The organism is Dyadobacter sp. SRI_021 (assembly GCF_057586235.1).
Genome location: NZ_JBYCZM010000012.1, coordinates 113,305 through 170,975 on the forward strand (window position 1 = coordinate 113,305; position 57,671 = coordinate 170,975).

The 57,671-nt window shown below is 50.5% G+C and carries 48 protein-coding genes (2 of these 48 only partly in view); 24 read left to right on the top strand and 24 right to left on the bottom strand.

Annotation, left to right across the window (positions count from 1 at the left end; genetic code table 11):
* Window positions 1-337, bottom strand: partial view of an NAD(P)/FAD-dependent oxidoreductase gene (locus tag AC2YIT_RS27585; protein WP_430846061.1) — the 5' portion only. Its footprint begins 668 nt before the window's first position; only the first 337 of its 1,005 coding nucleotides appear in the window; it begins with the start codon at window positions 335-337; its stop codon lies beyond the left edge, outside the window.
* Between the two features lie 110 nt (window positions 338-447).
* Window positions 448-1,350 carry a diacylglycerol/lipid kinase family protein gene (locus AC2YIT_RS27590; RefSeq protein ID WP_430846059.1) on the bottom strand — a complete coding sequence of 301 codons (903 nt, stop codon included), beginning with the start codon at window positions 1,348-1,350 and terminating at the stop codon, window positions 448-450.
* Window positions 1,351-1,434: 84 nt separating this feature from the next.
* Here AC2YIT_RS27590 and surE point away from each other — a divergent pair, with 84 nt between their 5' ends.
* From surE to AC2YIT_RS27605, 3 genes are all read left to right on the top strand, one after another.
* Entirely contained in the window at window positions 1,435-2,169 is a 735-nt protein-coding gene (gene surE / locus AC2YIT_RS27595) for a 5'/3'-nucleotidase SurE (RefSeq protein ID WP_223407897.1), read from the top strand.
* A gap of 225 nt (window positions 2,170-2,394) precedes the next feature.
* A complete protein-coding gene (locus AC2YIT_RS27600; RefSeq protein ID WP_487281330.1) occupies window positions 2,395-3,693 on the top strand; it encodes an MFS transporter in 1,299 nt (432 codons plus the stop codon).
* 47 nt (window positions 3,694-3,740) lie between these two features.
* On the top strand, window positions 3,741-6,059 hold the full coding sequence (locus tag AC2YIT_RS27605) for a DUF7133 domain-containing protein (protein ID WP_487281331.1): 2,319 nt from the start codon (window positions 3,741-3,743) through the stop codon (window positions 6,057-6,059).
* 605 nt (window positions 6,060-6,664) lie between these two features.
* On the opposite strand, the gene AC2YIT_RS27610 is transcribed toward AC2YIT_RS27605, so the two are convergent.
* Window positions 6,665-6,997 (bottom strand): hypothetical protein, encoded by a 333-nt coding sequence (locus tag AC2YIT_RS27610; RefSeq protein WP_430846053.1) that lies wholly within the window; start codon window positions 6,995-6,997, stop codon window positions 6,665-6,667.
* Between the two features lie 102 nt (window positions 6,998-7,099).
* Between AC2YIT_RS27610 and AC2YIT_RS27615 the strand changes: the two genes are divergently transcribed.
* The 4 genes from AC2YIT_RS27615 (at window position 7,100) to AC2YIT_RS27630 (ending at window position 10,186) form a co-directional block, all read left to right on the top strand.
* Window positions 7,100-7,654 (top strand): TetR/AcrR family transcriptional regulator, encoded by a 555-nt coding sequence (locus tag AC2YIT_RS27615; RefSeq protein ID WP_430846051.1) that lies wholly within the window; start codon window positions 7,100-7,102, stop codon window positions 7,652-7,654.
* Window positions 7,655-7,705: 51 nt separating this feature from the next.
* A complete protein-coding gene (locus AC2YIT_RS27620) occupies window positions 7,706-8,614 on the top strand; it encodes an NAD(P)/FAD-dependent oxidoreductase (protein WP_487281332.1) in 909 nt (302 codons plus the stop codon).
* 148 nt (window positions 8,615-8,762) lie between these two features.
* The gene (locus AC2YIT_RS27625; protein ID WP_487281333.1) at window positions 8,763-9,920 is read left to right on the top strand and encodes a THUMP domain-containing class I SAM-dependent RNA methyltransferase; all 1,158 of its coding nucleotides are present in this window, start codon (window positions 8,763-8,765) and stop codon (window positions 9,918-9,920) included.
* A 98-nt stretch (window positions 9,921-10,018) separates the two neighbouring features.
* Complete coding sequence (locus AC2YIT_RS27630; RefSeq protein WP_430846045.1) at window positions 10,019-10,186, top strand: hypothetical protein; 168 nt, start codon at window positions 10,019-10,021, stop codon at window positions 10,184-10,186.
* A 16-nt stretch (window positions 10,187-10,202) separates the two neighbouring features.
* Here AC2YIT_RS27630 and AC2YIT_RS27635 read toward each other — a convergent pair whose 3' ends face one another.
* Together AC2YIT_RS27635 and AC2YIT_RS27640 are read right to left on the bottom strand one after the other, a co-directional pair.
* Entirely contained in the window at window positions 10,203-10,541 is a 339-nt protein-coding gene (locus tag AC2YIT_RS27635) for a Txe/YoeB family addiction module toxin (RefSeq protein ID WP_487281334.1), read from the bottom strand.
* The gene (locus AC2YIT_RS27640) at window positions 10,538-10,789 is read right to left on the bottom strand and encodes a type II toxin-antitoxin system Phd/YefM family antitoxin (protein WP_430846041.1); all 252 of its coding nucleotides are present in this window, start codon (window positions 10,787-10,789) and stop codon (window positions 10,538-10,540) included. The genes AC2YIT_RS27635 and AC2YIT_RS27640 overlap by 4 nt, the downstream gene beginning before the upstream one ends.
* A gap of 326 nt (window positions 10,790-11,115) precedes the next feature.
* On the opposite strand from AC2YIT_RS27640, the gene AC2YIT_RS27645 reads away from it, so the two are divergent.
* From AC2YIT_RS27645 to AC2YIT_RS27675, 7 genes are all read left to right on the top strand, one after another.
* Complete coding sequence (locus AC2YIT_RS27645; RefSeq protein ID WP_430846039.1) at window positions 11,116-11,688, top strand: hypothetical protein; 573 nt, start codon at window positions 11,116-11,118, stop codon at window positions 11,686-11,688.
* Window positions 11,689-12,022: 334 nt separating this feature from the next.
* Window positions 12,023-13,618, top strand: coding sequence for a hybrid sensor histidine kinase/response regulator (locus tag AC2YIT_RS27650; protein WP_487281335.1), 1,596 nt, complete (start codon window positions 12,023-12,025; stop codon window positions 13,616-13,618).
* 14 nt (window positions 13,619-13,632) lie between these two features.
* Entirely contained in the window at window positions 13,633-17,235 is a 3,603-nt protein-coding gene (locus tag AC2YIT_RS27655) for a response regulator (RefSeq protein WP_487281336.1), read from the top strand.
* Between the two features lie 9 nt (window positions 17,236-17,244).
* Window positions 17,245-17,610 carry a response regulator gene (locus tag AC2YIT_RS27660; RefSeq protein WP_430846033.1) on the top strand — a complete coding sequence of 122 codons (366 nt, stop codon included), beginning with the start codon at window positions 17,245-17,247 and terminating at the stop codon, window positions 17,608-17,610.
* A gap of 4 nt (window positions 17,611-17,614) precedes the next feature.
* The gene (locus AC2YIT_RS27665) at window positions 17,615-18,424 is read left to right on the top strand and encodes a CheR family methyltransferase (protein ID WP_487281337.1); all 810 of its coding nucleotides are present in this window, start codon (window positions 17,615-17,617) and stop codon (window positions 18,422-18,424) included.
* The gene (locus AC2YIT_RS27670; protein ID WP_487281338.1) at window positions 18,406-18,996 is read left to right on the top strand and encodes a chemotaxis protein CheB; all 591 of its coding nucleotides are present in this window, start codon (window positions 18,406-18,408) and stop codon (window positions 18,994-18,996) included. The genes AC2YIT_RS27665 and AC2YIT_RS27670 overlap by 19 nt, the downstream gene beginning before the upstream one ends.
* Window positions 18,997-19,090: 94 nt before the next feature.
* Complete coding sequence (locus AC2YIT_RS27675) at window positions 19,091-19,471, top strand: DUF983 domain-containing protein (protein WP_430846027.1); 381 nt, start codon at window positions 19,091-19,093, stop codon at window positions 19,469-19,471.
* Window positions 19,472-19,476: 5 nt separating this feature from the next.
* On the opposite strand, the gene AC2YIT_RS27680 is transcribed toward AC2YIT_RS27675, so the two are convergent.
* Window positions 19,477-20,349: an AraC family transcriptional regulator gene (locus AC2YIT_RS27680; protein WP_430846025.1), complete on the bottom strand. Its 873-nt coding sequence runs from the start codon at window positions 20,347-20,349 to the stop codon at window positions 19,477-19,479.
* A gap of 100 nt (window positions 20,350-20,449) precedes the next feature.
* Between AC2YIT_RS27680 and AC2YIT_RS27685 the strand changes: the two genes are divergently transcribed.
* On the top strand, window positions 20,450-22,234 hold the full coding sequence (locus AC2YIT_RS27685; protein WP_487281339.1) for a cytochrome-c peroxidase: 1,785 nt from the start codon (window positions 20,450-20,452) through the stop codon (window positions 22,232-22,234).
* Window positions 22,231-24,342: a metallophosphoesterase gene (locus AC2YIT_RS27690; protein ID WP_487281340.1), complete on the top strand. Its 2,112-nt coding sequence runs from the start codon at window positions 22,231-22,233 to the stop codon at window positions 24,340-24,342. Before AC2YIT_RS27685 ends, AC2YIT_RS27690 begins: the two co-directional genes overlap by 4 nt.
* A 387-nt stretch (window positions 24,343-24,729) precedes the next feature.
* Here the strand turns inward: AC2YIT_RS27690 and AC2YIT_RS27695 are convergent, their stop codons facing one another.
* The 3 genes from AC2YIT_RS27695 to AC2YIT_RS27705 form a co-directional block, all read right to left on the bottom strand.
* Window positions 24,730-25,254, bottom strand: coding sequence for a DUF4199 domain-containing protein (locus AC2YIT_RS27695; protein ID WP_430846019.1), 525 nt, complete (start codon window positions 25,252-25,254; stop codon window positions 24,730-24,732).
* A 230-nt stretch (window positions 25,255-25,484) separates the two neighbouring features.
* The gene (locus AC2YIT_RS27700; RefSeq protein ID WP_430846017.1) at window positions 25,485-25,970 is read right to left on the bottom strand and encodes a helix-turn-helix transcriptional regulator; all 486 of its coding nucleotides are present in this window, start codon (window positions 25,968-25,970) and stop codon (window positions 25,485-25,487) included.
* A gap of 50 nt (window positions 25,971-26,020) precedes the next feature.
* A complete protein-coding gene (locus AC2YIT_RS27705) occupies window positions 26,021-26,425 on the bottom strand; it encodes a hypothetical protein (protein ID WP_487281341.1) in 405 nt (134 codons plus the stop codon).
* 228 nt (window positions 26,426-26,653) lie between these two features.
* Here AC2YIT_RS27705 and AC2YIT_RS27710 point away from each other — a divergent pair, with 228 nt between their 5' ends.
* Window positions 26,654-28,543, top strand: coding sequence for a CocE/NonD family hydrolase (locus AC2YIT_RS27710; RefSeq protein ID WP_487281342.1), 1,890 nt, complete (start codon window positions 26,654-26,656; stop codon window positions 28,541-28,543).
* Window positions 28,544-28,575: 32 nt separating this feature from the next.
* On the opposite strand, the gene AC2YIT_RS27715 is transcribed toward AC2YIT_RS27710, so the two are convergent.
* From AC2YIT_RS27715 to AC2YIT_RS27735, 5 genes are all read right to left on the bottom strand, one after another.
* Complete coding sequence (locus AC2YIT_RS27715; protein ID WP_430846011.1) at window positions 28,576-30,306, bottom strand: tail fiber domain-containing protein; 1,731 nt, start codon at window positions 30,304-30,306, stop codon at window positions 28,576-28,578.
* Between the two features lie 204 nt (window positions 30,307-30,510).
* Window positions 30,511-32,262: a HAMP domain-containing sensor histidine kinase gene (locus AC2YIT_RS27720; RefSeq protein WP_430846009.1), complete on the bottom strand. Its 1,752-nt coding sequence runs from the start codon at window positions 32,260-32,262 to the stop codon at window positions 30,511-30,513.
* 1 nt (window position 32,263) lies between these two features.
* Window positions 32,264-33,379 (bottom strand): sensor protein KdpD, encoded by a 1,116-nt coding sequence (locus tag AC2YIT_RS27725; protein ID WP_430846007.1) that lies wholly within the window; start codon window positions 33,377-33,379, stop codon window positions 32,264-32,266.
* Between the two features lie 59 nt (window positions 33,380-33,438).
* A complete protein-coding gene (locus tag AC2YIT_RS27730) occupies window positions 33,439-34,536 on the bottom strand; it encodes a porin (RefSeq protein WP_430846005.1) in 1,098 nt (365 codons plus the stop codon).
* Between the two features lie 90 nt (window positions 34,537-34,626).
* The gene (locus AC2YIT_RS27735) at window positions 34,627-35,187 is read right to left on the bottom strand and encodes a K(+)-transporting ATPase subunit C (protein WP_487281343.1); all 561 of its coding nucleotides are present in this window, start codon (window positions 35,185-35,187) and stop codon (window positions 34,627-34,629) included.
* A gap of 41 nt (window positions 35,188-35,228) precedes the next feature.
* Here AC2YIT_RS27735 and AC2YIT_RS27740 point away from each other — a divergent pair, with 41 nt between their 5' ends.
* Both AC2YIT_RS27740 and AC2YIT_RS27745 read left to right on the top strand, forming a co-directional pair.
* Window positions 35,229-35,459, top strand: a complete 231-nt coding sequence (locus tag AC2YIT_RS27740; protein WP_487281344.1) for a hypothetical protein — start codon at window positions 35,229-35,231, stop codon at window positions 35,457-35,459.
* The gene (locus AC2YIT_RS27745) at window positions 35,449-35,853 is read left to right on the top strand and encodes a PIN domain-containing protein (protein ID WP_487281364.1); all 405 of its coding nucleotides are present in this window, start codon (window positions 35,449-35,451) and stop codon (window positions 35,851-35,853) included. The genes AC2YIT_RS27740 and AC2YIT_RS27745 overlap by 11 nt, the downstream gene beginning before the upstream one ends.
* A gap of 4 nt (window positions 35,854-35,857) precedes the next feature.
* On the opposite strand, the gene kdpB is transcribed toward AC2YIT_RS27745, so the two are convergent.
* The 4 genes from kdpB to AC2YIT_RS27765 form a co-directional block, all read right to left on the bottom strand.
* Window positions 35,858-37,897: a potassium-transporting ATPase subunit KdpB gene (gene kdpB, locus AC2YIT_RS27750; RefSeq protein WP_487281345.1), complete on the bottom strand. Its 2,040-nt coding sequence runs from the start codon at window positions 37,895-37,897 to the stop codon at window positions 35,858-35,860.
* 17 nt (window positions 37,898-37,914) lie between these two features.
* Window positions 37,915-39,603, bottom strand: a complete 1,689-nt coding sequence (gene kdpA / locus AC2YIT_RS27755) for a potassium-transporting ATPase subunit KdpA (RefSeq protein WP_487281346.1) — start codon at window positions 39,601-39,603, stop codon at window positions 37,915-37,917.
* A 366-nt stretch (window positions 39,604-39,969) separates the two neighbouring features.
* A complete protein-coding gene (locus AC2YIT_RS27760; protein ID WP_487281347.1) occupies window positions 39,970-41,307 on the bottom strand; it encodes a sigma-54-dependent transcriptional regulator in 1,338 nt (445 codons plus the stop codon).
* 44 nt (window positions 41,308-41,351) lie between these two features.
* Window positions 41,352-41,777: a response regulator gene (locus tag AC2YIT_RS27765; protein WP_430845997.1), complete on the bottom strand. Its 426-nt coding sequence runs from the start codon at window positions 41,775-41,777 to the stop codon at window positions 41,352-41,354.
* Between the two features lie 188 nt (window positions 41,778-41,965).
* Between AC2YIT_RS27765 and AC2YIT_RS27770 the strand changes: the two genes are divergently transcribed.
* Window positions 41,966-42,589 (top strand): YceI family protein, encoded by a 624-nt coding sequence (locus tag AC2YIT_RS27770; protein ID WP_487281348.1) that lies wholly within the window; start codon window positions 41,966-41,968, stop codon window positions 42,587-42,589.
* 56 nt (window positions 42,590-42,645) lie between these two features.
* Here the strand turns inward: AC2YIT_RS27770 and AC2YIT_RS27775 are convergent, their stop codons facing one another.
* The 5 genes from AC2YIT_RS27775 to AC2YIT_RS27795 all read right to left on the bottom strand — a co-directional run bounded on the left by AC2YIT_RS27775 (window position 42,646) and on the right by AC2YIT_RS27795 (window position 48,058).
* Window positions 42,646-43,410, bottom strand: coding sequence for an SDR family NAD(P)-dependent oxidoreductase (locus AC2YIT_RS27775; protein WP_430845995.1), 765 nt, complete (start codon window positions 43,408-43,410; stop codon window positions 42,646-42,648).
* Between the two features lie 93 nt (window positions 43,411-43,503).
* Window positions 43,504-44,412 carry a helix-turn-helix domain-containing protein gene (locus AC2YIT_RS27780; RefSeq protein ID WP_430845994.1) on the bottom strand — a complete coding sequence of 303 codons (909 nt, stop codon included), beginning with the start codon at window positions 44,410-44,412 and terminating at the stop codon, window positions 43,504-43,506.
* Between the two features lie 255 nt (window positions 44,413-44,667).
* Complete coding sequence (locus AC2YIT_RS27785; RefSeq protein WP_430845993.1) at window positions 44,668-44,937, bottom strand: UBP-type zinc finger domain-containing protein; 270 nt, start codon at window positions 44,935-44,937, stop codon at window positions 44,668-44,670.
* Window positions 44,937-46,598, bottom strand: a complete 1,662-nt coding sequence (locus AC2YIT_RS27790; protein WP_487281349.1) for an FAD-dependent oxidoreductase — start codon at window positions 46,596-46,598, stop codon at window positions 44,937-44,939. Before AC2YIT_RS27790 ends, AC2YIT_RS27785 begins: the two co-directional genes overlap by 1 nt.
* Before the next feature lie 35 nt (window positions 46,599-46,633).
* Window positions 46,634-48,058, bottom strand: coding sequence for an ATP-binding protein (locus AC2YIT_RS27795; RefSeq protein WP_487281350.1), 1,425 nt, complete (start codon window positions 48,056-48,058; stop codon window positions 46,634-46,636).
* Between the two features lie 139 nt (window positions 48,059-48,197).
* Here AC2YIT_RS27795 and AC2YIT_RS27800 point away from each other — a divergent pair, with 139 nt between their 5' ends.
* The 4 genes from AC2YIT_RS27800 to AC2YIT_RS27815 all read left to right on the top strand — a co-directional run bounded on the left by AC2YIT_RS27800 (window position 48,198) and on the right by AC2YIT_RS27815 (window position 56,756).
* Window positions 48,198-48,959, top strand: a complete 762-nt coding sequence (locus AC2YIT_RS27800; protein ID WP_487281351.1) for a DUF72 domain-containing protein — start codon at window positions 48,198-48,200, stop codon at window positions 48,957-48,959.
* A gap of 167 nt (window positions 48,960-49,126) precedes the next feature.
* Window positions 49,127-51,847, top strand: coding sequence for a DNA ligase D (gene ligD / locus AC2YIT_RS27805; protein WP_487281352.1), 2,721 nt, complete (start codon window positions 49,127-49,129; stop codon window positions 51,845-51,847).
* A 250-nt stretch (window positions 51,848-52,097) separates the two neighbouring features.
* Window positions 52,098-55,208, top strand: coding sequence for a SusC/RagA family TonB-linked outer membrane protein (locus tag AC2YIT_RS27810; protein ID WP_487281353.1), 3,111 nt, complete (start codon window positions 52,098-52,100; stop codon window positions 55,206-55,208).
* Between the two features lie 18 nt (window positions 55,209-55,226).
* The gene (locus AC2YIT_RS27815; RefSeq protein WP_487281354.1) at window positions 55,227-56,756 is read left to right on the top strand and encodes a RagB/SusD family nutrient uptake outer membrane protein; all 1,530 of its coding nucleotides are present in this window, start codon (window positions 55,227-55,229) and stop codon (window positions 56,754-56,756) included.
* A gap of 40 nt (window positions 56,757-56,796) precedes the next feature.
* Here the strand turns inward: AC2YIT_RS27815 and AC2YIT_RS27820 are convergent, their stop codons facing one another.
* Window positions 56,797-57,671, bottom strand: partial view of a ligand-binding sensor domain-containing protein gene (locus tag AC2YIT_RS27820; protein ID WP_487281355.1) — the end only. The gene runs 2,125 nt beyond the window's last position; the window shows 875 of its 3,000 coding nt (coding positions 2,126-3,000); its start codon lies off the right edge, out of view; it ends in the stop codon at window positions 56,797-56,799.

Below are 57,671 nucleotides of genomic sequence, written 5' to 3' on the forward strand. Positions count from 1 at the left end.
CCACCACCTGGCAATGCACGTCCGTTCCCTCGTTGGTTCGTACCACATAACTGCCGTCGTCCTGTTTTTCGAGTGCTTCCACTCTTTCGCCCAATGTAAATCCCGGTTTGAACTCCTCGATCTGCTTCATGAGGTTGTTCACAAGATCTTCGGCAATGATGGCCGGCGCACCGGGAATATCGTAAATAGGTTTTTGGGGATAAATTTCAGCAAGCTGGCCGCCCACTACGGGCAGGGCATCGATGAGGTGGCAACGCATTTTGAGCAATCCGGCCTCGAAAACCGCGAAGAGCCCTACCGGCCCCGCTCCAATGATGCAAATATCTGTATGGATCATAATTCAATGTGAATGAGAACTTTGGAAAAATTTGATATTCCAAAAGTAGTGCTCATTCACATAGTTAGCCAATCACAATTGGTTATCCGCTATAACCAAAAGTTATAGCACTAGCCCTCTGTGATCATAAATTGCAGCATATCAGGCAATATTTCGATCTCCACTTCTACGGGCACTTCGATTTTCAGCCGCTCGTCATCGATATGTGCGTCTTTTCCGTCCCAGAAAATCTTCACCTTCCTGGCGCGAATGGTCGAAAAACTGAACTCCTTGTCCTCATCGTTAATGCGGCTGAGCAGAAACGACTCGAATTTGCTGCGGCTTTCTTCCGAAACCATCACCACATCGAGCATCCCGTCGCCCGGATCGGCCTCACCCGCGAGCACGAGGTTTGGCCCGATGGAGCGGATATTCATGATTTCCACCATCATATAATTACCGGAATGCTCCACACCGTCAGCCACAATAGTGCAGGGCCGGGCTTCATAATTTTGCACGATTTCGAGCAGTACGGCACGCGCTGCTTTGAGCTTTTCCTCAGCGGTATCGCCGATATCGCCTTCTATTTTGCTCATTACCTTCATCAGGCGCGGGAAAATACCGTAACCAAATGCTTCCAGGAAAAACAAGTCTTCGCCCACGCCATGTACGCGGCCGATATCGAACGGTTTGAGCCGGTAATGATGCCAGTGCGGAATAATTTCCTTTGGATGCCCTTCAATCTGCAATGCGGTGGCGATATTGTTGGCGGTCCCATGCGGCAATAAGGCCAGCGGGTATTGCTTGTCGAGCCGCTTGCGTTTCATGAGCGCTTTGGCCGCCCGCCGGACAGTTCCGTCTCCTCCGGCCACGATCAGGAAATCGGTGTCATTTTCGAAAGTATCCCAGCCTTCCTCCTTTACGGACGAATAGGTGCATTCGAAGCCTTCTTTCTTAATCAGTTTGACCAGCTCCTTCTTGGAAAAGTCATTATCCCCGGCTGTCGGGTTGTGTAAAAGGGTCGTTTTTTTCATATCAGGATGTATAGCATACCCCGGCTTTATAAAAAACATACCAGGCATAATTTTATTAATAATCACCCGAAAACGCTATACGTTATGAAAATCCTGGTAACGAACGATGATGGAATATACAGCCCGGGCCTTGCGGCGCTTGCCAAAATTGCCTCGCGGTTCGGAGAGGTGAAAATAGTAGCCCCGGATGTGGAACAATCCTCGATGGGTCACGCTATTACGGCGTCCAGGCCGCTTTCCTATAAAAAGTCCCCGATCGAATTCGAGGGTATCGATGCCTACCGCGTGAACGGCACACCTGCCGACTGCGTGGCATTGGGGCAACACTTGTGGGACAAACCCGACGTGGTGCTGTCGGGTATCAACCTGGGACCTAACCTGGGGAATGCGATGTGGCATTCGGGCACGCTAGCAGCAGCCAAACAGGCAGTGCTCTTCGGCATTAAAGGCATCGCATTGAGCACGCCTACCGACGTCGAACCCGATTTCGAGAAACTCGATCCGTTTGTGGAAAAGGCGCTGGACCTGCTTTTCAAGAACCCGCACCTGAATCTGGTGAATGTCAATTTCCCGCACGACCCCAAAGGCGTGCGCTGGACACGGCAATCGGTGCGGCTGTACGACAACAATATCGTCCCGGCGCTCGATCCGATGGGCCGCAAGCATTACTGGTTTACCGTGGTTCCGCTGGAACCCGCCGAAGAAGGCACCGACCGCTGGGCCATTGAAAATCAATTCGTCTCCATAACTCCCCTCCGCCTCGACCTGACCAATGAAGCGGAGCTCATGAAGGCGCAGCTGGCTTACCCCATTACATAAGTAAATCCAGCCACACCACCACTTTGAAAGTAAAGTGTGGTTAGAATTATTTGCAAAACGTTTCTTCTATAACCCCGATCCCGCGCCCCAATCCGGTGCGGGATCTTTTTTGTTCAAGTCTTTTGCAAAACCATTAAGGGGTAGAATGGGAAAAATGTAGTCTTATCTGCAAGACAGACGTATTTTTACAAATTCCTGAATCCAAGAAATCAGTTTTTCCTCATCATGAAACAAACCAATATTGGCAACTATCGCTGGGTTATTTGCGCATTACTCTTCTTTGCAACCACTATCAACTACATCGACAGACAGATTCTTGGATTATTAAAACCTACCCTCGAAACAGAATTCAACTGGACAGAAAGCGACTACGCGAACATCGTGATGGTTTTCGCTGGCTGCTATGCCGCCGGTTATATCGTGTTCGGTAACATCATCGACAAGATAGGCTCTAAACTCGGATACGCCGTTTCCATTATCATCTGGAGTATCGCTGCGGTGGCGCATGCATTTGTGAAAAGCACATTCGGCTTCGGGGCTGTGCGTGCCATACTGGGCCTCGGCGAGGCAGGTAACTTCCCGGCGGCGGTAAAAGCGACGGCAGAATGGTTCCCGAAACGCGAACGCGCGCTCGCGACCGGTATTTTCAACTCCGGTACGAGTATCGGGGCCGTAGTTGCACCTATTCTCGTCCCCTGGCTATTAAGTACTTACAGCTGGCAGGGCGCGTTCATCATCACCGGCGCAATTGGCTTTATCTGGTTGATATTTTGGTGGTTGATGTACGAAATACCTTCCCGCCACAAGAAAGTAAGCCCCGAAGAATATGCGTTTATCCACAGCGACAACGAAGCCGGCGACGGCGAGAACCAGAAAACCATTCACTGGACCAAGCTGGTAACGCTTCCGCAAACGTGGGTTTTTATTATCGGAAAATTCCTTACAGACCCTGTATGGTGGTTCTTCCTTTTCTGGCTTCCATCTTACTTCGCTACCACATTTGCCTTGGATCTTAAAAAGCCTAGTCTGCATTTGGCAATCGTCTACACAGCGACCACATTCGGAAGCATTGGCGGCGGTTACCTGTCGTCCTACCTGATCAAAAAAGGCTGGACGCCGCTCCGTGCCCGTAAAACCACATTGCTCGTGATGGCATTCGCCGTGATGCCGATTATCCTCGCACAATTCGCGACGGACATTTGGACTGTCGTAGGCATTATCGCCATCGCTACTGCTGCGCACCAGGCCTGGAGCGCGAACATCTTCACCATTGTATCCGACATTTTCCCGAAACGCGCAGTAAGCTCAGTGGTAGGTATCGGCGGTATGGCCGGCTCCCTCGGCTCGACATTCTTCCCGCTGCTTGTAGGCGCATTACTCGACCATTATAAGGGAACAGGTAACATCGGCGCGGGCTACAACATCCTGTTCATCGTTTGTGGGCTCGCCTACATCGTTGCCTGGCTTGCCATCCATTTCCTTACGTCCAATATGAAACCGGTGGAAGAATCGTTAAACAACTGATCTACCAAAAATCACCAAGCTGTTAATATTGCTAGCATAGCATTCTGATGAAGAAGTACCATTATCCCCTTTTGATCCTGGCTGTTTCGTCCATGTTGGTGTATTGTAAAACCAACAAGCAAACCAGCCAGCAAACCTCCTCCGCCACGACAACTGTTGCAAAGGAGGAGAAACCCTCCTCAAATGCCGGAAAGTCTCCTTTTATCCCTGCCTCCGAAACCATCGGTAAAATGGTCATCGAGGATGGTTTTGAAGTCAGACTCGTTGCCGCGGAGCCGCTCGTGAGTGCGCCTGTGGCTATGCAGTTCGACGACAAAGCCAGAATGTGGGTCGTAGAGATGGTAGGCTACATGCCCGACACCATCGGTACCGGCGAGGACATCCCGAATGGTAACATCGTGATCCTCGACGACAAAAATAAGGACGGCGTTTACGACGACCGAAAAGTGCTGATCGACTCGCTCGTGCTTCCACGCGCCATCTGCCTGATCGAAAATGGTATCCTCGTGGCCGAGCCGACCAATCTCTGGTTTTATGAACTGAAAAATGACCAGGTGGTCAAAAAGACGCTTGTAGACCCTAAATACACTGAGGGCGGCAACGTGGAGCACCAGCCCAATGGCCTTCTGCGTGCGATGGACAACTGGATTTACAATGCCAAATCCGACAAACGATACCGTCATATCGGGGGCAAATGGGTAATCGAGCATACCCACTTCCGTGGCCAATGGGGCATTTGCCAGGATAACTACGGCCGTCTTTATTATAACAACAATTCCCAAAACCTCCTGGGCGACTATTTCCCTGCCGGCCTCGGTGCCTGGAACAAAAACCAGCGAGGTGTTGCCGGTTACAATGAGAAATCGGTAGCCAATAATAAGGTATACCCACTGCATCCCACGCCGGGTGTGAACCGCGGCTACATGAAGAATGTCCTGGACGACAGCCTGCGTTTGAATGAGTTTACAGCAGCTGCTGCTCCCGTCATTTATCGCGGTGATCTGTTTGGAAAAAACTACGATTTCAATGCATTTGTACCGGAGCCTTCCGCAAACCTGATCAAACGGGATTTTCTGAATGAAAAAGGATATGTGGTAAAAGGTGATATCGCTTACAAAGGCAGGGAGTTCCTCGCCAGCACCGACGAGCGTTTCCGGCCTGTAAGCCTCTACAATGCACCCGACGGCAGCCTGTTCGTACTCGACATGTACCGCGGCATTATCCAGCACAAAACTTACCTGACGCCTTACCTGAAAGACCAGATCGGCAAGCGCGACCTGACGCAGCCCCTTTCGGCAGGCCGCATTTACAAGATTGTTCCAAAAGGCTCGAATCCTAAACCGGTAACCATTCCGGATGGTGCCCAGGAATTAGTGAAACTGCTCGGCCATCCCAACGGCTGGGTCCGTGACCGGGCCCAACAAAAATTGATCGACGGCAAATACAACCAGACGGTACCCGCGCTTCGGGAAGCTGTTAAACAAACAGCCGACCCATTACTGGCCATCCACGCATTGTGGACACTCGAAGGTTTGAATTCCCTGAAACCCGAAGAGGCACTGAGCTGGATCCGGCAATCGGCCTGGACTTTCCGAGCACAGGGGCTGTATGCATCCACGTCGGTGATCACGCCTACTTCCTACCAGCAATTTGCCACCGCATTTGACGGCATAGTCGACTCGGGCGATACACTCGCGGCGCCTTACATTGCGTTCCTTGCCAAAAGCATCGAAAAGTTTGACCAGAATGCATCCCGCGGCCTGCTCAACAAGCTGGCCGCCAAATACCCGAACAACCGCTACGTGTCCGACGCAATTATCAGTAACTTGCAGGATCAGGAAGAAACCTTTCAGAGCGCCATTTCTGCCACTGTGTCCGATCAGAATGCGGTGCTCAACAAGCAACTAACACGCGTAGTGACTGCTGTCCGCAATGCACAGGGTAACCGCAACCCGGAAATGCTCAAAAAAGAATTTCCAAAAGGCGAGGCATTATTTACTTCAGTATGCCAGACCTGCCACGGTGCCGACGGCGGCGGCGTAAAATCACTCGCACCGCCATTGAACCAATCGGAATGGGTGACCGGCAACAAGGATAAACTCATTTCCATCGTCCTTTTCGGCCTTACCGGCCCGGTCAAGGTGAACGGCCACGTGTACCAAACACCGGAAGTAAGTGGCGACATGCCCGGCATCGGCTACGACAAAGGCATGCCCAACGAAGACATCGCACAGCTGCTGAGCTTCATCCGCCGCTCATGGCGCAACAATGCCGATAAGGTAACCACTGAAGAAGTGACCAAAGTCCGCACAAAACTCACCGGCCGCGAAAAAGCATTCACCGAAGCCGAACTGAACGGCATTTGATGGTATGTTGTTGATTATGAATGAAAGGCGCCTCGAAAGGGACGTCTTTTTTTGCTAAAAGAGGGTTATGATATCCCTTCTAGCGAAGTTTGACTGTTGGGTGGGAGTAGCGAGGAATCTGCATGACTTATCAGGCCAAGCAATAGACTAATTTCCCGGTCGGTAAAAACGATCACTCTGTCGCACTCAGGGCCTACAATGGACATTCTTACGTCGCTTCCCTCGAAATTGGCCATATTATTTACGAGCTTTTCAAGTTGTATTCTCAAAGAGTCTTGCCGGGCATTTAACAGCCGAAGCTGGTAAATGCCCAACAAATGCACTCTTGGAAGAATTGAAGATTTATTGTTTCTCCGGACAAAGTCTATCAACTTGGCGTCGCCAGTATTATCGAACTTCATTAAAATGATGAGTCCTAGCAGTTCTTTTTCAGTAAGTTGCCGAATTTCGCCGTTCATTTCCTTAAATCCCTAATACTCTAATCTGTCTAAATCTCCGGACCTTTCAACAACCACCTCCCGACCAGGATCACATTTACAATCACCGTCGCCAGCTGATTTTAAAATGAAAGCAAGCCCATTTAACAGGTCAAAAGAGATAAACTTCTAGTTGGCTGTCTTATTTATTTCAAATGAGCAGTGCTTGTAAGTTAGTAAGCGATTGCCGTCAAAGCCGACAATCGCATCTTCAACCTCCGACTTCGCTATGTCACAGCTTCCCTTCTTTTTAAAAAGGCCTCGCTCCCAAATTTGGCCGTTTTCAGAAAAAATATTTGCATTAATGGTGGTGGAAGTAACCGACACAAATTCTACCCATACGCCACCGTCGGGGCCACCTTTCCAAACCGCAGTTTCCGGTACAGTTATTGGCCTCGACCGTCCAGTTTCGCTGCAACCCGAAATCCAAACTGTCAGCGCTCCGAGAATAACCCATTTCATGTAATAAGAATTTTAGCACTGCATCGCTAACAATTTAATACAAATCAAATTTTCAGCAAAAAATGTCACAAATATGAGACATTCCACTACCTTTGTAAAATCATGAAAGACACTGAGCAAAGTATTATCGAAGCTGCGATCCTGATTTTCAACGAGGATCTCTCTGCACCACTGGAAAAAGTGGCGGATCAGGCGCAGGTGACCCGCAGGACTTTGCACCGGTATTTTAAGGACCGGAAGGAGTTAATGGATAAATGCCAGAAGGAAATCCGCAGAGCCTGTGCCGTAGCGATGTTCAATGCATATAATACGACCGAAAATCCCCGGGAGCGGCTCGAAGCGATGTTTTATGCCGGACTCGATTGCGGTTCCAAAAACACTTTTTTACACAAACTACACACGTTGCACGACCATAAACACCAGGCAGCCAATGAAGCATGCTCCAAATATGACCATACATTCGAGCTCTGGAAAACTAATCTGCAACGGCTGCTCACCGAGGGCGTGATCAACCAGGCCATGACCGTCGACTGGATCCACAATTTCTTTCAAAGCGTAGTAGTGGTATTCATTAACTCGCAGCAAAAAGGGACGCTCGGTCGCGCCGAGGCACGCGAACTCGCCTGGTTTTCATTTAGTAAGGGAATAGGTATTTAAAATTTTTTGTCCAACCATGTCTCATTTTTGAGACATATATGTATTTCAAACATGACTGATCAACAACTATTCGACGTCGCGATTATTGGCGGCAGCTACGCCGGGCTTTCGGCTGCCATGACATTGGGCCGTGCCCGCCGTAAGGTAATCATCATCGACAGCGGAAAACCCTGCAACCGACAGACGCCGCATTCGCACAATCTCATTACCCACGACGGCAAGACGCCCGCCGAAATCTCGGCCCTCGCACGCGAGCAGGTACTCGCCTACCCGACCGTACAGATGCACGCCGGCCTGGTTACGCAGGTAACAGGCGCGGACGGCGCATTCACCATGGCCGTGGACGAGGAACATACATTGCAAGCCAAAAAACTGATTTTCGCCACCGGTATCCGCGACATCATGCCCGATATCCCCGGCTTTGCCGAAAGCTGGGGTATCAGCGCCATCCATTGCCCTTACTGCCACGGCTACGAATACAGCGACGCCCGTACCGGCGTCCTTATGAATGGCGAAATGGCATTGGAATACCTTAAAATGATCCGCCACTGGACCGCCGACCTTACCCTCTATACCAACGGCCCAACCACATTCGACGAGGCGACGCGCGAAAAAATGCTCGCATTCGGTGCAGAAATCGTGGAGCAGCCCGTTGCCTCACTGGATCATGAAAACGGTTACCTGAAATCGCTCCGCCTCGCCGACGGTACTACCCGCGACATTACCGCCCTTTACCACCGCCCCGCATTCGTCCAGCATTCGCCGATACCCGAACAACTCGGTTGCGAGCTCAATCCGCAGAGCTTTATCAAAGTGGATGAAGCACAAAAAACAACCGTAGCCGGCATATACGCCGCCGGCGATAACAGCGGCGCATTCAGGGGGTTAACCGGCGCTATGGCCGCAGGAACAACCGCCGGCGCAAGGCTCAATCACGAATTAATCAATGAAGAGTACTGATTGGCTTGTTGCAATATGGTAGATTTGTGGTTATCGGCAGTCGGCCATCGGCTGTCGGCTGTCGGCGGTTAGCTGCTGGCAATCGAATTGTCATTTTTGTTTTACTAAAAAAGCCGACGGCCGAAAGCCGAAAGCTGACTGCCACAATATGTTCAAAACCTCCGCCCCCATTATCATTACTTGTTACAAACGCCTCGCGCCGTTCCTCGAAAAGGAGGTGACGGCATTGGGCTACCGGGTGGAAGAGACATTTGCTACCGGCGTCCGGCTGCGGGGTACGGTCAACGACTGCATTAAATTGAACCTGAACCTCTACTGTGCAAGTCAGGTGCTTTACAGCCTGGGCACATTCAACGCCCAGCACCCAGACGATGTATACCGGTTTTTGTCCAAAATGCAATGGGAGAATATCCTGGCCGACGACGCGTATTTCTCGGTTACCAGCAATGTGATGACCGCGACAGTGAACAACACCATGTTTGCGAACCTGCGCGTGAAGGACGCCATCGTGGACAGGCTCCGTGACAAAAAGGGCGTAAGGCCGTCGACCGGCTCGGAGCTGAAAGGAGCCGTAGTGCATTTGTTCTGGAAGGACGATCGCGCTGAAATCTTCATCGATACTTCCGGCGAAACGGTGGCGCGGCACGGCTACCGCAAAATTCCTGGCAAGGCACCTATGCTGGAAGCCCTCGCATCGGCGACGATCCTGGCCAGCCAATGGAACCGCAATTCGGCATTTATCAACCCCATGTGCGGCTCGGGTACGCTCGCAATCGAAGCGGCGCTGATTGCCACCAATAGCCGCCCGGGGCTTTTCAGGGACAATTACTCGTTCATGCATTTGCTCGGTTACGATGAGGAAGTGTATTTCAGCGCGCAGGATAAGCTGGAAGCGCAGATCATCGAAGCGCCTAAAATGCGCATAATTGCCACGGACTACGATGAGAATGCGGTTACCAATGCCAAAAAGAACGCAATCGCAGCCGGCGTAGCCGATATGATCGAGTTCGGGCTCTGTGATTTTGCGGACACCGAAGTGCCACGGGATACCAAAGGTGTCTTCTTCGTAAACCCGGAATACGGCGAGCGCCTCGGCGAAATCAGCGAACTTGAAGAAACTTATGGACGGATTGGTGATTTTATGAAACAGAAGTGTGGAGGATATTACGGATATGTGTTCACCGGAAACCTCGATCTGGCCAAAAAAATTGGTCTTAAAGCCAAGCGCAGAATCGAATTTTATTCCGGTAAAATCGATTGCAGGCTACTGGAATACGAACTTTACGAGGGTTCGAGAAGAGTATAGTCCCAAATTCGCGAAATGCTGCTAAACATAGTTTCTCGCTCGATAACTTTGGCACAATATTTAGATAATATAGGGCATAACCATTTAGAAAAATTGTCATGAAACAGTCACAAAGTTCAGGAACCATGCCGCAAGGCCAGGTCCGGAACAGGCCTGAAAACAAAGACAATCTGGATAGCAGGCATCGTGAGGAAGAAATGGTAAAAGGTAATCATATTACCAGCAACCAGAAAGAGAATCACAGTCTGGGAAAACAGCGAAGGTAGCATTCGATGCACCTTATTAAATGGTTCCTAAGTTGAGACGAAGTCCGCATGAAACGAACATCCGGACTTCGTTTTTTTGTGCTTGTTTATAATGTCCTTTGGCAGAAATTACTGTAACGGTTATCTCGTTTTCATTGACAGCGTACACGAGGCGATGTTCTTGGTTAATCCTTCGCGACCAGAGACCTGCCATATCGTACTTCAACTGCTCCGGCTGCCCGGTACCGGTGTACGGATGTTCAGTGAGCTCGTCGAGCAGTTTACGAAGTTTTATGAGCGCAGGCTTGTTCCCTGACTTTTTAAGCTTTTCAATCCCTTCCAACGCCTTGTCAGTGAAAGCAAGCTGACAACTCATAATCCAAGCAGTTTATCCAAATCCGCCTTATTTACTTTTTTGGTTTTTCCGGCACGGTACTGCTCTATTCCTTCCCTGATCTCGGCCACGACTTCAGGGTCCATGAAGTAACGGTCCTTTTCACTCACCGGTGTCAAGGCATAGGCTTTTCCCTTCCCTCTCTGTATGATGACCTGCTGATTATTATCGGCGAGGTCCATATATTTTTTTTGATTGTCGCGGAATTCGCGTGAGCTGATCACAAGCATCGTTTTTCATTTTTATGTACCAATTTGATACACAATTTACACACAATTAATTTCATTTCCCACGGCTAACATACCCCCACCGTCTCAATTCCCAGCAATTTCCCCAGCTTATCCCATGCTGCCCTATCATATTGATTCTAAAACTGTTGCCTTTTAACAAAGCACCAATTCGGCAGTCTTATTCACAGAATGTATAGATATAACACTATATTTTGCTTCAAGAATTACCTTCGCCGGCCATTGCTCATCCAATTTTCGGCCCGATTGTACGTTCCTATGCTGAATTTCGGTCGATAGACCGATATTTACATTAAAAACCAGAACCGATGAAACGATACCTGATGGCGCTCACCCTCCTGATCGGCGCTGTATCCTGTGATTGGATCGGCAATACGCCGAGTTTTGGGGATGATTTCATTACTTATGATATCAAGGCAGGCAACCATGAAGTAGAGCGCAACCTGAATACGCTGTTTACCGGCTCATCCATGCGTTTTCAGGCGCTCTTCGATAGTAGTTGTATTTATAAAACGAGCGTTCCTGAAAACCAGAACGATATCAATAAACTATACGGATTTTCGGACTGCAGTTCCCAGCACCATAACAACAGTGCACGTTTCGGTTGGAACTGGCGCGAGGGTGCGTTACGTATTTACGCGTACACATACGTGAATGGCGTCCGCCAGGAACGGGAACTTGGTACGGCCGAATTGAACGAAGTCACCAGCTTCCGGATCGATATCCGGGAGAATACTTACGCGTTCACCTACCATGGAACCGAAACCGTGATGCCACGCCATTGCTCGGGCGGCGTGGGCGTAGCTTACAAACTGCTGCCCTACTTTGGCGGTGATGAAGTTGCCCCGCACGACATCCGGATCAAAATCAGGAATTTGTAGGATTGGATTAAACCATATTCTAAAAACTGTCTTCCACATCCGGGCGGAAATTCCCCAACCACCTCCCGAACCGGGGTTTTAAACTGGCTTTTCTCTCGCAACCGACGAATAGTTCCTGCTTTCAGGCAGGTCATTACGAAAAACAGCCCACGGAGGTTTTGACTGGTATAATTTTTGTGCGACGTACCTATCACACACTCGGGAAGACTTGTACACACACTAGGAAATTTTGTGTCTCAGCGAGCTGACCGTATATATTCCGGCGCACCGAAGCCTGTTGGCCGACGCCCGACATTCGGCATATTCCTGATTAGTGCCTACATTACCCAAAAACATGATCCTTATTGTCGACGACAGGCCGGAAAACATCTTACCGCTTAAAAAAATCCTGGAACTCCACAATTTCAAGACCGACACCGCGGAGTCGGGCGAGGAAGCCTTGAAGAAGGTGCTCAATAAGACCTACTCAGTGATCATTCTCGATGTACAAATGCCGGGCATGGACGGCTTTGAAGTGGCAGAAGCCATTGCAGGCTTCGGGAAAGCGAAAGATACACCCATTATCTTCCTTTCGGCCGTCAATACAGAAAAAAAATTCATCACAAAAGGCTATACCTCAGGCGGTATCGATTACCTCACCAAGCCCGTCGATCCCGACATTCTGTTGTTGAAAGTAAAAACGTTCTACCGGCTTTTCGAACAGCAGCAGGAACTCAAGGCCATTCAGGAATCGCTCCGGCATGAAATCGATATCCGCAAACATGCACAGGAAGAGCTGGCAGCCAGGATGGACGAGCTTCGCTTCATTCTTGAATCGCTGCCGCAGATCGCATTCACGATCCGTAATGATGGGAAGATCGAATATGTAAACAGGCATTGGTTTCAATACGCTGCCGATGCCGGCGCATTTCCGGAAACTCACCCCGATGACCATACTTATAAGCGTTGGAATGAACATTTCCTGAATGGTCTTGAATTTTCCGGAGAGGCCCGGTTACGGCAGCTGGATTCGGACGATTACAGGTATTTTCTGCTTAAGATCATCCCAGTTCTGCAAAATGGCATCATTGTGCGGTGGGTAGGCACTTTTACCGATATTCACCAGCAAAAGATGGCGAACGAGTTGCTGGAACATAAAGTGGAACTCCGCACTAAAGAACTTGTCGATAAAAACTCCGAGCTCGAAACAACGAACCACGAATTGCAGCAATTTGCATGGGTGGTATCCCATGACCTGAAAGAACCGCTTCGTAAAATTCAGACTTTCAGCCATTTAATTAAAGACAAATACCTATCCGGCAACGAAGAGGCGATCTCTTATCTCGACCGGTCGATCAGCTCTTCGGCCAGAATGTCGCGGCTCATCAGCGATCTGCTCGACTATTCACGACTCTCTGTGACTGCCTATTTCCAGCCTACCGACCTGAATGCGCTGGTAGATGAGCTGCTTGCCGATTTCGACGAAACAATACGGGAAAAGAAAGCCAGCATCCGAAAGGACACTCTTCCGGTGGTGGAAACGATCCCGAGCCAGATCCGCCAGGTATTCCAGAACCTGATCAGCAATGCTCTGAAATTTTCGAGACCCGATGTGGCACCTGTCATCGATATTCGGTGTGAGATTATTGAAGAAAAGAGCCTTTCCAGCCTCGCATCGGCCGAAGGTCCCTATTGCAGGATTACCATTGCAGACAATGGCATTGGCTTCGACGTGAAGTTCCTCGACCGGATATTTGTCATTTTTCAAAGGCTCAACAACATCAATGCCTACGAAGGAACCGGGATCGGACTGGCCATCGCCAAGAAGATTATGGACAAACACAATGGCATTATTTCCGCCCGGAGCACCGAAAACCAGGGTTCCGAATTTATTCTTATACTTCCGTTCGTGCAGGAACATGCGCCGACGACCATTAAAACCGACATTTAGCTGACGCCCATTTTATGAAGAAAGTTTCCAATTCGATCGTCCAGCAATTACAGATCGTATTTTCCTTCTCCATCCTGCTTCTTTTTTTCAGCCTTTTGGCCTCTTATTATGCCACACAGAAGCTGATCAATAATTCAGAGCTGGTCAACCATACGAATGAAGTGCTCATCGAGGCCGAGGCCGTCATGTCGCATATGAAAGATGCGGAGACCGGCCAGCGGGGCTACCTGGTTACCTCCGACCCACAATTCCTTGAGCCCTACGAAGGCGCTTACGAGAAAACCACTAACAGCTACAACAATCTGTTGGAGCTTACTGCCGACAATCCCGCGCAGCAAAAAAACCTGCGAGAGGTAAAAGCGCTTTATGAAGCCAAATTCGGCCAGATGCAGAATATCATCGATTTGGCGAAAAAGGACCCCAATTTCGTGCACGATACCGATGCCCGTCTGCGGGAAATGGTTCGGGGGAAAAAGATTATGGACGACCTCCGGCTCAATACGGAGCGAATCAAGGAAGAGGAAAGTGCCAGGCTGGCCGAACACCTCGAACAGCAGCAGATCTATATCAAATACACGCCCATTCTGGTGGTTGTAGCCGCACTTATATCGATCCTGATCACCATCTCCTCCTACCTGCGCATTCGGAAAGATATTGGTAAGCGAATAGCACAACAACAGCTCGACGAGGAAAAGTATGCCGAAACAAGCCGCCGGATCAGCCATATCGAAAAGGTTACGCAAAGAATCTCAGAAGGCGACTATTCAGCACGCAGCATGGACGAATCCGACGATGAGCTCGGCCGGATTTCCACTGCTTTGAATAACATGACCGGCTCGCTGGAGCAAACTTTCAATGATTTGCATAACCAAAACTGGCTGCAAGCGGGAGAAGTAAAAATCAACGACGCGATACGGGGCGAACGTGTGCTCAAAAAACTATCCGGAAATCTCATCAATACGCTGGCCGGCTATGCCGGGGCGAACCTCGGGACTATCTATATTCTCGATGCCGACTGGAATTTCCGGATTACCGGCAGCTTCGCGGCTCAAAATGCACCGGAAACCATCGTGCCGGGACATGGCCTATGCGGGCAGGTTATCGAAACAAAGAAGCCGGTCCTCGTACGCGATGTACCTGCGAACTACCTCAAAATAACGTCCAGCCTGGGCGAAACCAGCCTTGCTGCGCTCGCGATCCTCCCGCTCGTGTATTCCTATGAATGCATAGGCGTGATCGAACTCGGATTCTTGAAAACCCCGGATGATCTCACTATGCGTTTCCTGGAAGAAAACCTTGAAACAATGGCCAGCGGAATCAATTCCGCCATCGACTATGTAAAACTTCAAAACTTCCTGGAAGAAACCCAGGCCCAGGCCGAAGAGCTGCAAACGCAGCATAACGAGCTCGAAAACCTGAATGCGGAGCTCGAAGCACAATCGCAGAAACTGCAGGCTTCGGAGGAAGAGTTGCGCGTGCAGCAAGAGGAGCTGCAGCAAACCAATGAGGAATTGGAAGAACGGAGTGGCCTGCTGGAAGAAAAGAACCTTGAAATACAGAAAAAGGCGGAGGAGCTGGAACTCACCACCCGGTACAAATCCGAGTTCCTCGCCAATATGTCGCACGAGCTTCGGACACCGCTGAATTCGATCCTGCTTTTGAGCCGGCTGCTTGCCGAAAATGACGACAAGAACCTGACCAGCGACCAGATCGAATATGCGACGGTTATCCAGTCATCGGGCAACGGCTTGCTGGGCCTGATCGACGAGATCCTCGACCTATCGAAAATCGAGGCCGGGAAGATGGAACTGGATTACGTGAGTGTATCCTTGAAAGAGATTTACGATGACATGAAGGGGCTTTTTGCTCCGATCGCGCGGGAAAAAGGGCTCGAATTCTCGGTTACCATCGCGAACGATGTTCCGCCGGTGATCGAGACGGACAAAATGCGGATGGAGCAGATCCTGAAAAATCTGATTTCCAATGCATTGAAGTTCACCGCACAGGGATCGGTGGATATTACCATCAAGCTGAACGACGGAAATGATAAAATGCTGTGCTTTGTCGTCCGTGACACGGGCATAGGCGTCCCGCCTGAAAAACAACACCATATTTTTGAAGCATTCCAACAGGCCGACGGCTCCACGAAGCGCAAATATGGCGGCACGGGGCTGGGATTATCGATCAGCCGGGAGCTGGCCAAGTTGCTGGGTGGAGAAATATCGCTCACAAGCGTGCCTGGTCAGGGCAGCGAGTTCACGCTATTCCTGCCCATCGGACCGGCGTACATTGGTTCCGAACCGGAAAAGGCCAATTTCTTCGAAAATTACCAGGAGGAAACCGCAACTAAACCGTCTCCTGCGACGCAAAACCGGTTTATCAGCACCGTCATTCCGGAAAGTATCCCCGACGACCGCTTGACGGCAAAAGATGCCGCGAAAACGATCCTGATCATCGAAGACGATACACTCTTTGCCAAATCACTCCTGGATTATACCCGGAAACAGGGCTACAAGGGCATTGTAGCCGTACGCGGCGACGAGGGCCTTGAATTAGCACGGACGTTCCGTCCCATGGGTATCCTGCTTGATATTCAACTGCCGGTGGTGAGCGGATGGGACGTGATGGACCAGCTCAAAAACGATCCTGAAACGCGACATATTCCGGTACATATCATGTCGTCGCACCGGATGAAAAACGAGAGCTTGCAGAAGGGTGCAATCGACTTCATCGACAAGCCGGTGGCGATCGAGAAGATGGAGGAAGTTTTCCGGAAAATCGAATACGTAATCAGCAAGAAATCGAAAAAGGTGCTCATTGTCGAAGACAATTCAATGCACGCCAAAGCATTGGCCTACTACCTGGGCACATTCGACATTCATTCGGAGTTGAAAAGCGATATCAATGAAGGTGTCAGCGCGCTTTCCAACAACGAGGTCGACTGCGTGATCCTGGACATGGGGATTCCCGATAAAAAGGCCTATGACATGCTCGAAGAGGCGAAAAAGAATCCCGGCTTTGAGCACGTACCGATCATTATTTTCACGGGCAAAAGCCTTTCCATGACCGAAGAGCTGCGGATCAAACAGTATGCCGACTCGATCATCGTCAAAACCGCACATTCCTATCAGCGGATGCTCGACGAGGTGTCACTGTTCCTGCACGTGGTAGAGGAAAACAGGAAAAATGCCCGCCAGAGCGTCGACGCTTACAAGCTCGGCGGACTCGGGGAGATTTTGAACAATAAAACAGTACTCATAGCCGATGACGACGTCCGGAATATTTTCTCACTTTCGAAATCATTGGAAAATTACAAAATGAATGTCCTGACGGCACTCGACGGCAAGGAGGCGTTGCAAAAGCTCCGCGAAAACCCGGAAGTCGATGTAGTACTGCTTGACATGATGATGCCGCAAATGGACGGCTACGAAACCGCAAAACGCATTCGCGAAAATCCGCATTGGCGCAACCTGCCGGTGATCGCCGTTACCGCCAAAGCCATGACCGGCGACCGCGAAAAATGCATTAATGCCGGCGCTTCTGACTATATTACGAAACCAGTGGATATCGACCAGCTCATGTCGCTGCTGCGCGTGTGGCTTTATGAAAAATCCTGACCCCGCACCATGGAAAAGAAAAAGATCATGATCGTCGATGACGACGCCCGGAACATTTTCGCGCTCAGGGCGACCCTTAAATCGAAGGGGTTCGACTGCATTTCCTGCTCCGCCGCAACGGAGGCGCTCGACATCCTGAAAACCAGTGAACCGGTGGATGCCGTGCTGATCGATATGATGATGCCCGAAATGGATGGTTACGAGGCCATTCCGCTGATCAAGGACCTGGAAAACAGGCAATCGGTACCGGTGATTGCCGTCACGGCACAAGCCATGGTGGGCGACCGTGAAAAGTGCCTTGATGCCGGTGCTAACGATTATATTTCCAAACCGATTGATGTCGACAAGCTTTTGAAGATACTTGGTAACATCTGATCCCATGATGGAAGAGGAAGACATCGATCTTTTGCTGAATGACTTGTTCGATCTCTACGGATACGATTTCACGCGGTACTCTCGCGCTTCGTTGAAACGCAGGATCACCCGGCTCTGCTCTCTCGATAAATTCCCCAGCTTCGCCGAGTTGCGTTACAGGGTCCGCAACGATCCGTCGTATCTCAAACGATTCGTAGAAGAAGTGACGGTCAATGTCACCGAAATGTTTCGTGACCCGGCATTTTACAGATCCCTGCGTGAAGAAGTGCTTCCCGTATTGGGTACCAAGCCATTTATCCGTATCTGGCATGCAGGCTGCTCAACGGGCGAAGAGGTATATTCCATGGCCATCCTGCTCAAAGAGGCCAATCTTCTCCGGCGCTCACTGCTGTATGCGACCGATCTCAATCCGAGCGTGCTTGAAAAGGTCAGAAAGGGCATATTTCCACTCTCGCTGATGAAACAATACTCCGAAAGCTACATTTTATCGGGTGGCACCGCGGATTTTTCTATTTATTACACGGCCCAATACGGACAAGCCAAGTTCGACAACGAACTTTCGGAAAAGATCATTATTTCGACCCATAACCTGGTATCCGACAGCTCTTTCAATGAATTCGATCTGATTCTCTGTCGTAACGTACTCATTTACTTTGACAAGGAATTACAAGACAGGGTTCTGCAACTATTCGATGCGAGTCTCGGCACATTGGGTTACCTCGCATTAGGGACGAAAGAGACCCTGAAATTCTCGGCTGTACAACACAAGTTTAAGCAACTGAACCGGGAGAAAATATGGAAGAAAATCATTTAAACCATACTTGCGAACTCCTGTTGATCGGAGGCTCGGCGGGGAGTCTGGAGGTCCTGTTCAGGCTGCTTCCGTTGTTACGCGCCGACTTGCCGTTCCCGGTGGCGCTGGTATTGCACCGCCGTAGTTTCGGTGATTCCTCCTTATCCGAATTGCTGGCTTCCAAAACCTTAAATCCAACCCAGGAAGTTGAAGACAAAGAACCTGTTACATCCGGAACGATCTACCTTGCTCCTGCCGATTACCATCTACTCATCGAACATAACCGCACTTTTTCACTGGACTATTCCGAAAAAATCAATTTCAGCCGGCCGAGCATCGACGTCACATTCGAATCGGCTGCTGAGGTCTACGGACCGGGGCTGGTGGCGATATTGCTCTCAGGTGCTAATGAGGACGGTACCAGCGGTCTCACTGCCGTAAAGAAAGCCGGAGGTATGGCTGTCGTGCAAAATCCCGATACCGCCCAAATGCCCTTCATGCCGCACCATGCCCTTACCCATCTGCACATCGACCGTGTGTTCGATACCATAGAAATGGCCGCTTTCATCAACTCATTGAGGCAGGCTTACTAACCGATCGTTGATTTCTACCATAAAAGCGAGATCCAGTCTTTCTTTTTAAACAGGCTATTGAGGAAATTTGTGTGGAGTTTAAAACAGTAAGATCATGGCAAAGCCCAATAAAATATACAGCATTTTATTCAACAAATGCCCCCAATGCGGCGAGGGCGACTTTTTCATTACAAAAAGCGCCTATAATCTGCGGAATTTCGACAAAATGAACCGCCATTGCCCTCACTGTGGTGCCGACTTTGTGCCTGAACCGGGGTTCTATCAGGGCGCATTGTATATCAGCTATGCCCTCTACGTGGCATTCATGGTGATTTACTTTCTGATTTTCGTCAATTTTTTCAGACAATACCTCGATTATTTCCTGGTAAGCATCATTCCAATCCTGGTTATCCTGACACCACTCTTTTACCGCATGGCGCGCCGCACCTGGCTTGCGCTGTTCATCAAGCCGGTGTCTTCCGAAGAACGGGCGTAAAGCATTTATAAGGCCGGGCTCTTCCGGAAATCTTCCGGCGTCATGCCGGTTTCTTTCCGGAAGAACTTGGTAAAGTAGGAGTTATCGTTGAAATTCAGCTTGTAAGCGATTTCCGAAACGGTCAGATCGACGTTGATCAGAAGTCTCTTTGCCTCCAAAACGATCCGGCTGCGGATCAGCTCTCCCGCCTGCATTCCCAGGTGCTCTTTACATAGCGCATTCAGGTGATTAGGCGTCACATTCAGCATTTCGGCATACTGGCCGGGCAGTCGCAGTTGGTCGTAATGCTTGTCGATGAGGCGGATGAAGTTCCGTACCGTCGCATTCTTCCCCTTTTCAGCATTCTTTTTGCGGTCTACCGAATCGCTCTGTTCGATGATCAGGAAAATTTGGAGTAGTAAAACACGCACCATATCGTCGCGCCACGCCGTCGCGCGGGCATTTTGGCTTAGCAATTCCTCGAACAGCCTGCAGACATGCGCGCGAATCGGTTCGGATAGCATCAATACATTATTGCTGCTATCCTGATCGAGAAAAGAGAACGAATCGAGGTATTCCGGTTGCAGCAGGAAGGATTTGAAAAAAGTATCCGAGAAATTGACCACGTACCCTTCCATTTCCCCTTCAAAATCCCATGTATGTACCTGTCCGGGAATCATGAAATAGATCTGATAAGGCGTAGCCTGAAAATGGTGGAAATCAATCGTGTGCCGGCCACTGCCTTCGGTAAAAAGTACCAGATGGTAGAAACTGTGGCGATGCGGAAAAACAAGGCTCTGATGTTCATGAACATAATCCGAAAACCGGGCGATCATGATATGGTCTTCGCGGTATTCGGATAGCGGGCCGATGTCGAGCCGTGGAAATGAACCGTGCATGGCAATTCGAAAATTGGGTCAGAGTTGGCAATTTAATGCTAATTCGTGATTTGACGCCTCTTCTGTATCTTGCATAAGTTTCAAAACCCTTTTCTGTCCGATGCGGAGAGCGCTTGCATTATGTATGACATTGTTACTGCTTGCTGCGGCATCCCGGCAGGAAAGCATTGGCGTACAAAACTGCACGGACCGCTTTCGAACCGATGCCCCGGCATTTGCCGCCGCCGTAAGACAAATGCGGATGGCGATCGAAAAAATAGATACTTCCGATGTCCGGAGCATTGCACATGCAAAACAAAAGCTGAGAGAAACCCGGCTGGCTTACAAGCGGATCGCATTTTTCCTGGACTACTTCTTTTTTACCTCGTCGCGCATCTACAACCGGCCGCCCAAGAACGAAATCGAGGAGCCACACCTCGAATACGGAGCTCCTACCGGGCTCCAATATATCGAAGCGCTGTTGTTCGACAATCCCGGTTTACATAAGGAGGAAATCGTGCAGCAATGTCGGTTTCTCGAAACTTCGGCAGAAGATCTGCCCGCACTGCTCTACAATTTTAAAACCACCGACGCGCAGGTACTGGAAAGTGTGCGCCTCGAACTGATCCGTGTCATAACACTGAGCATCAGCGGTTTCGATGCGCCATTACTTAAAAGCGGCCTCGACGAAGCGTTGGTTTCACTTCAAGCGCTTCACGAAGTATTGAATCCCTATTTAATGCATTCCGATGAAGGCTCGGTCCGAAAATTGCTGATTTCCTGCGAGATTTATCTTACCGGAAAAACGGATTTCGACCAGTTCGACCGGTTGTTCTTTCTGACTAACTATGCGCTGCCATTGCAGGAAAGTCTTGGCCTGATGATCAGCGGAATGGGTTTGGAGGTCAATGAGAAGGGTATTTTAAATTACAACGCCCGGAACATTTTCAGCCGGGATGCTTTTGCAGAACCTGCTTTTACCGGAGGGGCCAACACCAATCCTGCATTTGCCGAGTTAGGTAAAAAACTATTTTTCGAGACGCGTTTATCGTCCAACGGCACACGCAGCTGCGCATCGTGCCATAACCCCGCTCTGTATTTTACCGACGGGCTCCCCCGAAGCATAGGCATTCACCCTGACCAGGCGGTGCGGCGGAATGCACCTTCCTTATTATATAGTGCATTTCAACACGCTCAATTCTGGGACGGACGCGCCAAAACGCTGGAAGAACAGATCCGCACGGTGATCCGCGACAGCCTCGAAATGAATGGCAAGCCAGAAGAAGTGATACGAAAACTGGCCAGAGAACGCCCCTATCGCCGTCTGATCCGAAAGATATCTCCGAAGCGGGGGACCTTGAGTGATACGATCATTTACAAGGCCATTGCGGCCTATGTACGCACTTTGCAGCCATTCAATTCGGATTTTGACAGGTACATTGCGGGAGATAAAGCAGCACTCACGGATCGTCAGGTGAATGGCTTCAACCTTTTTATGGGTAAGGCTCAATGCGGCACGTGCCATTTCGCACCGCTTTTCAACGGGCTGATCCCGCCCACTTACACGCTCACGGAGTTTGAAATACTGGGCACTACCGCGTCGGATGATCTGCTCCACCCAAAAACGGATCCCGACCAGGGGCGCTTCGAAACCCGCCCTACCCCCTATTATCGCGGGGCATTTAAAACGCCCACCGTTCGCAACGCCGCCGTAACAGCTCCCTACATGCACAACGGCGCTTTGGGAAGCCTCGAAAAAGTTATGGAATTTTACGATAAAGGAGGCGGGGCCGGCCTGGGTCTCGATATTCCTAGCCAAACGTTAACGGCAATACCGCTTAATCTTTCGGACCAGGAAAAGTCTGACATCATTGCCTTTCTACATTCACTTACCGACCGTCTATGAAAACATATTTACCCGCCTTCTTGCTGTTCTTCGCATTCATCGCCGCACAGGCGCAAGGTGCGCTCCTGCGCGGCCCCTATCTTCAGGTAGCGACGCCCACGAGTATCGTTATCCGCTGGCGTACCGATAAACCCTCCGAATCCGTCGTCAGAATTGGCGGCAGCTCGCAATCACTCGCCCAGACTTTTGCCGACGATACCCCTGTTACCGAGCATGAAGTGAATGTCACCGGCCTGCAAGCGGAAACACGTTATTACTATTCCATTGGTTCGCAAAGCGCGGTTTTACAAGCCGGAGAGCACAACTATTTCCAGACTTCCGCCGTGGCTGGGAAAGCGGGAAAATATCGTTTCGGACTGTTGGGTGATTGCGGCACGAACTCTGTCATACAAGACGAAGTGCGCGCAAGGATGATGGACTATCTCGGCTCCAACTACATGAATGCCTGGCTTTTGCTTGGTGATAACGCCTATTCTTTCGGGCGTGATGCCGAGTACCAATCCAATTTTTTCAACCGGTATAAAGACAACCTGCTAAAAAAATATCCGCTCTTCCCCTCACCGGGTAACCACGACTACGACAACGACAATCCGGCCCGGCAGAACGATCATAAGGTCCCCTACTACGATGTTTTCACCATGCCGACCCGGGGCGAAGCAGGCGGTGAACCGTCCGGTACCGAAGCATTCTATTCTTTCGACTATGGTAATGTCCATTTCCTCTCGCTCGATTCGTACGGCCGGGAAGACAACGCGACGCGCCTGTACGACACGCTCGGCAGGCAGGTACAATGGATAAAAAAAGACCTCGCGGCCAACAAAAACAAAGATTGGGTCGTGGCTTACTGGCACCATCCTCCCTACTCGAAAGGCTCGCGGGAATCGGATGGCGATCCCGAAATGACGGCGATCCGCCAGAATTTTATCCGGATTCTCGAACGCCTGGGGGTTGATCTGATCGTTTGCGGGCATAGTCACGTGTACGAGCGGTCGCGCCTGATGAGCGGTCATTACGGGTACAGCAACACTTTCGACGCGTCCAAACACGTCATTGACGCCTCTTCTGCCCGATACGATGGTTCGGACAATTCGTGCCCCTACATTAAAAACTCCCCTCAAAGCCGGGGAACGGTATATGTGGTAGCCGGTTCCGGCGGCCAACTCGGCAATCCAAAGCCCGATTTCCCACACAAAGCCATGTATCATTCCGACGCCGAACACGGCGGAGGGCTTATGCTGGAAGTGGAAGGCAACCGGCTGGATTTGAAATGGATCGCAGCAGACGGCATAATCCGCGATAAATTCACGATGGAAAAGGGCGTGAACAAGGAAACAACGCACGAAATCGCGCGCGATCAATCCATCGAGCTTAAAGCCTCGTTTGTAGGCAATTATGTATGGAGTGATGGTTCAAAAACACGGACGATCACCGTAAAACCTACTGAAAGTACAGATTATACGGTGAAGGATGGCCGGAACTGCGTTCAGGATGTGTTTCATGTAAAAGTGGCCGCTCCTAAGCCTGATCCTGCCACATTCATTGGTTTCAATGCAAAGAAGGACGAAAAGAACCTGGTAACATTGGCCTGGATAACGAGTGCCGAAAATGAACTCGCCTATTTCGCTGTACAACGATCTACGGATGCCAAAAACTTTACGCAAATAGCAAAGGTCCCCGGCGGCCCAATCTCGCAACAGAACAAGAATTACATGTTCGAGGATAGTGAAAGCACTAAGTTGCCTGTAAACGCGCGCTATTATTATCGGGTCGTTGCGACATCAACTGACGGACGACTGCTGTACACTCCCATCATGCAGGTTTCTCTTTTTGAAATTGTACTTGCAGCCGAGCCAAACCTGTCGCTCGACGTCGAAATCATCCCTAACCCATCAACGGCAAGCCAAATGCAGATCCGCATCGCCGGACAAACCACGCAGGTAGCCGAACTGACGCTTACCGATGTTTCAGGAAGGACATTAGATACCCGTAAAATGACGATCAGCCAGACGCCCGTCACGTTCCTGCCCGGCCAGCTCAACACCGGGATTTATTTTCTGAAAGTGAGCATAAATGGCCGGCGTACCGTCAAAAAGCTGGCGATTCAATAGCGATCATTTCTTGACAAACCTGCGGGTATGCTCGGCACCGTCGGCATAAATACAATCCGACACCAACGGAAGAGAGGTTGCTCAATGCTAAAATGGTCCTCAGGCTATCGCTGTCGCCAATAGTGAGATGGTTGCCGATGGGAGTCTGATCATCGAACGCCCACAGAACCGATCGTTGATAACGAGTTCGGCGGGACGTTGAACAAGTGCGGCATACGGCAACAACGCCACCAGTAGGAGGTAGAATTTTCACAAAAAGAAGGGTTTATGTTTACCAAAAGCTTTTCAGGCTATTATAGCTAAAAACCTTTGAAACACAAGCCCTTATTTGTAGCATTAGTTTTACATTTCATATACCGGCAGGTGACCTGAACGTGCCTATACCGGCTACGCCTCCGTGCCGGACTTTTTGAGAATCAACGCAGAAATGAGTGTAACCACCAGCCCTACCGGCAGGATTTCTGCATAAGTCCAGAGAATAACCATCAGCGGGTTCTGGTACATCTCTTTGTATCCGGCCAACTCAACAACCTTCGCGTCAAGCTCGGCGGCCGTCGGCCCCTCGGTCTGGAACTGTTTCAGTAAATGCGCCGTGTATTTATCCATGAAATCGGGGATAAAGAGATAGTAGTCAATCAGCCAGACGATCACGTACACCGTAGAGGCTACCGATGTAATATACAGCCCGATTTTGAATGCCTTTCCGAAAGACACCGAGCCGCCGTTGTACTTGTCGCGATAGTTTTTGATCCCCACAAAAACCATGGAAAACGACAGCAACATAGCCGCATAACCCAGCAGCATGTTGCCTTCGAAAGCCTCCTTCTGATAGCAGACCGCCATCGAGCAAACCATGAAAGTTGACACCAGCGCACCCGAAATCAGCCCGCAGATAACGATGATCCTGTTCATATCATTTGATTAAATGTTCAATAATGCTGCGAAATTGAAGCGTATAGGCCGTTTTAGAGTCATACTTTCGGGTGATTTTACATTCGACAGGTCTTTTGATAAGGCGTGGTCATGAATGGTCAGGAATGGTCAGAAATGGTTGGGAATCTTAATCTAATAAGACGTTGACAACACATGACTATTCCTGACCATACCTGACAACACTTGACCACCATCGTTCCCATACCGCATCAGACGATAAGCCCAAGGCGCCTCGCGCGCTCGACAGCCTGCGTGCGGTTGCGGACTTCGAGTTTTTCGAAAATCCGTGAGGAATGCGTCTTCACCGTATTGAGCGATACGAACAACCGGTCGCCGATTTCCTGATTGCTTAAACCTTCGGCCACCAGCTGCAACACTTCCAGCTCACGGTGACTGATCCCCAGCCGCGTCCGCTCCGATTCATTGACGGTAAATTCATTGACCGCTGTTACATACACCGCCCGTTCCACGATCCGTGTCTCCACTTTGGGCGTGGTAAGCTTGTGCGCGAGCCAGATGCCCAGTCCGGTGAATAGCAACGCAATGGCGCCTACGTAAATTTCGATAATGTGGTTCATGACCAGAAACCGCAGTTCGAGCCACCGGAGCACAAAAAGCAACAAGGCAAGCGATACCCCATAGAGTAGCTCCTGCCTGTGTTTGTGGTAAAAAGCGGTGATCGTTTTGGAAACCATTTGTAACCAGTCTGTTGGTTTACCAAAAATAAAAATTTTCGGCCACCGGTCTAATTCGAACGGGAGTTTTCCAGACGGCTGTTTTTGTGATTATGTTTCAGAATGACATCCTTAACACCTTCGCAAAGGTTTTTAACCCGATGGTAGGAATCTCGGCTGTTTTCCTCTTTGTCTAGATACACCATCAGTTCGCCGGGTGACGATTCAATGGTCAATCGGGTTTGGTCCGGTAAAACGGTGACAACCTTGGAGTCCTTCTCCGGATCGATCCGCACGGTCGAAAGGTGCTCATTCAGAAACTCGCTCACATCAGGCGACAGGTTGTCATCGAACTGGGCCTTGAAGCGGTAGTAGTCGTCCTCATCCTTTACGGCAATGCTAACATCACCATTATTGCAGGAAACGAGCATGACGAACATAATCATCGGAGAGATCAGTAGTAATTTCATTTTCATAGCTAAAAATTGTTTTACAAGGTACTATGCAATATATAGTACTGATCTTAGATCTGCAAGAGGGATGTGATAAGCGGCAATGCCGGAGCGACTTATGAGCTTCAAAAAAACGCCCTTAACTGCGATTGTATGGCGTTTTGTGTTAAATTGGCTAAAACTAATCCTGCAACCGCCTTGAAAACAACCTTACTTCACGCCTTAATTTGCCGGTTCACGAAACATTCCCGCTTGACCTTGGTCCTTGTTTTTGCGATCCTCGCAGGTACAAACGTATACGCTCAAACCGGCCCAAAAGAAGATTCCCTCTACATCCGCGAACACTATACCAAAATCGAGCGGCAGATCCCGATGCGCGACAGTGTGAAGCTTTTCACTTCCATTTATCTGCCGAAGGATATTTCAAAAAGCAAAACCTACCCCATCCTGCTCAACCGTACGCCTTACAGCGTGGCGCCGTATGGAGAAAATTTATACAAAACCGCGCTCGGGCCGAGCATGCTCTTTGCGCGGGAGGGTTATATTATTGTATACCAGGATGTAAGAGGCAAACTCATGTCGGAGGGTGATTTCGAAGCCTACCGCCCGTTTATCCCTGTCAAAAAAGGCAAAACGGATATCGACGAAAGCTCCGACACTTACGATACGATCGAATGGCTCATTCAAAACATTGAGGGAAATAATGGCAAAGTGGGCACCTGGGGCATTTCGGCGCCGGGGTACTATGCTACCATGACGGCCGTGGACGCGCATCCCGCATTGAAAATCGCTTCACCGCAAGCACCGGTTACCGACTGGTTCATGGGCGACGACCGGCACCACAACGGCGCATTTTTCCTGATGGGTACATTTGCATTCCTGTCGTCGTACGGTGCTCCGCGGCCTGTGCCGACCCCCAAAGCCTCGCCGCAGTACTCCTCCTACGGCACACCGGATTCCTATGAATTTTACAAGAAAATGGGGCCGCTGAAAAACTTCAACGAACAGATTTTCAAAGGGCAGAACCGCATCTGGAACCAGATGATGGAAAATGAAACCTACAACGATTTCTGGAAAGCCCGCACGCCGGTACCGCATTTGAAGAACGTCAGACCGGCCGTCATGGTCGTGGGCGGCTGGTTCGACCAGGAAGATTTGTACGGGCCGCTGAAAACTCACCAGGCTGTGGCATCCCAAAACCCGCAGACGCCGAGCTGGCTCATCATGGGCCCGTGGATTCACGGTGGCTGGGCGCGGGGCACGGGAGAGTCGCTGGGAAATATCCGGTTTGGTGCTAAAACCAGCACATTTTACCAAAAGGAAATCGAGCTCCCGGTTTTTAACCATTACCTGAAAGATCAGCCGGATCCCAACCTGCCGAAGGCCTATATTTTCGAAACCGGGGCAAACGAATGGCGTAAGTACGACCAGTGGCCGCCGAAAAATACCGTGGAGAAAAAGCTCTACCTGCATCCGGACGGCACATTATCCTTCTCGCCCACTATGACGACCATGCAGGCAGGCGCGAAACCGGCTTTTCACGAGTATCTCAGCGACCCGGACAAGCCGGTACCGTACACCTCCGAAATCCGCATTATCCGCGGCAGCGATTTTATGTACGAAGATCAGCGCTTCGCCGCCTCGCGACCGGACGTGCTCGTGTATGAATCTGAAATTTTGAAAGAAGACGTAACCATTTCCGGTAATGTATTTGCCGATCTTTTCGTATCCACAACCGGCACCGACGCAGATTTCATAGTAAAACTCATCGATGTTTACCCCGGCGACGCGCCGAACGACAGCCCTATTAACCCAACTATGAAAATGGGTGGCTTCCAGCTGCTGGTCCGGGGTGAGGTAATGCGTTCCAAATTCCGCAAGAGTTTTTCCAAACCCGAGCCTATGAAGCCGGGCAAGATCGAAAATGTGAAATTCGATATGCAGGATGCCGCGCACCGTTTCAAAAAGGGGCACAAAATCATGGTGCAGGTGCAAAGCTCGTGGTTCCCGCTCGTGGATCGCAACCCGCAGAAGTTTGTAAATATTTACAAAGCCAATGCGTCCGATTTCCAGAAGGCCACACACCGGGTTTACCTCTCGGGCCAGGCATCCTCGTACGTGGGTGTGCGGGTGATCGAGTAACAACAAAAAAACAGCCCCGGCCGGGGCTGTTTTTACTTACCGATGCTTGCATCGAACTTAGCCCCGGTGCCGCTCTCCTTTAATCCCGCGACCATCTTCTTTACCGACTCCATATCTTTTTCCAAACGGTGGATTACCGCGTTCTTTTCGTTAAGCTCCTTCACCGCTTCGATCAAATGTGGGATTAGGCCTGTATAATCAACCGATTTGAACCCTTCTGAATCGGTTGTAACAAGCTCGGGAAAGATCTTTTCGACTTCCTGGGCGATCACGCCGGTTTGAAGCCGCCGATTTGCTTGCTGGCTCTTCCAAAAATAATGGTATCCTCCCAACTCGCTGATCTTAGTCAAACTGCCAGTCAAAGGAGAAATATGATATTTCAAACGGCGATCGGAATATTCGTGCATTTTGCCGTAGAGGTACAGATCTTTATGAACCCTGAGGTCTTCACTGATGTCCATCGCTCCATAACATTCCATATTCTGCTGTATCCTCACACTTCCATTTTTAAACATCTTAATAAACCAGCCGGCGTCATTTGAATAAAAGCCCACCGCTCCTTCGTCGATGGTCCCGACGAAAAAATTGGATTTGTAACTGGGGCTGTCGAGCCAGAGTCCGGCAGTTTGCCCGGCGCTATGGCGCAACCGCATTCTTCCTCCAACGTCGAGAAGGTGTTCGGGATTGGTAACGCCGGCGCCGATCCCGACATTTCCGTTTCTCAGGATGGTCAGTGCGTTGGACCGGTTGACATCGCTTGTTCCATTACCCACCTGGAAAATTCGGTTGAGAGGGCTCGATGCCACGACCGGGTCTGATTGGTTATTGTAAGCACCCAACGCAACGCCGCCAAAAGATTTGGCGATCGTACCCGCTCCAATGGCGGTCGACTGTGCGCCCGATGCAATCGCAAGCGAACCCATGGCCACTGACTTATAACCGGTGGCGTGAACGCCCGTGCCCAATGCAACGGTTCCTTCGGCAGCCGCCTCCGAACCGCTCCCTATCGCGACGGCGTTTTCTGCATTGGAAAACAGATAAGAGCCGATCGTTACGGAATTAATGCCTGAGGCAAACGACATTTTACCCATAGAAATCGCCCCCTCCCCGGAAGCCTTGGTATCCAATCCGGTGGCAAAGGAATAATTCCCAACCGAGGCATCATTCCAATACGAGGTACTATTTATATCCAGCGCCCCGGCCCGGAAAGCTGCCTTGCGGGGATACCAGATCAGGTTGGCGCCAGCTTGCAGGCCGGGAAGAACAGGTCCTGCACCCAGGATGCCTTTCTGTACGACCGGGTACCCGTTCATCCATTGCTTCGATACCATTGCATAGGGGACGCTCTGCAACTGCGTCGTGCCCATGTCTGTGAAACTATCAGCCCCGCCATTCCCATCGAGCTCCGATTGCAGGAAAAACTCCTTGGAACCCCAGTCGATGCTGAGAAAGGCATTCGTTCCCACTACAAGGTTGTAGATGCCCGCCGCGTTTGTTTTCGGGGAATCGGTTTGCTGGTAAACAACCGGGCCGTCGGGCGCATTCTCGTGGATTGTAACGCGCACCGAAACGGTCGCATTGGCGATCACATTGCCTGCTCCGTCGCGTGCAAGTCCCTGGTAAGCAAACTTGAAGGGATTCTGAGCGGGAGCAACCGCCGCCGTAAGCAGCACCAGCGACAGGCTGCGAACTAACGCCCTGCACCGTAAAAAAAACTCGGTGCGCTGCATCATAAAGCTTTGGGGTAGATTTCTTGTTCTCATATAGCTTTCGTTGATTAATGTTCCGGTATTACAGATACGGGAGCATTTTATCAGTCGCGATGATGAAAAACATATATAATGTGTAAACGGATGGCCCAAAAAACCGAACGGCCAACGACACGGCTGCGAAGATTCCCTCAGCCTCAAAAAAGCTTCAATTTGAATCCTACAAAAGACTTCCAGTAATACGACGCTCGGTTAAAACTAGATAGATTGCAAACCTTGCTCCGCCTTTTTCAAGACAATCGTGAAAGTACTCCCCGCTCCCAGTTCGCTTTCGACGGTGAGTGTGCCGTCCTGGGCTTCCATAAATTCGCGGCTGATTGCGAGGCCCAGGCCGGTTCCTTCCTTGGTGGAGCCCGGCACACGGAAATAGCGGTCGAAGATCTTATCCTTGTATTCCTGTGAAATGCCCTGCCCGCTGTCTGCTACTGCAATGCGCACAGCTTGCTCGTCTTCTTCCAGGATAATGCGGATGCTGGAATGGTCGTAAGAATAGCGGATCGCATTGGACACCAGGTTGGTAAGTACCCAGGCCGTCTTCTCCGAATCGGCCAGCACGCTGGCGCGCAGGCCTTTGTCCTCAATTTGCAGCCGAATGTCCCTGCTTTCTGCCTGGATTTCGTTGGCCGCAATGGCATATTGCACGATCTCCCGGACCGACGTGCCGGCGATATTGAGCTGTATCTTCCCGCTTTCCACCTGAGTAATATTCAATAGCTCACCGGTAATTTTCAACAGTCGGTCGGCGTCCTCACGGATGCTGTCGAGCAGGCTCCGCTGCTCGTCGTTGGTGTTGCCCACGCCCTCGTTACGAAGGAGATCAAGGGTTATTTTAATGGAAGAAATAGGAGTTTTGAGCTCGTGTGAGACGTTGGCAATAAAATTCGTCTTAGCAAAATCCAGCTCTTTATACGGCGTCACATTACGCAGAATGATCACATGGCCGATCGAACGCGGTTGCTGCTCACCAGTCGGCACGATGGAAATATCGACGTATTCTTTTTCAAAATAGCTTTCTTTCTCGTCGGCGTAGATTTTCATAGCGGCACTTTGGCCGTTACCCTTTGCCTGCGGTTCGAAAAGGTCTTTCACCAGCGAGCGGACGAGGTCGTTGTGCAGCGCAACGTCGGTCGCATTGCAGCCAACCAGCTCGGATGCCTGCAAGCCCGTTACCTTTCTGGCAACTTCATTGGCAAATATCACCTTCCGGTTTTCATCCAGGCCTATTACCGGGTCGTGCATGTTGTCGATCAGCGTTTCTACCCGTTTCTTCTCGATCATCAGCTTCGCCAGATTGCTGTTATTGTACTCTTCCAGCTTCTCGGCCATCGTATTGAACGACTGCGCCAGCTGTCCGTATTCGTCGTGGCTACCGAAATGCACCCGCTCCGTATAATTTTCATTGGCTATCTGGCGGATACTTTCGGTGAGCTCACGGATTGGATTAGCGATGTTTCCCGGCAGGTTCACAAACAATGTAAATGCAATTATGAAGCACAATGTGCCCGTGATACCGATCCACACCATAGAGCTTTTGGCCGTCTGGCCAGCAATATGGCTTTTGCGGTTGATCGCGTCGAGGTTAATGCTCATAATTTCCAACACATCGTTTCGGATCAGCGCTATGATCTCCTTGTCGCGGACGTTGATTTTCAGTTTTTCAAAATGGCCTGTCAGCTGTGCGGTAAGCTCTCTTTCCCCTATTTCCGTGATATTCTTCTGCTGCGCTTCGAGGTTCTTTTTAAATAGATCCAATGCCCCGGCATGTACTTCCAGCTCGTCGAGTGCATGGAGCATCTGGCGGGAGTATTCCAGCGAATTATGGTTGGCAATAAGAATATTGCGCGAATCGGCTGAAAGCAGGCTCACCTGCCTGATCCCCACCACGGCCAGCACTGTGATCATGGCGAAAAGCAGGCCGATGCCCAGCCTCAGTTTGGTTTTGATCTTCATTTCAGGAAAGTATTACGAGGTCAATGTCGGAAGAAGACATTTTATTTAAAAGCCCGTTAAACACATTCGTGGCCAGAATGACCTTGAAAAGGTTCAAATGGGGCTTTCCGATACATATAGTGGTGATCTTGTTCTTTTCGGCCACTTCCACGATCGTTTTGGCGACGCTGCCGCTCTCCATTTTGATCACATTCCCACCCAGCTCGGTAGCCAGTTTGAAATTGTTGATCAAATGCCGCTGCTTTGCGAGTCCAATGCGGCTCGCCGATTCGCCGGGTGTCTGTACGTACAACAAGAACCAGCTGCTATGGTAGTAATTGGCCAGCCGGGCCGTTTTACGGATCACATTCCGGGCCGTCTTTTCATTACTGCTAATGCATGCGAGAAAACGCTCGTGTTTGAGCACCATGCCGGGCTGTATTTCGCTTTCTACCTTCCGTTCCACCTGGGAAGCCACCTCTTTCAACGCCAGCTCGCGGAGCTGGAGAATGTGCTGCGGCTTGAAGAAGTTTTGTAAAGCAGCCTGGATCTTCTCCTCCCGGTAAATTTTACCTTCTTTCAAGCGGGTAATGAGCTCGTCGGCGGTAAGGTCGATATTCACGACCTCGTCGGCCAGGCCCAGTACCTTGTCGGGAATGCGCTCGGCCACCTCCACACCGGTAATCTCGCGCACTTCCTGGTTCAGGCTTTCGATATGCTGGATATTCACGGCCGAAATCACGTTGATCCCCGCTTCGAGGATATCCAGCACATCCTGCCAGCGCTTGGCATTTTTACTACCTTCAATATTCGAATGTGCGAGCTCGTCCACGATCACTACCTCCGGCCGCAGGGTAATCACGGCCTGCACATCGAACTCTTCCAGCTCTTTCCCTTTGTAAAACAGCTTCCGTCGCGGGACCACCGGCAGCCCATCGAGCAACTCGTGGGTTTCTTTCCGGTTATGGGTTTCTATATAACCGATCTTCACGTCGATGCCCGTACGCAGGAGCGCGTGGGCCTCCTGCAACATCCGGTAGGTTTTGCCCACTCCGGCACTCATACCGATGTATATCTTGAATTTGCCCCTCCTCGACTTTTTGATCAGTTCCAGGAAATGTTCGGCGCTGTTTTCCATTGTGCTATGAGTTGAGGGTCGATGAGTTCAAAGTTGCGGGTAGTTCCTTGCCAGGCTGTTTAGTTTAATGCAAAGATCAAGGCGGTGGTCAGATAGGTTTTGTTTTTGGATAAATCATTGCCCTTGCCATTGAAAATCGCATCACGGCTGCTAAGGTTACGCGCCTCGATGCGCCACAGGACCTGCGGGGCGATCTGATAATCGAAATTGAGCGATGTTCCGAAGGTCTGGAAGCCATGATCCGTACCGGTGGCGATGATCACACCATTTTTGTCATGGTAATACTCGCCTCTCGCCGCGACATTAATCCTGGAAGAAGGCGAAAAGCGCAGGATCATTACCGGCACGTAAACGGTGTTGTACGCGCTGCTGCCCTTCGCTTTCTGCTCGCTGCCAATGTCGAAGCCGGTGGTAAGGCCCCATTTGTCCGATAGTTGGAACACCCCGTAAATGTTATGGTAATACCGCATTTGCCGGGTGCTATCCGGCTTGTCGCTACCGACGAACGTGCTGTAATTCAGCGTAACGGCTGCATTGGGTTTAAAAGTGACCTGTGTACCGAATGCGGGCGTCGAGTTGCCATCCATCCGCTGAATCCGCTGCCAGCCATTAAGGTAGGTTGCCCCGAGGTACCATTTCGAGTCCTGGGTAGTGTATCCCAATTTTACGCCGGTTTCGAAATAGGGCGTATTTTCCGCTACCAGACTGCGCGTCAAGGCCCAGTTGTCCTTTCCAATCGCGCTTTCGAAGCCAATGTGTGACGGCATAATACCTGCATCGAGCCAGAGATTGTGGTCTTTCGCAATCTTCACACCCGCATTCGCCTCGAAGACGTTCCTCAGCACGCCCGGCTCCGCTGCGTAGTTCGCATTCATATAAGTCCCGGCCGCCAACGCCAGGTTCGCCCGCACACGATCGCCCGTGTAAGAACCTTTCAGAAACGCCAGATTCAGATTCACCTCGCCGGTGCGGTTGTGGTTATAAATAAAACCAGGCATGGTGTGGTTGTCATTTTTGCGGAAATCGTGCAGGTAATACGACTCTACATAAGCGCTCACCGCAAATGGTGATGCATTGCCGGCGGCAGCGGTCGAATCCTGGGCATTAGCGTGTGAAACGGAGACACTGGCAAGCGCACTTAAAATCAAGGTTTTCATAAAATGGTAATCTGTTCAATCCTAGCCGCGCGGTAAGAAGAAGCTTGGCCCGCTGCGACGGCACTGGAAACGGGCGGCGTTTTTAATGGGTTATTTCAATTGATCCAGCGCGAGGTTCAGTTTCAGTACATTGATCTTCGCCGGACCGAACATCCCGAACAATGGTCCGCTGACGTGCTCTTTCACCAGTTGCTCCAACTTTTGCTGCGGCAGGTTACGAACTTTCGCAATACGTTGCAATTGCACCAGCGCGGCTTTTTCGGAAATATCGGGGTCGAGGCCGCTGCCGCTGGCAGTTACCAGCTCCACGGGGATGTCTGCCTTTTCCACGCCTGGATTGTGTACCAGGAACGTATCGATGCGGGCCTGCACTACGCCCAGGTACTCTTCATTGGAAGGCCCTTTGTTGCTGCCGCCGCTGCCGGCCGCATTATAACCGACCGCCGAAGGCCGCGAATTGAAATACTTGTCCTCCGTAAACGACTGCCCGATATTGGCATAATACCGTTTCCCATTTTGCTCGATCAGCTCGCCTTTACCATGGTTCGGAAAGAGCTGGGCCATACCCAGAACCGCCAGCGTATACACGCTTGAGAAGAATATCAGCGTCACGATCGTCAGCCGGATCGCTGGGATAATGTGTTGTTTCATGGTTTTTATATTTTTATTTTTGAGAAAAAAGAAATCGCACTATGTATAGGAAAGTTTTTGTCGCAGAAAACACTGAGGACCTGAATATCAGGCTACCGGACGAGTATCTTCACAAGGATATAGAGGTGATAGCCTTCGATCTTGGCGAATCCGTTGAGGAGCTTAGGGCAAGCAAGAGGGAAGCCGCGGAAAGAGCCATTGAATTCTTCAAAACAATTCAGATAGATCGCTCCGGTTTTAAATTCGATCGCGATGAAGCCAATGAGCGATAACTTTTTCATTGATACCAACATTGCACTATATCTGATTGACCTGAATGAAACCGACAAAAGGCTGAGATCAATGGACCTCATGCGAGACGTCCCTTTTATCAGTCCGCAGGTGGTTTTTGAATGCATGAATGTTTGCCTAAGGAAACACAAGATGGATCGTGAGTCTGCCCATATGTTCGTCAAGTGGTTGACCTCCGCGTCATTAATCCAACCGGAAAACACCTCGGTTGTCAATACAGCTCTCTTTGTCATGGACCGATATCTGCTACAACCATTTGATGCGAAAATCGTTGCATCTGCACTCGAAGCGGGTTGTAGTATTTTGTACTCGGAAGACATGCAAAATGGACTTATGATCGAAAATCGACTGAGAATTATCAACCCCTTCACTTAGGTATTCAAAACCAAACACTCACAATCAAATCAATCGCCTTAATCCCCGCAAAAGGCACCAGTACCCCACCCAATCCGTAGATCAGCAAGTTCCGTCTCAGCAATGCACTGGCACCGATGGGTTTGTAAGCTACGCCTTTTAATGCCAGCGGGATGAGTAGCGGAATAATCACTGCATTAAAGATAATCGCCGAGAGTATCGCGCTTTCAGGCGTGTGGAGGCGCATGATATTGAGTCCTTGGAGGGCCGGAATGGATGCGATGAACAATGCAGGCACGATGGCGAAGTATTTAGCGACGTCGTTGGCAATGCTGAATGTCGTAAGCGTACCGCGGGTCATGAGCAGTTGTTTCCCGATTTCGACGATTTCGATCAGTTTGGTCGGGTCGTTATCCAGGTCGACCATGTTGCCGGCTTCTTTCGCGGCCTGGGTGCCGGAGTTCATGGCGACACCTACGTCGGCTTGTGCAAGGGCCGGCGCGTCGTTGGTACCATCACCCATCATGGCTACCAGTTTCCCTTTTTGCTGCTCGGCTTTGATGTAATTCATTTTGTCTTCCGGCTTGGCTTCGGCGATGTAGTCGTCGACACCGGCTTTTTCTGCAATGAATTTGGCTGTCAGCGGGTTGTCCCCGGTTACCATCACAGTTTTGACGCCCATTTTACGCAACCGTTCGAAACGCTCCTGAATGCCCGGTTTGATAATATCCTGCAACTCGATCACCCCGATGATCGCCTCATTTTCAGCCACTACCAGCGGCGTACCGCCATTGCTGGAAATGCCCCTTACTTTCTCCGCGATATCGGCCGGAAATGCGTGCCCTGCTTTCTCGCTCAATTTGCGGATCGCGTCCGACGCACCTTTGCGTATGCGCGTGTCCCGGAAGTTCACACCGGAACTTCTCGTTTCAGCCGTGAATTCTATGAATGTAGGATTTTCGACGCGGAGCTGATCAGGGTGCAAATCAGCAAGCTCGATAATTGATTTTCCCTCAGGGGTTTCGTCTGCCATGGAGCTCAATGCGGCTGCTTTAATGAAGTAGTTTTTGTCGATGCCTTTGGCAGGCCAGAAGTTGGTCGCTTTACGGTTACCGATAGTGATGGTACCGGTCTTGTCGAGCAGCAGGGTGTCGATATCACCAGCCGTTTCCACGGCCTTACCGCTTTTAGTAATCACATTGGCGCGCAATGCGCGGTCCATACCCGCAATGCCAATAGCCGAAAGCAAACCGCCGATCGTTGTCGGGATCAGACAAACGAACAACGAAATGAAAGCCGAAATGGTAATGGGCGTGTTCGCGAAATCGCCGAATGGCTTCAAGGTGATGCATACGATAATGAATACCAGGGTAAAACCGGCCAGCAGGATCGTCAATGCAATTTCGTTAGGCGTTTTCTGGCGGCTGGCACCTTCTACCAAAGCAATCATTTTGTCGAGAAAACTTTCGCCCGGCTCCGTAGTGACTTTTACCTTAATGCGATCGGAAAGCACTTTGGTACCGCCTGTGACGCTGCTTTTGTCACCACCCGCCTCGCGGATAACAGGAGCGGATTCGCCGGTAATGGCGCTTTCGTCAATCGTAGCTAAGCCTTCGATGATTTCGCCGTCGGTAGGGATAATGTCACCCGCTTCGCACAGGAAGATATCTCCCTTGCGCAGCTGCGAAGAAGGGACGACTTTAACCTCATTTACATACATTTCACCCACAGTCTGGATCCATTTGGCGGGTGTTTCCTCGCGGGTTTTACGCAGGCTGTTGGCCTGTGCTTTGCCGCGCGCCTCAGCAATGGCTTCGGCGAAATTGGCAAACAAGAGGGTAAGCAAAAGAATCAGGAATATCACGAGGTTGTAAACCACACTCCCCTGCGACTTCTCGCCCGATATGACCCAGATATTCACAATCAGCATGACAAACGTACCGATCCAGACCGTGAACATCACCGGATTGCGGAACATGATCCGGGGATTGAGCTTCACAAAGGACTGCGCCAGCGCCTCCCGTACGAGGTCTCCTTGAAAAAGGGATGTATTTTGAGCTTTCATTTCTGCTATTCAGTTAATTAGTGCATTGAAAAATATTCGGCGATCGGCCCGAGGGTCAATGCGGGGAAAAAGGATAATGCGGTGATGATCACGATCACAGCGAACACCATGATACCGAATGTACCGGTATCGGTTTTGAGCGTTCCGGCGCTCTCAGGGACATGCTTTTTGGACGCGAGGATGCCTGCAATCGCTACTGGACCGATGATCGGGATGAACCGCGAAAGAATAAGCACGATGCCGCAGCTGATATTCCACCAGGCGGTATTGTCGCCCAGCCCCTCGAAGCCGCTGCCATTGTTAGCGGCTGAGGAAGTATATTCGTACAGCATTTCGCTGAAACCGTGGAAACCGGGGTTATTTAATGTACTGGCGGTCAGTTCCGGCATTGAAACGCCCAATGCGGTGGCAGCCAGGATCAGCAGCGGGTGCAGCAAGGCGACGATCATCGCGATCTTCATTTCCCTGGCTTCAATTTTTTTTCCCATCAATTCAGGCGTACGACCGACCATCAGACCACTGATAAACACGGCCAATATTATGAATATGTAAAAGTTGAGGATCCCCGCACCCGCGCCGCCGTAAAATGCATTGGTCATCATAGATAGCATCTGAGTCATTCCCGACACCGGCATAAAGCTGTCGTGCATAGAGTTCACAGATCCCGTGGAGATAACGGTAGTGGCTATACTCCAAAACGCAGAGGCAGTAGTCCCGAACCTGGTCTCCTTTCCCTCCATTGCGCCGGAGCCCATATCGACGCCCATTTGCGCGATTTTAGGGTTGCCGTGTAACTCGGTGACGATCGTCGGGACGGTCAGCAGCAAAAAGCCCAGCGTCATCACGCCGAAGATCATCCAGGACAATCTTCTTCTTTTGACGTAATAACCCAATGCAAAAATCATAGCCAGTGGAATAATCAACTGGCCGAACATTTCGGTCATATTCGTGGCGTAACTCGGGTTTTCCAGCGGGTGTGATGAGTTGGCTCCGAAGAACCCGCCGCCATTCGTACCCACATGCTTGATCGGCACAAATGCGGCCACCGGACCGGTCGAAACATGCACGGTATCGCCCTGCACAGTGTACATGGTATCCTTGCCGTTGAATGTCATCGGCGTACCGTTGGCTAGCAGGATCAATGCGATCACGAATGATACGGGCAGGAGAATGCGGGTGCAGGACTTTACAAACAGGTCATAAAAGTTGCCCAGCTTGTCGGCTGTGCGCTCTTTGAGTGCGATGATGACAACAGCGGCGGCGGCCATACCCGTGCCTGCGGTCACGAATTGGAGGAACATCAGGAACAGCTGTCCGAGGTAGCTCATGCCCGTTTCGCCGGAATAGTGCTGCAGGTTACAGTTAACAACAAACGAAATGGTGGTATTAAACGCCAGATCAGCCGATTGCGACGGATTACCATCCGGATTAAGCGGGAGCCAACCCTGGTTCATCAGTACGAACATGCCCAGGAAGAACCAAACCATGTTGATTGTCAGCAAGGCGAACAAATGCTGTTTCCAGTTCATCTCCACATTCGGGCGAATACCGCTCAAACGGTAAAACCCCCGTTCCAAGGGGCCAAAAATGGGATCCAGGAGTGTCCTTTCTCCTCCATATACTTTCGCGATGTACTTGCCGAATGGCACCGCCAGAGCGACCGTTACGACGAACAACGCGATAATGCCAAATAATTCAGTGTTCATTGGATCAGGTGTTTTTTAGAATTTTTCAGGCTTCACGAGCACATAGCACATGTACAAGAAGACCAGGATCGAGACGATGAATAGCGCGAACATGATTTCAGATCTTTTCGAAATAGTGAACGGTTTTGTAAAACAGGGCGAAACTCAGAGCGCCGGCTGCCAGAAGAAGGAGTGTTGTCATTGTTTCTAAATTTTTTATAAACTCATGACACCATATAGCAACTCCTGTTCCGTCGACTTAAGTCGACGGCATGGGTGTTGATTTACAGATAGATGCTTTTTATGCGCTGTTTTGGGCATAAAAAAAGCCTATCAAAATGATAAGCTTTTTTATCAGAATGGAAATGCCGGCACTATTGTGTGCAATCAGAGCTTGTACTCGTCGATCTTCCGGTAGAGCGTTGCGATGCCTATTTCGAGCAGCCTGGCGGCTTCGGCTTTATTGCCGTTGGTGTAGTTCAGGACTTTTTGCAAATGCAGTTTTTCGGAGCTGGCGAGCGAGAATGCCGACATGTTTTTACCGCCATCCTGCCTTGGATGTTGCATTTCAAAAGGCAGGCTCTGGATGTCCAGCACGGGGCCGTCAGTGAGGATTACGCTACGCTCGATCACATTTTTAAGCTCGCGGATATTGCCGTTCCAGGGATTTTTCTCCAATGCATGGATAAAGTCTGGTGAAAGCGAGGTAATCTTCTTATTGGTTTTCAGTGCAAACTGCGTGGCAAAATTGTTCGCAAGCGCGCCTATGTCGGCTGTTCGCTCCCGTAACGCGGGCAATGTGATCTGGAAAACAGAAAGCCGGTAAAACAGATCGCTGCGGAACTCGCCTGCCTCCATTTGTTTGGGCAAATCACGGTGCGTAGCGGCAATCACCCGCACATTCACTTTGGTGGGATGCGTCTCCCCTATCTTGATAAATTCCCCCGATTCCAGCACGCGCAGCAGCTTGGCTTGTAATTCCGGCGCCAGTTCCCCTATTTCATCAAGGAAGATGGTACCGTTATTCGCTTCCTCGAAAAGCCCTTTTTTGTCACGCACCGCGCCCGTAAATGCGCCAGCCTTATGCCCGAACATCTCGCTTTCCAGCAAGTCCTTCCCAAATGCCGAGCAGTTAATCGCCACAAATGATTTCTTGGCCCTATTGCTGGCCTGGTGAATGGATTGAGCAAATACCTCCTTCCCCGTACCGGTTTCACCCAGCAGCAGCACCGTCGTATCCGTAGGTGCTACGCGGCGCGCAAGGTCAATGCAAGCTTGCAAATTTCTGGATTTGCCGATAATCGCATCAAATGACCTCCTTTCACCCAACTGTTTTTCCAGACTGGCCACGCGGCGGTTCAATTCGGCTTTTTCAATGGCCTTATACAGCAGCGGGATGATCTTGTTGTTGTCGTCGCCCTTGGTAATGTAATCGAACGCACCGTTTTTAATGGCCTGCACGCCGTCGGGGATATTGCCATAGGCAGTCAGCAGGATCACTTCCAGCAAGGGATATTTTTCCTTCAAACCCTTCGAAAATTCGACGCCATGCCCGTCCGGCAGCTTCACGTCACAAAGCACCACATCGATATCCGACTGGTCAAGCTTTTTCCAGGCCGTTTTAATGTCACCTGCTTCGACCACCTCAAAGCCTTCCAGCCTGATCACGCGGGCTATCAGGCCACGCAGTTTTTCCTCGTCGTCGACGATTAGTATCTTCTTCATGCAGTCTGCTTGCCCCGGACTTAAATCAGGGGTTAATGAAATGGCTAATGATAATGGTTGGGATGCAGGCAATAAGCCCAATAGTCGTATATCACCCGTATCCTCGCTTTCAGTTCCCCGAAGCTATTTTCCTTCTTAAAAAAACCCTGAATGGTCGACTCGTACGCCGTCTCGATCACGAGTGGGTTATCGGCCGTGCTCAGAAACACAAACGGGATCGATTTCCTGCGCAGGTATTCGTTCTTGTCAATCCGCTCGCGAAGTTCCAGACCGTTCATGACGGGCATATTGATATCGCAAATGATCAGGAATGGCTGGTCACGTGTGGTTTCGAGGTAAAGCAAGGCTTCAACACCGTTACTGAAAAATAAAAGCTCGTTGGGTATGTCAAGCTCCTCCATTACGCTTTTGATTAGAAACTGATCATCGGCGTCGTCTTCGATTGAAATAATGGGTCCTTTGATTGACATTTCCCGTAGCTTAATGACTAAAATCCTCGTTGCAAATAACGCAATAAATGCTTCCAATACCAATCGACCAGTGATTGTGTCAAAATCCGTCGCGCGTAGTTTTTCATCCGTTCCGCGTAGGCTGCGGCAGAAAATCACTCCTTAGCTTTGCATCAGAATCAAAATCAGCCATGAAAACAAATCAAACCATGAAAAAACAATTTCTAACACTGTTAACAGTTGCAGCGCTGTTCACAAGCTGCACCGACCACGATGGCCCTGTCAGCACTACCAACTACCATCTCGATGAAACCTCGGTCGCGGAATGGAAAGGTTATCTCAAAACGGGTTACTTCAATGAAGGTACGATCGAAGTGGAAAGCAACAGTCTGGTAATCGAAGCGGGTAAAGTAAAAAGCGGGGCATTTACCCTCCCGCTTGCATCGATCGTCAATCTGAACCTGCCCACCGACGAACTGAAACACCAACTGGTTCACCACCTGCAAAGCGCCGATTTCTTCAATATGGCGCTCCACCCTAACGTAACCTTTGAAATCATGAGCGTAGCACCCTACAACGGAGGCGGGCCCGGTGTGGTTTCCGGGGCGAATTTCGAGGTGACAGGTCATTTAACACTGTTAGGCAAGAGTAATCCGGTCACATTCCCTGCCCGGATCGATCTGAACGGCGACTCCTTCCAATTGGAGGCAACCACCACGTTCGACCGCACACTATGGGGCATGAATTATGCCACAGAGCCCGGCCTTCCGGACGAAGCGTCCATCAAACCGGGCATCGAGGTCCATCTGAAACTCTCTGGTAACAAGATCTAACAAAGAGAGAACTGGTCAACACGAAGCCGTCGCAGATTTGCGACGGTTTTCCCATTTTAAAGGAACATCCCTCCCGAAACTTCGATCCGCTGACCAGTGATCCAGCGCGCGTCTTCCGAACACAGGAACGCTACCACACCACCAATATCATTGGGCTCGCCCACGCGCCCCAGCGCGGTAATGCTGCTGATAAAGTCCGTCAGGCCAGGGTGGCTGTCGAACGACTCGCTGTTGAAATCGGTATAGATCGCGCCCGGAGCCAATGCATTTACGGCAATGCCCCTGCCGCCCAGTTCTTTGGCCATATAGCGTGTGAGCGTGTCGATCGCCCCTTTCATGGATGCGTACGCAGCGTACCCGGGCGTGGAAAAGCGTGCGAGGCCCGTGGAGAGGTTCACGATCCGTCCGCCGTCCGCCAAAAGCGGCAATGCTTTTTGTGAGAGGAAATAAACGCCCTTAAAATGCACGTTCATCAGGTCATCGAAATCCTGCTCGCTGGTTTCTGCAAATGCGGAGGGACGGCTGATACCCGCATTATTTATCAGAAAGTCGAAAGAAGTGCGATTCCATTTATCTTTCAGAATGACGGAAACCTGAGAAAAGAAACTATCGAAGGACTTTACATTCGCTGTATCCAGCTGAATCGCGGCCGCTTTCTGGCCCAATGCCTCAATGGCCGCTACTACCCCGGCTGCTTCCTGCGCCTTGCTGCGGTAAACGATGATCACATCGTTCCCTTTCTCTGCCAGACGCAGCGCCATATTTTTTCCCAAGCCGCGGCTGCCGCCGGTTACCAATGCTATTTTACTTGCTGATTCCATCTTTTTCGTTTGTTTAAAATTGATGGAACAAAGGTACCCGGTGCTAGCCTGCCGGGTTTGCGGCTTTCAAATCAAAACTTACGAAATTCAAATCTAGGCCCTGAATGCACGCGGGCTGAGTGCGGTGTGTTTCTTGAAAAGGTTGTTGAAATGAGAAGCTTCCTCGAAACCCAGGCAGTATGCGATCTCCGACACATTCCAGTCGGTGTGCTTCAATAGTATCTTCGATTCCTTGATGATACGCTCCGTAATGAGCTCGGTAGTGGTTTTTCCGGTAGTTTCCTTCAAAACCTTATTGAGGTAATTGACGTGGATCGAAAGCTGGTCGGCATAGTCCTTGGCTGAGCGTAAACTCAATTTCTGATGCGGCGGCTCCACCGGAAACTGGCGTTCGAGCAGTTCGATAAAGAGCGACGATACACGTTTGTAGGCATTTGTTTCAGTAAAAAGAGTGGTTGCAGGCTGCAATTTCTGTCCGAAATGGATAAGCTCGATCACATAATTGCGCAGCAAATCATATTTGTAGGCATAATCCGACTCGATTTCGCGGAACATCTTCCTGAAAATGTATTTAATATCGTCGATCTGCTCGTCGTTCAGGAAAAAGATCGGATTTCCGCCGGGTTTGAAAACCGGCAGTTCGCGCAGGCGCACGCCGCTGTTGTCCTGTGTGAGGAAATCTTCTGAGAAAATGCAGAAAAAGCCCGCCTGGTTCTCGTCCTGCGGCACATAGTTGTAGGGTATCAGTGGCGTCGCAAAAAGTAACGCATTATGCTCTATATCAATCACTTTATCAGCATACTCCGCCCTATTGCGCCCAATAATCAGGCTGATTTTATAATAGGCCCGGCGGTTGTAGGGCATTACCCTGTTCTTCGCCGCCACACGATACAATTCATCCGTCCTGAAAATATTGAAATGCCCCACCTCCTTCTGAACCTGCGCAGGTATCAGCATGGAAGTGTCCCGATAAAATTGTTCGATAGTCGCGGATTTCGTCATGGAGCAAAGTTACGAAATTCAATTTTGAATGATGAATGACTGAATGACCGAATGACTGAATGACTGAATGACTGAATGACTGAATATGTGAATGAGTGAATGAATAAAATAGTCATTTGGACAGGGGTGGTCATGAATTGACAAGATTAATTTAAACACCACACCCAACCACACCTGATTTATTCACTCATTTGCTCATTCAATCATTCAATCATTCAGTCATTCAGTCATTCAGTCATTCAGTCATTCAATCATTCAATCATACTCCACAAACGCCTCGTCCTTATAGCACCAGAGCCACTTTTCCCCCGGCTCGGCTGAGGAGGCTACGGGGTGGCCAGTGCGGTGGAAATGCCTGGTCATGTGCTTAGACGGCGAGCTATCGCAGCACAGGGTAGCGCCGCAGGTCTGACAGGTCCGCAAGTGTACCCACCAGCCATCGACCTTCTTACATTCCTCGCATACCAGCTCGTCGGCTACCTTAATCTCCTGAATATCTTCTATATGCTTACAAACCTGGCTCATTATACTTCGCTTAGATATTGGTGAACAAAACTGATGGACATCGACCCCTCGCCTACCGCGGACGTCACGCGGTTCATCGCACCCGCACGTACGTCGCCCGCGGCAAAAATGCCCGGTGAGCTCGTTTCAAGCAGATAAGGATCACGATCGGCCTTCCAGATTTCCTTGAAATTCTCGTAATTCTTCATGTCACGGCCCGTCTCGATAAAACCCTTCTTGTTTTTGATGATTTCGAGGCCTACCCAGTCGGTATAGGGCTTGGCACCGATGAAAATGAACAGAGCGTCAGCCGAAACCGTGCGCTCTTCACTCGTATTCAAATCTACGAGTTTCAGTCTCTCAAGGTGGCCGTCGCCCTGTGCTTCGACGATTTCCGTGCAGCCCAGCACATTGATATTCTCCGTGCCGGCGATCTGGTCGATCAGGTACGACGACATGGACGACGTCAGGTCATTTTTTCTGATCAGGATATACACATTGCGTGCGAATTTCGACAAATACATAGCCGCCTGCCCGGCCGAATTGCCACCGCCCAGCACATACACATCCTTGTTCCCGCATGAGCTCGCTTCGGTACTGGCCGCTCCGTAGTAAATACCTTTTCCTGTAAAATCCTCTACCCCGCTGGTATCCAGTTTACGGTAATCGACGCCCGTCGTGATCACGACCGCCTTCGCATTCACTTCACTGCCGTCGCCCAGCACCACAGTTTTATATTTATCCTTCAACTTAATCTCTTTCACAAACTGTGGAGACAAGAACTCGGTCCCGAATCGCGTCGCCTGCGTGATCGCGCGGCGCGTCAGTTCGGCACCACTCAAACCGGTCGGAAAGCCGAGGTAATTCTCGATCCGGGAGCTCGTACCGGCCTGTCCACCTGGCGCTTTCCGTTCGATCAATAAAGTACTTAAACCTTCTGACGCGCCATATACCGACGCTGCTAATCCTGCGGGACCTGCGCCGATAATTACCACATCGTAAATCTGCTGCTTCGTCTTGGGATTCAGGCCAATGCGCTCGGCAATATCGATCAGCGACGGCGTTTTCAGCAAAGAACCATCTTCAAAAATCACTACCGGAAAATCGACCGGGCATAGGTTATTGCTCTCTGAAATCTGCCGACCGGTTTCGTTCGATTCGGCGTCCAGCCACAGGTAAGGCACCAGGTTACCCGCCAGGAAGTCCTTGATTTCATGCGCTTTGGGCGAGAATTGATAACCTATCACTTTAATACCCTTGAAATCGGGGCGGTAGTTGCCCTGCCAGTCGCGAAGCAGCTCGTCGATCGCCGGGTAGAGCTTTTCCTCCGGCGGGTCCCAGGGTTTCATCAGGTAATAATCGAGCTGGACATCGTTGATCGCCTTGATGGCCGCCTCGGTATCCGAATAGGCCGTAAGCAATACCCTTTTGGCGAACGGGAACATTTTCATCGCCTTTTGAAGGAAATCCACCCCCTGCATCTCAGGCATCCGCTGATCGGAGATGAACATCGCCACCTCGTCGCCGCGGTTCTGCAATTCGAGCAGGCTTTCCATTGCCTCGGCCACGGAAGTCGTACTTAATATCCGGTATTTTTCGCGGTAATGAGATTTCAGGTCGCGACTGATCGCCCGGAGCACCTGCGGATCATCGTCAATCGAAAATATAATAGGCAATGCCATGGGAGCCTCTTTTAAATATGAGTTGAGAATTAAAATTATCCATTAAACGGGAAACATACCACAAACTCGGTGCGGCCGGTTTGGGAATGCAGCGTCACGGTGCCCCGGTGCTGGCGCACGATCCGGTTCACAACGTCAAGTCCCAATCCAGTGCCTTTCCCGACCGACTTGGTGGTAAAGAACGGATCGAAGATCTTCGAACGTATCTCGGCCGGAACCCCCGGGCCATTATCGCACACGGTTACCTTCACAAATTCCTTGTCACGCCGCGTAATGAGCGTCAGTTCCGGATTCGATTGATTTTCCAGGGCGTCGATCGCATTATCGATCAGGTTCGTCCAGACCTGGTTGAGCTCGCCAACCATCGCTTTCACAGGCGGCAAAGTCAGGTCAAAATCCTCCGTCACTTTAATATTGCCCTTTTTCAATTTATAGTTCAGCATAATGAGCGTGTTACGGATACCAACGTGAATATCCACGTACTCGCGCTCGCCCCCGCGGTCCATATGTGTGAAGGTTTTCACAGATCCAACCAGCTCCGCAATGCGTTTGGATGCCTCCTGAATGTCCGCCACCATACGCTCGGTCGTCAGACTGTTGTTGATCCAGGTCAGCACAGGCGATAGGTCTTCGTGGTTGATTTTGCTTTTCAGCATTTCCAGATCGGCTTCTCCTACCCCGAACTCGACGAGATTATCCGCAATATCCTCGCAGCCCTCGATATTATTCATGTCGAGCCAGTCGAGGATTTCGTCCTCCTTCTCCGAGCGCTTCATCATGGACAGTACCGGTCGATTGGTATTGTTGAGCAAGCTCACCATTTTACTGTTTAAAAGGTCGATTTCCTCGTGCGACAAATGGATCGAAAGCAGCGATTTGAACGAATCGGGCTGCATCAGCAAATGCTCTTTCAACGACGCGGAACTCCGCACGATCGCCGCTGCGGGGTTATTCAGTTCATGGGCCAATCCGGCCGAGAGCTTGCCGAGCGCCATCATCTTCTCATTCTGCTGTTCCAGCTCCGTGAACTCTCTTACGCGCGAGGTCATCACGATCACCAGCGCCTGCGTGAGCTCGTAATGCGAGGTCACAAGGTCCCGCAATAACTCTTTCGGAAACGTCATCAGCTGGGCTGTTTCGAGGCACACGCCGTAAGCAATGGCTATTTTCCCACGCGAAAACGGTAGAGCGCCCGTGACGGTACCCGGCAAAAGTTCGGCGATAATTTGTTTGGTATTGTTTTGAAGCCGGTACAGTTCGATCCGGCCCGAAAAAATGACATGCGTGCCCACCAGCGGTTCCCCAGGCCTGATCATCATATCGCCCTCCTGCAATTCGTAATGCTGGCTGCGATCTATCATCCATTGTAGCTGGTCTTCCGGTACTTCGCGAAAAACCTCGATGGCTTGCAAATCCTTTACGCCGATATCCTTCATAATAGAACCAATGGTTGTGATCAATGCAGCCAATTTCGAAATAAATCGGCATTAAAGCAGCGTTTTTGAGATTTACACCCGGACATCAGTCACTATCGTAAGGAATGTGCTCACTATCCTTCGGTACGATTATTGCTTTCAATGGCTCCACAACGAATTGATAATGAAAGTGGAGCGAAAGATACACATAGGCACCTCAGGTTGGAGCTACAAACATTGGAAAGGCATTTTCTATCCGGAAACGGTAAAGCCTGCGGACTACCTGGCATTCTACGTCCGACATTTTCCGGTTTCGGAGATCAACAACAGCTTTTACAAAATGCCGACCAAAGAGATCGTGGCGAAGTGGGTCGATACGGTACCCGAAAATTTCCGTTTCTGTCCTAAAATGAGCCGGTACCTGAGCCATTTGAAGAAGCTTCACGATCCGGAGGAGCCATTGGAACGCTTTTTCAGTGTTTTCGGTCCATTTAAAAAACACCTTGGCCCTGTACTCATTCAATTGCCTGCCAATTCCAGGTACCATGCCGATGTAGCCGGCGCATTTTACGAGGAAACCGATCAGTACAAAGATTTCCGCTTCGCGCTGGAAGTACGGCACGCGTCCTGGTTTTCGGAGGAAAGTATCCGGCTGATGAAAAAGCATCGCATTACGCTCGTTTTTTCGCAAGCCGACCGTTTCCCCTACCAAGAAGAAATTACTGCCAAAGACATTTACGTGCGTTTCCACGGACCGTCGTCGCTGTACAGCTCGTCCTATTCCGACGACGTACTCGACAACTACGCCGAAAAATTCACCGCCTGGGCCGACAACGGGCATCAGGTATGGGCATTTTTCAACAACGATGTCGGCGGATACGCCCTGGATAACGCCAGGAAATTGCAGGAACTGGTCGACGCCAATATCCACGAACTGGCACGTTGAAATTGATTGAATGATTGAATGATTGAATGATTGAATAAAATAAATAAGGACTTGTAAATAATCATATGATCTAATTGATACTCGTCTCGTTGAATCGCTCATTCAGTCATTCAGTCATTCAGTCATTCAGTCATTCAAAATTATCATCCATTAACCGCATCGCCGCCATGAGCCTTACCAAATACAACGAAAAACGTTCCTTCGACAAAACGCCGGAGCCGAAAGGCGGCAAAGCGGCCAAAGACGAGCTCATTTTCGTGATACAAAAACACGACGCCACGCGCCTGCATTACGATTTCAGGCTGGAAATGGATGGGGTACTCAAAAGCTGGGCAGTACCGAAAGGCCCGTCGACGGATCCGTCGGTCAAGCGCCTGGCGATGATGGTAGAAGACCACCCTTATGATTACAAGGATTTTGAAGGCATTATTCCCGAAGGAAACTACGGCGCGGGAACGGTGATGGTCTGGGATTTCGGCACTTACGAGCCTTTGGAAGAAAAGAACGGCCAATTGAAAGGTGTTAAAGGCAAAAAGGCACAGGAAAAACTCGCGTTGAAAGAACTGTATTCCGGCTCTTTAAAAGTACGGCTGAACGGCAAAAAATTGAAGGGGGAATATGCTCTGGTGAAAACAAAAGGCATGGAAGACAATGCCTGGCTGCTCATTAAGCACCGCGACAAATATGCCTCCGAGGAAGATATTACCGAAAAAGACCGCTCAGCTGTATCCCGCAGGACTCTGAACGGTATCGAGAAAGCCGGCGACGCAGTTTGGGAAAGTAACCGCGAAGAGAAGAAATCTTCAAAAACCAAAGGGTCTGTTAAATCAAAAGCCGAAGCCAAAGATCCGGCGGAAGACGCAGCAGAAAAAAAAAGTCCGGACGTAGACATAGCGGATATTCTGAAAAAGGGCAAAAAGCAAAAGTTTCCGGATGATATGCAGCCCATGCTGGCCACACTGGTCGACGGACCGTTTGACGATCCCGGTTGGGAATACGAGGTCAAATGGGACGGATACCGGGCATTGGCATACCTGAACAAGGGCGAGGTACGCCTGCAATCGCGGAACAGGAAATCGTTCAACGACAAGTTTTATCCGATTTACCAGCAATTGCAAAAATGGAAGATCGACGCCGTGATCGACGGGGAAATTGTAGTCATCAACGAAAACGGTCTCTCCGATTTCAATGCATTACAAAACTGGCGGAGTGAGGCGGACGGAGAACTGGTCTACTATGCATTCGACATTCTGTGGATGGAAGGCAAGAGCCTCATTCATTTGCCGCTGACCGAACGGAAAGCCATTTTGCAAAGCATTGTAGATGAAAACAGTCCCGTTCAGCTGGGGTACAGCATCGCCGCGGATGGCAAGGCATTCTTTGAGGCGGCACAAAAGATGGGGCTCGAAGGCATTATGGCCAAGAAATCGGACAGTGAATATTACCCGGGCATCCGCACGCGCGACTGGCTCAAAATCAAGATCAACAAGCGGCAGGAGGTGGTTATTGCGGGCTATACCCTGAACGAAGGCTCCTCCAAGCTTTTCAGCGCATTGCTTTTAGCCGCTTACGACAAAGGCGAGCTGCGTTATGTCGGCAAAGTAGGCACCGGTTTCAAAGAAAAACAACAGAAGGAGATGATGGCGCTTTTCAAACCATTAGTTACCCCTAAAAGCCCGTTCAAGGAAACGCCCGACTACAATAAACCCTTGCGCTTCCGCCCGAACCCGCCGCATGCGAACGCGACCTGGCTAAAACCGGAGTTGGTATGCGAAATCAGTTTTACCGAAATCACCCAGGATGGGGTGTTCAGGCATCCGTCGTTCGAAGGTATGCGGGAGGACAAATCGGCCAAGGAAGTGGTGCGCGAAATAGAAAAGCCGGCTGAGGAATTGATCGATGAACCCGAAAACACAGGGAAAGAAATCATTAAAAAGCCGGCCAAAGCCAAAAGAAAAAGCCTTTTGAACCCGAAGGATGAAACGCAGGTCCGGAAAATCAATGGGCATGAGGTCAAGTTCTCAAACCTGGGGAAACTCTACTGGCCCGACGATAAAATCCAGAAACGCGAATTGATCAACTATTACTACCAGGTCGCGCCATTCATCTTGCCTTACCTCGAAAACCGCCCGCTGTCGCTCAACCGCTTTCCCAATGGCATTAAAGGCAAAAGTTTTTACCAGAAAGACGTCACCGGCAAAGTACCCGACTGGATCGAAACGACACCTTACATCTCGGAGGGCGAGCACAAAAATTTCATGCTCTGCAACGACGAGGCCACATTGCTGTATATGGCCAACCTGGGGGCCATCGACGTGAACCCCTGGAACAGCCGCGTGGAAACTCCCGACAATCCCGACTGGTGCCTGCTCGACCTCGACCCAGACACCGGCAATACATTCGAACAAGTGATAGAAACGGCGCAGGCCATCAAAAGCCTTCTCGACTCCCTGAAGGTACCCTCCTATTGCAAAACCTCCGGCTCAACCGGCCTGCATATTTACATTCCGCTCGGCGCAAAATACAGCTACGACCAATGTCAGCTCTTTGCCGAATGGGTGGCGGGCCAGGTACAACAGCAGCTCCCCGATTTCACCAGCGTGGAGCGCCTCACCAAAAACCGCAAAGGCAAGCTCTACATCGACTATCTTCAAAACCGGCCCAAGGCCACACTGGCCGCGCCCTATTCGGTACGCCCAAAGCCCGGCGCTACCGTTTCGATGCCGCTGCATTGGGACGAGGTAAAGAAGGGATTGCAACTGAAAGACTTCACGATTTTCAATGCGATGGAACGTATTCAGCACGAAGGCGACCTCTTTAAGCCGGTTTTGGGCGAGGGTATCGACCTCGAAGAAGTGATCGGCAAAATGGATTTAACTGCCGGCTAAAAGTCAAAATCCTCCTACTTTTTGTTAATAAATAACCAGCAAACCCCTCATTGTAGTAGTAATGTAGGGGCGATTTTTCCGTGAAAACATTTCACTTGTGCAATATGAGGTAGTAATGTAGTAATGCTTTGCTACCCTGCTGCCTCTTTGTGCTCCTACCTTTGCCAGCGATACCACAAGTATTACTTTTTCAATAATTAATTGGGCAAAGATCATTTGCCGCTTCTACTAATTTTTAATACTAACATTTATGAGCAAAAGATTTGTACTATTATGTAGTGTGCTGATGCTATATGGCCTGGTACAGACCGCCTTAGCCCAAAGCCGGGTAATCAAGGGTAAAGTGTCTGTCAAAACAAAGGGCGAAGAGCTGGTAGGCGCTACCGTGGTAGTAGAAGGCACCAACTACGCGACTATCACCGACGCAGCCGGTAATTACTCGATCGAGGTGCAACCCAACTCCGTATTAGTAGCCAGTTTCATCGGGATGGTCACCCAAAAAGTCCCTGTGGGTAACCAATCCGAAATCAACTTTCAACTCGAAGAATCCGTCGATAACCTCAACGAAGTAGTAGTGGTAGGCTATGGTGCGCAAAAGAAAAGCGTCGTTACGGGCGCTATTTCGAGCGTGAAGGCCTCCGATTTACAATCAATGCCGATTAACCGTTTGGAAGAAGCGTTGCAAGGCCGGACTTCCGGCCTTACAATCGCTTCAAACTCCGGTCAACCGGGTTCGGCCGCGACCGTGCGGGTACGCGGGGTCACGACACTGAACAACAACGATCCATTGTACGTGGTGGACGGTGTGGTGGTCGACAACGGCGGCATCGGATATCTGAACCAGTCTGATATTGAGTCGATTGAAGTACTAAAAGACGCTGCCTCGCAAGCCATTTACGGCGCACGGGCTGCCGCGGGGGTGATTTTGGTTACCACTAAAAAAGGAAAGGCGGGCGGCATTCGGGTAAATTACAATGGCTACATCGGCGTACAGGCACCTGCACGGAAACTCGACCTGCTAGACGCTACCCAATATGCGACGATCCGCAACGAAGCGGCCGTGAATGCAGGCCAACCGGCTCCATACGCCAACCCTGCGGCATTCGGCAAGGGTACCGACTGGCAGTCTTTGATCTTCAACAACAGCGCCAAACGCCAGAACCACGAGCTGAGCATCAGCGGCGGCACGGACAAGTCAACTTTCTATCTTTCATTCGGTTACCTCAACCAGGAAGGCATCGTTGCGACCGACATTTCAAAGTACAAAAGAACCAGCATCCGCCTCAATTCGGAGCACAAACTGGCAAAATGGCTCACATTCGGCCAGAACCTGGGTTATGCACACGATAAATCGGTGGGGTTAGGCAATACCAACAGCGAATTCGGAGGACCATTGAGCTCGGCTATTAATCTCGACCCTATTACACCGGCAGTAATCACTGATCCTGCGGTAGCCAACGCGGCGCCTTACACCAACAAGGGCATCCGTCGCGACGCGAATGGTAATCCTTACGGCATCTCTCAGGCCGTTGGCCAGGAGATGAGCAACCCGCTTGCGTATATCCAAACCCGTTTGGGTAATTACAGTTGGTCCGACAACGTCGTGGGTAATGCTTACCTGATGGCCGAGCCGATCAAAGGCCTGCAATTGAAATCGACCATTGGTAGCAAGCTGGCATTCTGGGGCAACGAGAGCTTCACTCCTATTTCATGGCTGAATGCAGCTTCGGTGAGCTCACAAACGAGTTTCAACCGCACCAACAACCGCCGTTTCGACTATAATCTGGAAAATACCATCTCTTACACCCGCCCTATCGGCCTGCATAATGTGAACGTGCTCGTAGGACAAGGTGCCTATCTGGATAACAACACAAGAATGACGAGTGTGACATTCTTCAACGTCCCGGCCGACAACTTCGATGACGCTTCCCTGAACTTCAAGGTACCGGCCGACCAGCGTAACTCCGACGGCTCTGAGGGCGCAAAACACACCGTAAGCTCGCTCTTTGCCCGTTTGAACTATGATTTTGATGAAAAATACCTCGTGCAGGCATTGGTTCGCCGCGACGGCTCTTCCCGCTTCGGTTCGAACCACAAGTACGGTGTCTTCCCCTCATTCTCCCTGGGCTGGGTGCTTTCGCGTGAGGCTTTCTTCCCCACAAACAATGCGGTTAACTTTCTGAAATTCCGCGGAGGTTACGGCGTGGTGGGTAACGACGGCATCGGCGACTTCGCTTACCTGTCGACCATCGGCAGCGGCCGTAACTACACCATTGGGACCTCGGGCAGCTACATCATCGGTTACAGCCCCAATGCCCCTGCCAACCCGGATCTGAAATGGGAACAGACCAGCCAGACCAACATCGGTTTCGATGCGACGATCTTCAACAATGTGAATGTGACTTTCGAGTGGTTCAAAAAAGCGACGAAGGATATTCTGCAAAATCCACGCATTCCGGGCTATGTAGGCGCCATTTCCAACCCGGCCGCCAACATCGCCGATATGAAAAACACAGGTGTAGAATTGGAATTGGGCTTCCGCAAACGCCTCGGACAAGTTGATTTCTCCGTCAACGGAAACGTTTCCTATATAAAAAATGAAGTAACAAACCTGGGTAATGGTGTGCAGTATTTGTCGGGCGGCGCGAGCTTCCAGGGAGCGCCCCCGATTACGCGCACCCAGGTGGGCCAGCCGATCGGCTCCTTCTTTGGTTATCTAAACCAGGGCATTTTCCAGACGCAGGAAGAAGTGGATTCACACGTTTCCGCCGAGGGCAAGAAAATCCAGCCGAATGCCAAACCGGGCGATTTCAAATGGGCCGACCTGAATGGCGACGGTGTGATCACCGAAACCGACCGGACGTTCATCGGCAACCCTACCCCGAAATGGAACTATGGCTTGACTTTGAATGCCGCTTACAAAGGTTTCGACATCGTGGTATTCGGCCAGGGCGTTGCAGGCAACCAGATCTTCCAGGGGCTTCGCCGCCTCGATATCGCCAATGCCAACTGGCAAACCGACGCCCTTGACCGCTGGACAGGCCCGGGTACTTCCACCACTTTCCCACGCATCGTGAACGGCGACCCGAACAAGAACTTCCAGAACCCGTCGAGCTTCTACCTGGAAAAAGGCGACTTCTTCCGTCTGAAAACGCTGCAAATCGGCTACTCGCTGCCTACGGCAATCATCAGCAAAGTGGCCATGAAAAAGGCACGTGTGTATGTAATGAGCCAGAACTTGTTTACCCTCACCAAATACACCGGCTATGATCCGGAGATCGGCGGAAGCGTGCTCAGCATCGACAAGGGCATTTACCCGCAGGCGCGCAGCTTCATGGTAGGTTTGAACATTGGTTTTTAATTGATTAATACGAATAAAATGAAATTGAGATATAATAAATTCGTGACTGTCCTGGCGTTGACCGCCGGTTTGCAGCTCATGTCCTGCTCCGACAGCTTCCTGGACGTAAAACCCAAAGGGCTGAACCTCGAAGCGAACTATTACCGTAACCAGGAAGAGGCATTCAACGGCCTTGTGGCTGCCTACGATGTGGTGGGCTGGCAGGGTAACGGCTACGTTTCCACGATTGCTACCATGAATGCAGCTTCCGACGACCACTACGCGGGCGGCGGCGGTCCGAGCGATATCATGGATTTCCAGGTCATTTCCAACTATACCCTAAACCCGACCACCGGACCACAGGGAGAGCTATGGAGAAAAGGCTTCTCGGGCGTGTTCCGCACGAACGCCATTCTCGAAAAACTCCCTGCGGTACCGATGGATGAAACCCTGAAAAAGCGCTATACAGCCGAGGCAAAATTCCTCCGCGGGTATTTCTATTTCGAACTCGTAAGGTTGTTCAGGAATGTGCCGCTATTCACCCGCACGATTTCCACGCAGGAAATGTACGATGTGCTGCAAGCAACCCCGGCGGAAGTTTATGCACAAATCGAAAAGGATTTGTCGGAAGCTATCGCCGATCTGCCGGTTATCATCAATGTGGCAACGGAAGGCGGGCGCGCAGGACAAGGGGCAGCGCATGCGATTTTGGGCAAAGTGTATTTGTATCAAAACAAATTCGCGCAGGCAGCACAGGAACTGGCGAAGGTAAACGGTACCCCGGGTGGTAGCAATGCCTATGGCTACAAATTGCTCGACAACTTCGGCGACCTGTTCAAGACCAAGAACAAGTTCAACAGCGAATCTATTTTTGAACTTTCGTACACCAATACCTCCGCCGGCGGATGGAGCTGCGTGTCGTGTACCGAGGGGAACGTGATGAATATCATTACCGGCCCGCGCGGCTATAACCGCAAGTCGGATGCCGCACCGGATTATGTTTCCGGATGGAGCTTCCTACCGATCACACCGTCGCTGTTCGAAGCCATCCATTTCGACCCGCGTTACAAAGCGACTGTGGCTAACCTGGACAGCCTCGAAAAAGCAGGCGCTGTGAGTTATGAGAAAGGTTATATGAATACGGGTTATTTCCTCGAAAAATTCGCGGGACGGCAATCCGACCGCTGGACGGGCGCCGGTGCCCCCGAGCTGAACTTCCCGCAGAATATGTACGATACCCGCCTGGCCGATACCTATTTGCTGGAAGCCGAAGCCCTCGTACGCGGCGCGGGCGACCTCACACGTGCAGCCGCCCTCCTGAATGCGGTACGCGCCCGTGTAGGCCTGAAACCGGTGGCTGCCACATTTGAAAACATCAAAAAAGAACGTCGCCTCGAACTCGCCGGCGAAGGCCATCGTTGGATGGACCTCGTGCGCTGGGGTGATGCACCTGCCGTGCTCGGGCCAAAGGGTTTTGTAGCCGGCAAGCACGAAATTCTTCCGATTCCTTTGCTGGAACTGGAAAACACGAAAATCGAGCAGAGTAAAGAATGGGGCGGAACAAGGTAGCGTGTTCCACACCCAGATCAGAAAGGCTTGGAGCACTGCTCTAAGCCTTTTCTTTTGACTCGTCGATATGAAAACCGAGAAAAAAGTTGAACATATTCACCTCGGTGGGCAGTTGCAATTTCTTGCGCAACCGGTAGCGCCCCACCTCCACCCCTCTCAGCGAAATGTTCATGAGCTGCGCGATTTCCTTACTGGACAGATTCATGCGCAGGTAGGCGCTCATCTTCAACTCATTGGGCGTCAGGTTCGGATATTTCTCTTTCAACGCAATGAGAAAATTGCTGTGCACGCTATCGAAATGCTTGGAGAACTGGCCCCAGTCCTTATCGACCTTGTTTTCATCGGCCACGACCTTGATCATCTTTTTCAGGTCATCATTAATCTTCTCGTCCTCAGCTGTTTTGGTGATTTTAACCAGATCCGTTTTGAGTTTGGAAAGCAACTCCGCTTTTTGCACCAAATGCATGGCTGATGTGGCCAGATCGGTGTTTTTGTGCAGGATTTCCGCTTCCAGCTTTTCGTTTTTGAGCTTGATGATCTCCTTTTCGTTCTTTTCGAGCTCCAACTGATGCAGGTATTGCAGCCGTTTCTGTTCCTCCAAATGCTTTTGCTGCTGTCGCAGGAAGCGTTTTTCCTGCCATTTATAAAACAGCCAGGCCAGACCTAGAACCAACATTCCATAACCGAGGTACGCCCAGATCGTCCGGTACCAGGGCGGCAAGATCATAAACGAGTAACCGGCTATTTCCGATTCGCTGCCGAAATTATTGCGCGCCTTTACTTTAAACGTGTAATATCCCGGCGGCAAATGCGTGTATTCCTTCGAAGTACGCGCCGACCAGTTCGACCAATTGCCGTCAAAACCTTCCATGAAATAGGCATATTCAATGCTGGATTGCTGGCTGAACAGGGTGG

Bases quoted from the DNA above. Each gene is read 5' to 3' on its own strand.
- AC2YIT_RS27695 (WP_430846019.1), bottom strand. From the start codon at position 25,254: ATGAACAGGATCATCGTTATCTGCGGGCTGATTTCGGGTGCGCTGGTG.
- AC2YIT_RS27810 (WP_487281353.1), top strand. From the start codon at position 52,098: ATGAGCAAAAGATTTGTACTATTATGTAGTGTGCTGATGCTATATGGC.
- AC2YIT_RS27620 (WP_487281332.1), top strand. From the start codon at position 7,706: ATGACTGATCAACAACTATTCGACGTCGCGATTATTGGCGGCAGCTAC.
- kdpB (WP_487281345.1), bottom strand. From the start codon at position 37,897: ATGAAAGCTCAAAATACATCCCTTTTTCAAGGAGACCTCGTACGGGAG.
- AC2YIT_RS27675 (WP_430846027.1), top strand. From the start codon at position 19,091: ATGGCAAAGCCCAATAAAATATACAGCATTTTATTCAACAAATGCCCC.
- AC2YIT_RS27600 (WP_487281330.1), top strand. From the start codon at position 2,395: ATGAAACAAACCAATATTGGCAACTATCGCTGGGTTATTTGCGCATTA.
- AC2YIT_RS27760 (WP_487281347.1), bottom strand. From the start codon at position 41,307: ATGAAGAAGATACTAATCGTCGACGACGAGGAAAAACTGCGTGGCCTG.
- AC2YIT_RS27705 (WP_487281341.1), bottom strand. From the start codon at position 26,425: ATGAAAATGAAATTACTACTGATCTCTCCGATGATTATGTTCGTCATG.
- AC2YIT_RS27645 (WP_430846039.1), top strand. From the start codon at position 11,116: ATGAAACGATACCTGATGGCGCTCACCCTCCTGATCGGCGCTGTATCC.
- AC2YIT_RS27720 (WP_430846009.1), bottom strand. From the start codon at position 32,262: ATGAAGATCAAAACCAAACTGAGGCTGGGCATCGGCCTGCTTTTCGCC.
- AC2YIT_RS27655 (WP_487281336.1), top strand. From the start codon at position 13,633: ATGAAGAAAGTTTCCAATTCGATCGTCCAGCAATTACAGATCGTATTT.
- AC2YIT_RS27730 (WP_430846005.1), bottom strand. From the start codon at position 34,536: ATGAAAACCTTGATTTTAAGTGCGCTTGCCAGTGTCTCCGTTTCACAC.
- AC2YIT_RS27590 (WP_430846059.1), bottom strand. From the start codon at position 1,350: ATGAAAAAAACGACCCTTTTACACAACCCGACAGCCGGGGATAATGAC.
- AC2YIT_RS27740 (WP_487281344.1), top strand. From the start codon at position 35,229: ATGTATAGGAAAGTTTTTGTCGCAGAAAACACTGAGGACCTGAATATC.
- AC2YIT_RS27790 (WP_487281349.1), bottom strand. From the start codon at position 46,598: ATGGCATTGCCTATTATATTTTCGATTGACGATGATCCGCAGGTGCTC.
- AC2YIT_RS27690 (WP_487281340.1), top strand. From the start codon at position 22,231: ATGAAAACATATTTACCCGCCTTCTTGCTGTTCTTCGCATTCATCGCC.
- AC2YIT_RS27630 (WP_430846045.1), top strand. From the start codon at position 10,019: ATGAAACAGTCACAAAGTTCAGGAACCATGCCGCAAGGCCAGGTCCGG.
- AC2YIT_RS27660 (WP_430846033.1), top strand. From the start codon at position 17,245: ATGGAAAAGAAAAAGATCATGATCGTCGATGACGACGCCCGGAACATT.
- AC2YIT_RS27775 (WP_430845995.1), bottom strand. From the start codon at position 43,410: ATGGAATCAGCAAGTAAAATAGCATTGGTAACCGGCGGCAGCCGCGGC.
- ligD (WP_487281352.1), top strand. From the start codon at position 49,127: ATGAGCCTTACCAAATACAACGAAAAACGTTCCTTCGACAAAACGCCG.
- AC2YIT_RS27650 (WP_487281335.1), top strand. From the start codon at position 12,023: ATGATCCTTATTGTCGACGACAGGCCGGAAAACATCTTACCGCTTAAA.
- kdpA (WP_487281346.1), bottom strand. From the start codon at position 39,603: ATGAACACTGAATTATTTGGCATTATCGCGTTGTTCGTCGTAACGGTC.
- AC2YIT_RS27725 (WP_430846007.1), bottom strand. From the start codon at position 33,379: ATGGAAAACAGCGCCGAACATTTCCTGGAACTGATCAAAAAGTCGAGG.
- AC2YIT_RS27735 (WP_487281343.1), bottom strand. From the start codon at position 35,187: ATGAAACAACACATTATCCCAGCGATCCGGCTGACGATCGTGACGCTG.
- AC2YIT_RS27745 (WP_487281364.1), top strand. From the start codon at position 35,449: ATGAGCGATAACTTTTTCATTGATACCAACATTGCACTATATCTGATT.
- AC2YIT_RS27765 (WP_430845997.1), bottom strand. From the start codon at position 41,777: ATGTCAATCAAAGGACCCATTATTTCAATCGAAGACGACGCCGATGAT.
- AC2YIT_RS27700 (WP_430846017.1), bottom strand. From the start codon at position 25,970: ATGGTTTCCAAAACGATCACCGCTTTTTACCACAAACACAGGCAGGAG.
- surE (WP_223407897.1), top strand. From the start codon at position 1,435: ATGAAAATCCTGGTAACGAACGATGATGGAATATACAGCCCGGGCCTT.
- AC2YIT_RS27615 (WP_430846051.1), top strand. From the start codon at position 7,100: ATGAAAGACACTGAGCAAAGTATTATCGAAGCTGCGATCCTGATTTTC.
- AC2YIT_RS27605 (WP_487281331.1), top strand. From the start codon at position 3,741: ATGAAGAAGTACCATTATCCCCTTTTGATCCTGGCTGTTTCGTCCATG.
- AC2YIT_RS27715 (WP_430846011.1), bottom strand. From the start codon at position 30,306: ATGAGAACAAGAAATCTACCCCAAAGCTTTATGATGCAGCGCACCGAG.
- AC2YIT_RS27640 (WP_430846041.1), bottom strand. From the start codon at position 10,789: ATGCTTGTGATCAGCTCACGCGAATTCCGCGACAATCAAAAAAAATAT.
- AC2YIT_RS27670 (WP_487281338.1), top strand. From the start codon at position 18,406: ATGGAAGAAAATCATTTAAACCATACTTGCGAACTCCTGTTGATCGGA.
- AC2YIT_RS27800 (WP_487281351.1), top strand. From the start codon at position 48,198: ATGAAAGTGGAGCGAAAGATACACATAGGCACCTCAGGTTGGAGCTAC.
- AC2YIT_RS27665 (WP_487281337.1), top strand. From the start codon at position 17,615: ATGATGGAAGAGGAAGACATCGATCTTTTGCTGAATGACTTGTTCGAT.
- AC2YIT_RS27780 (WP_430845994.1), bottom strand. From the start codon at position 44,412: ATGACGAAATCCGCGACTATCGAACAATTTTATCGGGACACTTCCATG.
- AC2YIT_RS27785 (WP_430845993.1), bottom strand. From the start codon at position 44,937: ATGAGCCAGGTTTGTAAGCATATAGAAGATATTCAGGAGATTAAGGTA.
- AC2YIT_RS27680 (WP_430846025.1), bottom strand. From the start codon at position 20,349: ATGCACGGTTCATTTCCACGGCTCGACATCGGCCCGCTATCCGAATAC.
- AC2YIT_RS27685 (WP_487281339.1), top strand. From the start codon at position 20,450: ATGCGGAGAGCGCTTGCATTATGTATGACATTGTTACTGCTTGCTGCG.
- AC2YIT_RS27610 (WP_430846053.1), bottom strand. From the start codon at position 6,997: ATGAAATGGGTTATTCTCGGAGCGCTGACAGTTTGGATTTCGGGTTGC.
- AC2YIT_RS27770 (WP_487281348.1), top strand. From the start codon at position 41,966: ATGAAAAAACAATTTCTAACACTGTTAACAGTTGCAGCGCTGTTCACA.
- AC2YIT_RS27635 (WP_487281334.1), bottom strand. From the start codon at position 10,541: ATGAGTTGTCAGCTTGCTTTCACTGACAAGGCGTTGGAAGGGATTGAA.
- AC2YIT_RS27815 (WP_487281354.1), top strand. From the start codon at position 55,227: ATGAAATTGAGATATAATAAATTCGTGACTGTCCTGGCGTTGACCGCC.
- AC2YIT_RS27625 (WP_487281333.1), top strand. From the start codon at position 8,763: ATGTTCAAAACCTCCGCCCCCATTATCATTACTTGTTACAAACGCCTC.